Genomic DNA, 55,414 nt, shown 5'->3' with positions numbered 1-55,414 from the left:
GCCCGGTTACATTTCGAACCCGGAAGCTAAGCCTTACAGCGCCGATGGTACTGCAGGGGGGACCCTGTGGGAGAGTAGGACGCCGCCGAACAATCTTTGGAAAGGACCCCTGGTCCCCAGCGTTCAGCTGGGGACCAGGGGTCCTTTCGTTTTTCCAGGGCGCACCGGGTACCCGGCTGCGCGAGAATGACTTGCAGTACCGAAGACAGGAGTCACCGATGGCCACCAACTCTCCCGACGACCGACCGGAGCGCGACCAGCGCCGACGGGACAGTGGTGACCGCGGTGACCGCAGGGATCAGCGCGGGGACCGCGGAGGGTTCCGCCGAGACGACCGCCGGGGCGACGACCGTGGCGGACACGGACAGCGCGGTGGCTTCGGCCGGGACGACCGAGACCGTGGGCCGCGTCGGGACGATCGCGATCGCGGTGGCGACCGGGGTTTCCGTCGGGATGACCGGAGTGGTGACCGTCCGTCCTTCCGCCGCGACGACCGCGGTGAGCGCACGGACCGGGGCGACCGTCCCCCGTACCGTCGTGACGACCGCGGAGAGCGCGGCGACCGTCCCGCCTTCCGGCGCGACGACCGTCGGGACGACCGGCGCGATGACCGTGGTGGGCAGCGCGGTGGCTTCCGTCGGGACGACCGCCGCGACGACCGCCGTGACGACCGCCGTGACGACCGCCGTGACGACCGCCGCGACGGTCGTCGCGAGGACAACCGCGGTGGCGGGTACGGGCGTCGGGACGACCGGGACCGTGGTGGCGACCGGGGTTTCCGTCGGGATGACCGGAGTGGTGACCGTCCGTCCTTCCGCCGCGACGACCGCGGTGAGCGCGGGGACCGGGGCGACCGTCCCCCGTACCGTCGTGACGACCGCGGGGACCGGGGCGACCGTCCCGCCTTCCGGCGCGATGACCGCGGCGATCGTCCCTCGTACCGCAGGGACGACCGCAGGGACGACCGCAGGGATGACCGTCGGGACGATCGCCGTGACGACCGTCGTGATGATCGTCCTCCCTTCCGGCGCGATGACCGGCGCGACGACCGGCGTGATGCCCGTCGGGACGACCGTCCTGCCTTCCGGCGCGACGACCGTCGGGACGACCGTGGCGAGCGTGGCGGCTTCCGTCGGGACGACAACCGTGGTGAGCGCGGCGGATTCGGCCGGCGTGACGACCGGCGTGACGACGGCCGGGGTGGCGACCGTGGTGGGTTCCGCGGGCGCGACGACCGTGGCAGCCGTGGGCCTCGTCGTGACGACCGCGGAGGGCGGCCCGGCGGCTACCGGGGCCGGGACGACCGGCAGGGTGGCGGTGGCCGCTTCCGTGAGGAGCGCGACCGGGACCGGGAGCCGATCAAGCGGCTGCCGATCCCCGAGGAGGTCACGGGTGACGAGATCGACAAGGACGTACGGCAGGAACTGCAGAGCCTGCCCAAGACGCTCGCGGAGGACGTCGCCAGGAACCTGGTGATGGTCGCGCGGCTGCTCGACGAGGACCCGGAGGCTGCGTACGGATACTCCAGGGTCGCCCTGCGCCTGGCCTCGCGCGTCGCCGCCGTACGGGAGGCGGCCGGGTTCGCCGCGTACGCCAACCAGAAGTACGCCGAGGCACTGGCGGAGTTCCGGGCCGCTCGGCGGATGACCGGTTCCGTCGAGCTGTGGCCGGTCATGGCCGACTGCGAGCGCGGGCTCGGCCGGCCGGAGAAGGCGCTGGACATGGCCGGTGCCTCCGAGGTGCACAAGCTGGACAAGGCCGGTCAGGTCGAGATGCGCCTCGTCGCGGCCGGTGCCCGGCGTGACATGGGGCAGCTGGACGCGGCCATCGTCACGCTGCAGAGCCCCGAGCTCGCCTCCAACTCCGTGCAGCCGTGGACCGCGCGGCTGCGGTACGCCTACGCCGACGCGCTGCTGGCCGCAGGCCGGGAGCAGGAGGCGCGGGAGTGGTTCGCGAAGGCCGTGGAGTCGGACCGGGACGGCAGCACGGACGCCTCCGACCGGCTCGCCGAGCTGGACGGCGTGGAGTTCATGGACGCTCTGGACGAGGGTGAGTCCGAGAGCGACGGGGAGAGCCCTTCCGCCGAGGACGGCGACAAGGACTGATGGCCTGACGGCTTGATGCCTGACGGCGAGTCGAGGGGGCGGGACCGGTTCACGGGCCCGCCCCCTCGGCGTTCGTCGGGCCCCGTCAGGCGTCGAGTGGGCGCAGTACCAGGCCCGAGGCCGGCTTCGGGCCGAAGGACGTCGACTTGCGGGGCATCGTGACGCCTTGTCGGGCCAGTTCGCGGACGACCTCCTCGCGGACCGGGTGCATCAGCACCGCCGTACCGCCGTCGCGCTCGGCCTTCTCGACGGTGGCCGCCGTGTCGTGGATGTAGGAGATGTGGGACGCCGAGTCGTCCGGAACGTGCCAGACGTGGGCGAGGAGTGCGGCGTGCAGGACGGTGGCGTCCAGCGTGCGCCAGGCCTCGGGCCGGTCGGTGGGGACCGTGCGGGCCAGCAGTCCGGGGTCGGGCAGGTCGACGAGGTGGAAGGCGCCGTCGCCGGCGAGGAGGAAGGCGTTGCCCGCGTCGGCCGCCTTCGCCAAGGTTTCCAGTGACTCGTCCAGGGGCGTGCCGAGGCGGCGGACGCGGAAGTGTCCGGCGAGGGCGGCCACGGCCTCGTGCACCGGGACGCCGTGCAGCAGCCGGTGGATGGCGCGGACGCGGAGCGGGTAGCGGGCCGTGTCGACCAGGAGGACCAGGCCGTGGTCCCACGGGCTGGGCGAAGGGTGCTCGGCGCGGAGGGTGCGGTAGGTGGCCCAGCGGTGGTGGCCGTCGGCGATGAGGGCCTGGTGCCGGGACAGCTCGGCCCGGACGCGGGCCACGGTGTCCGGGTCGGTGACCGACCACAGGCGGTGGCAGAAGCCGTCCTCCGTGGTCGTGGAGAGGAGCGGCGGCTGCTCGGCGGTGCGCTCCAGGAGGGCGGTGGTGGCCGGCGTCCCGTCGTCGCCACGGTAGGTCAGCAGGAGGGGCTCGAGGTTCGCCCGGGTGGCCCGCATGAGTGCCGCGCGGTCGGCGACGACGTGGGGCATGACGTCCTCGTGCGGCAGGACCACCTGCTCGGAGGGGTCCGACACGCGCAGGGCGCCGATGATGCCGCGCTGCAGCATGCCCTCGCGGTCGCGTTGTTCGTAGACGTACAGGCCCGGTTCGGGGTCGGTGGTCAGGACGCCCTCCGCCGTCCAGCGCCGCAGGGTGCGGGCGGCCTGCTCGTTGCGCGCCTCGGGGGTGGCGGCCTGGGGCAGGATCAGCCGGACGATGTTGTACGGGTCGGCGGACTCGAGGTGGAGCAGGCCGTCGGGGCGGACCACGACGTCGTAGGGAGGGGAGGTCACGGCGGCCAGGCTGCCGACCCGGTCGGGGTCGTAGCGGAGGCCTCGGAACGGGGTGAGTTCCAGGCCCCGGCGCGCCGTTGCTTCCGGGTGACCTGCAGAGTTCATCCCGGCATCGTACGTGTGTCAGTGGCATGGGGGATGATCGGGGGAAAGGCGACGAACGAGGAGCGATGTGCAATGAGCCGGAGCGTCAGGACGAGGCCCGCGGGCAGCGGGCCGGACCTGAGTGAGGCGTACGACACGGCGCTGCTCGACCTGGACGGCGTGGTGTACGCCGGGGGGAACGCGATCGCTCACGCCGTCGACTCCCTCGCCGCGGCCCGCGACGGCGGCATGCGCCTGGCCTACGTCACCAACAACGCGCTCCGGACCCCCGACGTGGTGGCCGCGCACCTGACCGAGCTGGGCATACCGACGGGCGCCGAGGACGTCATCACGTCGGCGCAGGCGGTGGCCCGGCTGATGGCCGAGCAGCTGCCCCCGGGGGCGCGGGTGCTGGTGATCGGCGGCGAAGGGCTGCGCGTGGCGCTGCGTGAGCGCGGTCTCGAGCCCGTGGAGTCGGCCGAGGACGATCCGGCGGCCGTGGTGCAGGGCTTCGGCGGGCCGGAGCTGCCGTGGGGCCGGTTCGCCGAGGCCTGCTACGCGATCGCGCGGGGCGTGCCCTGGTACGCCTCCAACACCGACCTGACCATCCCGGGCGCCCGCGGGATCGCCCCGGGCAACGGCGCGGCGGTGGAGGTCGTGCGGATCGCGACCGGCGCCGAGCCGCAGGTCGCGGGCAAGCCCTTGCCCCCCATGCACCGGGAGACGATCCTGCGGACCGGCGCCCGGCGTCCGTTGGTGGTGGGCGACCGGCTGGACACGGACATCGAGGGGGCGTTCAACGGGGAGGTCGACTCGCTGCTCGTCCTGACCGGTGTGACCGACGGGGCGCAGCTGCTGGCGGCGCCGCCGCGGCACCGGCCGACGTACGTCGACGCCGATCTGCGCGGGCTGCTCACCGGACAGCCGGAGGTCACCGGCGACGCGGAGGGAGGCTTTCGCTGCGGGGGTTGGACGGCGACGGCCGGCGGGGAGCGGCTGGAGCTGGACGGCGACGGCGCGGCGCTGGACGGGCTGCGTGTCCTGTGCGCGGCGGCCTGGACGGCCGGCGGAGAGCAGGGATGCGGGCTGGACTCGGGGAAGGCGCTGGCGCGGTTGGGGTTGTGACGCGGAGTACGGGGAAGGCGTCCGGTCGCGGACCGGTGTGCGTACAGGGTGCGTGTGTGCCGGGCCGGGCGGCCCCGGGAAGGCTCGGGGATCGTGATCGATTGGCAGGGTAGGCTAACCTAACTGCGTGTTGGTCGACAGTCCCCCCGAACAGCGCGCGGAGACCGCTCCCGCGCCGCCCGCCAAGCGCCGTGTCCTGCGTGCCGCGGGGCTGCCCGTCGCCGTGGCGGTCCTGGTGTTGATCGTGTTGGCGAGCATCGCGATCGGCGCGAAGGACCTGTCCCTGGCGGAGGTCTGGCACGGCCTCTTCCACGACTCGGGCACCTACGGCGACGTCGTGGTCGGCGAGCGGCTGTCGCGCACCGTCCTCGGTCTGCTGGCCGGGGCCGCCCTCGGCCTCGCGGGAGCCGTGCTGCAGGCACTGACCCGTAATCCGCTGGCCGACCCGGGACTGCTCGGCATCAACGCGGGCGCCTCCGCGGCCGTGGTCACGGGCATCACCTTCTTCGGCGTCACCTCGCTGACCGGATACGTGTGGTTCGCCTTCGCCGGTGCGGCGGGAGTCGGCGCGCTGGTCTGGTTCCTGGGCGGCAGCCGGGGGGCCACGCCGGTGCGGCTCGTGCTGGCCGGCACCGCGATCAGCGCCGCGCTCTTCGGCTACCTCCAGGCCGTGATGATCATGGACGACGCGGCGCTGGGCAGGATGCGCTTCTGGACGGTCGGTTCGCTCGCCTCGGCGACGACCGGCACCATCCGGGAGGTGCTGCCGTTCTTCGTGGTGGGCACGGTGCTCGCCCTCGCACTCGCCCGGCCGCTCAACGCCATGGAGATGGGCGACGACACCGCCAAGGCCCTCGGTGCCAACCTGAACCGCACCCGGGCGCTGTCCATGCTCGCCGCGACCGTGCTGTGCGGCGCCGCGACCGCGGCCTGCGGGCCGATCGTCTTCGTCGGGCTGATGATCCCGCACATCGTCCGCTCCTTCACCGGACCCGACATGCGTTGGATCCTGCCCTACGCGGCGATCCTGTCCCCGGTGCTGCTGCTGGGCGCGGACGTCCTCGGCCGGATCGTCGCCCGGCCCTCGGAACTCCAGGTCGGCATCGTCACCGCCGTCCTCGGCGGGCCGGTCTTCATCTTTCTCGTACGACGGCGGAGGACGGCCCAGCTGTGAAGACCGAGAAGACCGAGAAGACCGAGAAGACCGAGAAGACCGGGAAAACCGGAAAGACCGGAAAGACCGGGAAGAGCAACCGTGCCGTGCGCAACCCGGGCGGGCTGTCCTTCCGCCTGGACGTGCGGGCCGTGGTCGTCGTCGCGCTGCTGTTGCTCCTCGCGCTCGCCGCGAGCGTGCTGCTGATCGGCACCGGCGACTTCGACATACCGGCCGCCGACGTGCTGAAGACCCTGGTCGGCCAGGGCAACGCCGGACAGGAGTTCATCGTCAACGAGCTGCGGCTGCCGCGGGTCCTGGTCGGACTGCTCGTCGGCGGCGCACTCGGCGTCGGCGGTGCCCTCTTCCAGGCCATCTCCCGCAACCCGCTCGGCAGTCCGGACGTGCTCGGCCTCGGGCAGGGTGCGACGGCCGGCGCGCTCATCATGATCGTCCTGTTCTCCGGCAGCTCGGCCCAGGTCACCGTGGGCGCGCTCGTCGGCGGCCTGGTGACCGGTCTCGCCATCTATCTGCTCGCCTGGAAGCGGGGCGTGCACGGATACCGGCTGGTCCTGGTCGGCATCGGCGTGTCCGCGATGGTCACGGCGGTCAACGGCTACCTGCTCACCCGGGCCGACATCGTCGACGCCTCCCGCGCCGTCGTCTGGATGACCGGCTCCCTCAACGGCCGCGACTGGGACCAGGTCTGGCCCCTGCTCACGCTGTGCGCCGTGCTCGTGCCGCTCGTGCTCACCAACGGACGGGCGCTGCGGATGATGGAGATGGGCGACGACATCTCCTACGCCCTCGGTGTGCGGGTCGAGCGGGTGCGGGCGCTGCTGATGGTGGCCGCGGTGCTGCTCACCGCCTCGGCCACCGCCGCCGCCGGACCGGTCGGCTTCGTGGCGCTCACCGCGCCGCAGCTCGCCCGGCGCCTGACCCGCTCGCCCGGCCCCAACCTGCTGCCGTCCCTGTGCATGGGCGCAGCCCTGCTGGTCAGCGCGGACTTCGTCTCCCAGCGTGTCTTCGGTGCCGACCAGCTGCCCGTGGGCGTCGTCACCGGCGTACTGGGCGGCGTCTACCTGCTGTGGCTGCTGGTCACCGAGCGCAAGGCGGGCCGGGTATGAGCGCCGGCGCCGACACCCGCAGCGGGCCCGAGAACCAAAGGAGCAACGTGAACCGCCTGACCGCCGAGAACGTCACCCTCGCCTACGACCAGCGGGTCATCGCGGAGAAGCTGTCGGTGGAGATACCCGACAACTCCTTCACCGTGATCGTCGGCCCGAACGCGTGCGGCAAGTCCACCCTGCTGCGCGCCCTGTCACGGATGCTCAAGCCGAGCCAGGGCCGGGTGCTGCTCGACGGGTCGGTCATCCAGTCGATGCCCGCCAAGCAGGTCGCCCGGACCCTCGGCCTGCTCCCGCAGTCCTCCATCGCGCCCGACGGCATCACCGTCGGCGACCTCGTCGGCCGCGGCCGCTACCCGCACCAGGGCATCCTGCGCCAGTGGTCGACCGAGGACGAGCGGGTCGTCCAGGAGTCGATGGCCCAGACCGGCATCTCCGAGCTGGCCGACCGCTACGTCGACGAACTCTCCGGCGGACAGCGCCAGCGCGTGTGGATCGCCATGGCGCTCGCCCAGCAGACCCCGCTGCTGCTGCTCGACGAGCCGACGACGTACCTGGACATCCAGCACCAGATCGACGTCCTCGACCTGTGCGCGGAACTCCACGAGGAGCAGGGCCGCACCCTCGTGGCCGTGCTGCACGACCTCAACCACGCCGCCCGCTACGCCACCCACCTCATCGCCCTGCGCGACGGGCAGGTCATCGCCGAGGGCGCGCCGAAGGAGATCGTCACCGCCGACTTGGTCGAGCGGGTCTTCGGGCTGCGCTGCCAGGTCATCGACGACCCGGAGACGGGTACGCCGCTGGTGGTGCCGGCCGCCCGCAAGGGGCGCACCAAGCAGGTGAACAAGCAGGTGAGGGCGGTCGCTACAGGAGCTTCCTGAGCCGGAACAGATCGCGCAGGCCCGCCTCCAGCCTCACCCGGCCCGAGCCCCACGCCTTGGCGAAGTTCAGTTCGCCCGCCACCAGGGCCACCAGGTCGTCGCCGGTCATCGCCAGCCTGATCTCCGCCTTCTCGCGCGGCGGCCCCTCCAGGGTCTCGCGCACGTCGATGCGGCCGTCGGCCATGCGTCCGGCGAAGGTGACGTCCAGGTCGGTGATGTGGCAGCTCACCGAGCGGTCCAGCTCCGTGGCCGACCGCACGTCCCCTTCGGCGCCCCGCATGTTGTCCGAGAGCTTGTCGAGTGCGGCACGGCACTCCTCAGTCGTCGCCATCGGGACCGACCGTACCCCAGCCACGCGGTAGCGTCGGGGCATGAGCGACGCAGTACCGGAGCCCCAGCCCCAGCCCCAGGAGACGGAGCCCGGTGCCCACCCGGGCCCCGGGTACGAGCCGGCCGCCCCCGCACCGCTGGACGTCCCCCGCACCCCCACCGGGAACGCCGAGGTCGACGCCCGGCTGGCGCGGCTGGCCGACGCCGACCACCTCGCCACCGACGGACACGTGGAGGTGTACGAGGATGTACACCGGGGGCTGCGCGACGCGCTCACCGCGCTCGACGCCCGCCCGGGACCGCCGGAACCTCCGGGGCGCCCGGGACCACCGGCGCCCCCGTCGCCATCACCGTACGACCGCAGGAGCTGAACCGAACGTGGCAGGAGTCGCACGCCGCCGTCTCGACGCGGAGCTGGTGCGCCGCAAGCTGGCGCGCTCGCGCGAGCACGCGAGCCAGCTGATCGCCGCCGGGCGGGTCACCGTCGGCAAGACCGTCGCGACCAAACCCGCCACGCAGGTCGAGACCGCCGCCGCGATCGTCGTGACCGCCGACGACGACGACCCCGACTACGTCTCGCGCGGCGGCCACAAGCTCGCCGGCGCCCTCGCCGCCTTCGTACCGCAGGGCCTCGTCGTCGAGGGGCGGCGGGCCCTGGACGCCGGCGCCTCCACCGGCGGCTTCACCGACGTACTGCTGCGGTCGGGCGCCGCGCACGTCGTCGCCGTGGACGTCGGATACGGACAACTCGCGTGGAGTCTCCGGCAGGATGAACGCGTGACCGTCAAGGACCGTACGAACGTACGGGAGTTGACACCGGAAGCGATCGATGGGGAGCCCGTGGACCTGGTCGTGGGGGATCTGTCCTTCATCCCGCTCGGACTGGTACTGCCGGCCCTGGTGCGGTGCACCCGGCCGGACGCCGACCTGGTGATGATGGTGAAGCCGCAGTTCGAGGTGGGGAAGGAGCGGCTGGGCAGCGGGGGAGTGGTACGCAGCGCGCAGCTGCGGGCCGAGGCCGTGCGGGGAGTCGCGCGGAAGGCCTGGGAGCTGGGGCTCGGGGTGAAGGGGGTCACCGCCAGTCCGCTGCCGGGTCCCTCCGGGAACGTCGAGTACTTTCTGTGGCTGCGGGCCGGGGCCGGTGAACTGGACCCGGCCGACGTTGACCGTGCAGTGGCGGAGGGGCCGCGTTGACACAGAACCGAGCGCGTACTGTTTTCCTGCTCGCCCACACCGGGCGCCCCGCTGCCATCCGCAGCGCGGAGCTGGTGGTCAAGGGGCTGCTGCGGGCCGGGATCGGCGTACGGGTCCTGGAGGCCGAGGCGCGCGACCTGCCGCTGCCGGGTGAGGTGGGGCTGGTCGGCGAGGCCACTCCGCAGTGCCTGGACGGGTGCGAGCTGCTGATCGTGCTGGGCGGCGACGGCACGCTGCTGCGCGGCGCCGAGTTCGCCCGCGCCTCCGGGGTGCCGATGCTCGGCGTCAACCTCGGCCGGGTGGGCTTCCTCGCGGAGGCCGAGCGCGACGACCTCGACAAGGTCGTCGACCGGGTGGTGAACCGGGCCTACGAGGTCGAGGAGCGGATGACCGTCGACGTCGTCGTGCACCGCAACGGCGACATCGTGCACACCGACTGGGCGCTCAACGAGGCGGCCGTGCAGAAAGCCGGCGCCGAGAAGCTGCTGGAAGTCGTGCTGGAGATCGACGGTCGGCCGGTGACCGGGTTCGGCTGCGACGGCATCGTGCTGTCCACGCCGACCGGGTCGACGGCGTACGCCTTCTCGGCCGGCGGTCCTGTGGTGTGGCCCGAGGTGGAGGCGCTGCTGATGGTGCCGATCAGCGCCCACGCGCTGTTCGCGAAGCCGCTGGTGACCTCGCCGGACTCGGTGCTCGCGGTGGAGGTGCTGCCGCACGTCCCGCCGGGGGTGTTGTGGTGTGACGGGCGGCGGACGGTGGAGTTGCCGCCCGGGGCGCGGGTGGAGGTGCGGCGGGGGGCGGTGCCGGTGCGGTTGGCCCGGTTGCACCATGCGTCGTTTACCGACCGGCTGGTGGCGAAGTTCGCGTTGCCGGTGTCGGGGTGGCGCGGGGCGCCGCACTAGCGGTCTCGAAGGGGTGGTTTCGGTGCGTCGCGGGGTGCGGGTGCGTTGTGGCTGGTCGCGCCCGCGGCGCAGCCGCTGTCAGCACGTCCCGCGCCCCTGGGCGGCATGCGCTCGCCCGGCGTGACGAGGGCGGCCTGTGTGCGCTTTCCACCCTCGACCTCGTAAGGTCGTGTCCGTGCTTGAGGAGATGCGGATACGGTCGCTCGGGGTCATCGACGACGCCGTGGTCGAGCTGTCGCCCGGGTTCACCGCTGTCACCGGTGAGACGGGTGCCGGCAAGACCATGGTGGTCACCAGTCTGGGGCTGCTCCTGGGCGGACGCGCCGACGCGGCGCTGGTGCGGATCGGGGCGAAGAACGCGGTCGTCGAGGGGCGTATCGCCGTGCCCGGCGACGCCGCGGCCGCCGTGCGGGCCGAGGAGGCCGGGGCCGAGCTGGACGACGGGGCGCTGCTGATCAGCCGTACCGTTTCCGCCGAGGGGAGATCGCGCGCGCACCTGGGCGGGCGGTCGGTGCCGGTGGGGATGCTCGCCGAGCTGGCCGACGAGCTGGTGGCCGTGCACGGGCAGACCGACCAGCAGGGACTGCTGAAACTGACCCGGCAGCGTCAGGCCCTGGACCGGTACGCGGGCGACGCGGTCGCCGGGCCGCTCGCCAAGTACGCGGAGGCCTACCGTCGGCTGCGGGCCGTCGCCCGTGAGCTGGAGGAGATCACCACACGCGCGCGTGAGCGCGCCCAGGAGGCCGATCTGCTGCGCTACGGCCTCGACGAGATCGCGGCGGTCGAGCCGCGTGCCGGTGAGGACGTGGAGCTGGCGGAGGAGGCGGAGCGGCTGGGACACGCCGAGGCGCTCGCGTCGGCCGCCACGGTCGCGCACGCCGCCCTGGCGGGCGACCCGGAGGATCCCGAGGGCGTGGACGGCGCCACGCTCGTCGCGGGCGCGCAGCGGGCCCTGGACGCCGTACGGTCCCACGACCCGGCGCTGGCCGGGCTCGCCGAGCGGATCGGTGAGGTCGGCATCCTGCTGCGCGACGTGGCCGGGGAGCTCGCCGGTTACGCCGACGACCTGGACGCCGACCCGCTGCGGCTGGCGGCGGTCGAGGAGCGCCGGGCCGCGCTCACCGCGCTGACCCGGAAGTACGGCGAGGACGTCGCGGCCGTGCTGAGCTGGGCCGAGCAGAGTGCCGCGCGGCTGACCGAGCTGGACGGCGACGACGAGCGGATCGGCGAGCTGACCGCCGAGCGGGACGCGCTGCGGGCGGAACTGGGCGGGCTCGCCCAGGCACTGACCGACGCGCGGACCGAGGCCGCCGAGCGGTTCGCCGCGGCGGTGACCGCCGAGCTGGCGTCGCTCGCCATGCCCCACGCGCGCGTGTCGTTCGACATCCGGCAGACCGAGGATCCGGAGGGCGTCGAGGTCGGCGGGCGGACGGTCGCCTGCGGGCCGTCGGGCGCCGACGAGGTCGAGCTGCTGCTGGCCCCGCACCCCGGAGCGCCGCCGCGGCCGATCGCCAAGGGCGCCTCCGGTGGTGAGCTGTCGCGTGTGATGCTGGCGGTGGAGGTCGTCTTCGCGGGCACCGATCCCGTGCCGACCTACCTGTTCGACGAGGTCGACGCCGGGGTCGGCGGCAAGGCGGCGGTGGAGATCGGGCGGCGGCTGGCGCGGCTGGCGAAGAGCGCGCAGGTCGTGGTCGTCACACATCTGCCGCAGGTGGCCGCGTTCGCCGACCGGCAGCTGCTGGTGGAGAAGACGAACGACGGCTCGGTGACCCGCTCCGGCGTGAAGGTCCTGGAGGGCGAGGAACGCGTCCGGGAACTCTCCCGCATGCTCGCCGGCCAGGAGGACTCGGAGACGGCCCGCGCCCACGCGGAGGAACTGCTGGAAACGGCCCGGGCCGACCGGTAGGGACTCCGGGCTGCCCAGGACGACCGGTAGGGACTCCGGGGCCGGGCGGGCGTACGTCGTCGGTCTCCTGGACGTACGCCCCGGGTGGCCGGTGCGACGGCGTGACGTTCACTCGTAAGAGTGGGGTGGTTCCGTGTCGTTGTCCCGCCGGTCGTCCGGTCGTGGCGGTCGTCGTTCCCGGAACACCCGTGCGGCCTGGCATCCTTGACGGAGCGGCGCACGGGAATCCGCCCGGCGCACCCCGTCCGCACCATCCTTCTGTACGTTCTTCGTGACCGTCCCCGCGTTCCCACGTCCTTCGTGACCGTCTCCCGCCGAACCAGGAGCCCCGGCCAGGTGACCCCCGTGAGCAGCCAGTCACCGCACGGCCAGTCGCCGCTGCGCACCGTGCAGGTGCTGGGCGGTGGCAACGCCGGCAGCAGCGCGCACGTGCGCTCACTGGCCGCCGGGCTCGTCGCGCGGGGCGTGAAGGTGACGGTGTGCGCCCCCTCCGATGCGGAGTGCACCTACGACTTCACCGGCGCCGGGGCCGACCACGTGCACGTGCCGCGCAGCAGCGATCCCGTCTCGGTGGCCGCGCTGCGGACGGTGTGCGCGGAAGCCGACCTGGTGCACGCGCACGGACTGCACGCCTCCTTCCGGGCCGCCCTGGCCCTCGGCGGACGGCGCGTACGCACTCCGCTCGTCGTCACCTGGCACGACCGGGCGCACGCCGAGGGGGCCCGCGGCCAGCTGCTGCGCGTGCTGGAGCGGCGGGTGATGAAGGCCGCCACCGTCGTGCTCGGCGCCACCTCGGAACTGGTCGACGGGGCACGGCGGACGGGCGCCCGGGACGCCCGCCTCGGGCCCGTCGCACTCCCCGGCCGGCCGGGCCCCCCGGCCGGACCCGACGACCCCGACCGGCTGCGCCCCAAGGTCCGGGCCGAACTCGGCGCCATCGACCGGCCGTTGCTGGTGGCGGTCGGATCGCTCGAACGGCACCGCGGGTACGACGTGCTGCTCGACGCCGCCCGGGTGTGGCGCCGCCTCGACCCGGCGCCGCTGGTGGTGGTCGCCGGGGAGGGGCCGCTGCGCGGCGAGTTGCAGGGCCGGATCGAGGGCGAGGGGCTGCCGGTGGTGCTCGTCGGCAGCCGCGACGACGTGCCCGACCTGCTGGCGGCGGCCGACCTCGCGCTGCTGCCGAGCCGCCGGGAGCCGGGGCGTTCCGTCCTCGCCCAGGAGGCGCTCCACGCGCGCGTACCACTCGTGGCCTGTGCCGTCGGCGGCATCCCCGAGCTGGTCGGCGACGCCGCCGAACTCGTCCCGCCGGGGGACGCGGAGGCCCTCGCCGACGCCGTGGTCCGTCTGCTCGCCGACCCCGGGCGGCAGGACGAACTCCGCGAGCGGGGCGCGCGGCAGGCGGCCACGTGGCCGACCGAGGACGAGACCGTCGCGCAGGTGCTGAGCATCTACGACGAGTTGACGCAGCCCACGCCGTTGCTCTAGGCACCCGCCCGGGCCCCGCCGCCTACGGCACGTGCCGACGGGCGCGCAGGGCCAGGCTCAACGCCAGTACGGTCTGCGGGTCGTCGAGGTCCGTGCCCAGCAACTCCCCGATCCTGGCGAGCCGGTTGTAGAGGGTCTGCCGGTTGAGGTGGAGTTCGCGCGCCGTCTCCGCCTTGCGGCCGGCGTGGGCCAAGTACGTCTGGAGGGTGGGCAGCAGGGGCGGCTTGGAGCGGTCGTCGTGGTCCCGCAGCGGGCCGATCGCCCGGTCCACGAACGCGGCGAGGTCCGGGTGGTCGCGCAGCCGCCACAGCAGCAGGTCGATGTCCAGGCGCCGCGCGTCGTACCAGGGCCGGTCGGTCAGGCCCTGCGCCGCGCTCGCCGTCTCCGCCGCGTGCCTGAGGCCCGCCGAGGCCGCCGCCCAGCCGCCGGACACCCCGACGACCACGACGGGGGGCTGCGCCCCGGGACGCCGCATCCCGGCCCGCTCCACGCCCGCCCGCAGCGCAGCCGCGACCCGGTCGGCGACCGCCGCCCGCTCGGACTCCGACCGCAGCCCCAGCAGCAGCGGGACCCGCCCCTCCACCGGCCGCACGCCCAGCAGGACCGGCACTCCCACCGACGCCAGCTCCTCGGCGACCGCGCGGGCCAGCACGGCCCAGCCGCCGCCCGCCGGGGACAGGGCGTCGCCGAGCCGCATCACCACCGGGAGCAGCGGGCCGGCGCCCGGCTTGAAGCCCAGGACGCGGGCCTGTGCGGGGGCGTCCTCGGCGGTGATCCGGCCCTCGGCGAGGTCGGTGAGGAAGTCGCCCCGCCCGCGTGCCGCCAGCTCCTCCTCCTGCCGCGCCTGCATCAGCACCACGGCGAGGATGCCCGCCGCCCGCTCCGCCGCCATCCGGTGCACCGGCGCGGGCGAGGACCGTACCGGCAGCAGGACGAGGCGGGCGCGCACCGACCCGGCGCCGGGGCCGCCGCCGGGCACGTCCACGAGGACCGAGCCCGCCGGAGGCGGCGCGTCCTTGTGCGGGTCCCGCAGCCCCTCCCAGACCTGGAGGGGGTCGGCCCCCTCGGGCCCGGCACCGGCGGCGTACAGCAGGCGGCCGTCGGTGGTCTCCAGGAAGACCGGGTTGCCGGCGAAGTCGGCCAGAATGGCGAGGACCTGGGGCACTCCGCCGCCGCCCAGCAGCGCCTCGGTGCAGCGGCGGTGCACCTCCTCGGCCCGCTGGAGCAGCGCGTAGTGGCCGTTGACGATCTCGGTGTGGATCTCCTCGGTGACCGCCACGAACGGCACCTCGCGGTGCAGCTGCACCAGCGGCAGCCCGGCCGCACGGGCCGTGTCGACCAGCGCCGCGGGCAGCCGGGTGAAGCGCGGGCCCAGCTCCACGACGAGGGCCGCGATGCCGCGGTCGGCCAGCGTGCGCACGAACGCCCGCTGCTCGGCGGGACGGGTGCCGAGGCCGTACCCCGTGGTCAGCAGCAGTTCGCCGCCCTTGAGCAGCGAGGCGATGTTGGGCACCTCACCGGCGTGCACCCAGCGCACCGTGCGCTGCATGCGGTCGGCGCCCGCGAGGATCTCCGGCAGACCGCTGCGCAGTCCGGGCAGCTCCAGGGCCCGGCGCACGGTGATCCCGACGCCCTGCGTGTCGAATCCGCTGTTCGTGCCGCTGTCCATGAGCCGGACGCTACCCGGCGCGACCCGCCCGGGACATCCGCCCGGGACGTCCGCCCGGGACGTCCGCCCGGCCTCCCGCGGATCGGGGGGCGCCCGGTGGGTAGGGCACCCGACATGGACATCACCGTCGTGGCCGCCGCACGTGAGGACGCCAGCCCCCTCGACGAGCCCTTGCGGGTGGCTGGGCAGGCAGACCGGCTGGGATACCCGGAGGTGTGGCTGGGGGAGGGGCCGACCTGGGACGCGTTCGTGCTGGCCGCGGCCGTCGGAACGGGTACGCGGCGGATCGCGCTCACCGCCGGGCCGGTCGCCGTGTCGGTACGCGACCCGCACGGCATCGCGCGGGGCGCGGCCTCGGTGGCCGCGGTCACCGGCCGCCCGGTCGGCGTGGCGCTGGGCACGTCCAGCAAGCGGGTGGTCGAGGGCGTGCACGGCCGGGCCCGGGAACGTCCGGCGGCGGTACTGGAGGCGACCGCCGCGGCCCTGCGGGAGCTGCTCCACGGCGCGCCGGGCGGGCCGGTCGTGCCCGGCAGCGTCTTTCCGCGCCGCCACCGGCCGCCCGGCGGTCCGCTCACCGTGGCGGCCTTCGGCGACCGCGCGATCTCCGTCGCCGCCCGGTACGCCGACCGCATGCTCCTCGACGTGGTCTCGCCCGAGCAGGTCCGCACCCTGCGCGCCAAGCTGGTCGCCGCGGCCGACGAGGCCGGGCGGACCCCGCCGAAGCTGGCCGCCTGGGTCCCCGCCGCCGTCGACCCCGACCCCGCCTCCCTCACCCAGGTCATGCGCGGCGTCGTGGGCTACCTCACGGTGCCCGGCTACCGCGAGATGTTCGAGGAGGCCGGCTTCGGCGAGGCGGTCGCGCAGGCCCGTACGGGAGCCGACGCGGACACCCTCCTGCGGGCGCTGCCGGAGGAGGCGGCGGCCACCGTCGGCCTCATCGGCGACGTCGCCACCGCACGGGCCCGGATGGCCGCCTACGCCGAGGCGGGCCTGGACGAGATGGCCCTGGTACCGGCGACGGCGGGCGACCCGGGCGGCGAACGGACCCTGACGGCACTGGCCCCCTGAACGGACCGCAGCCACAGCCCACGGACAGCACCGGGCCCCGGCAGCACCGGGCCCCGGCAGCGCGGGGCCCGGTGTCCGGTCAGCCGCCGTAGGCGCCGCTCGCCGTCAGCCTGAGGGCCGTGTCGATCAGGGGCACGTGGCTGAAGGCCTGGGGGAAGTTGCCGACCTGGCGCTGCAGGCGGGGGTCCCACTCCTCGGCGAGCAGGCCGAGGTCGTTGCGCAGGGAGAGGAGCTTCTCGAAGAGTTTGCGCGCCTCGTCGACCCGGCCGATCATCGCCAGGTCGTCCGCCATCCAGAACGAGCAGGCGAGGAAGGCACCCTCGTCGCCCGGCAGACCGTCGACGCCCTCGTCCTTGCCGTCCGTCGGGTAGCGCAGGATGAAGCCGTCCGAGGTGGACAGCTCGCGCTGGATGGCCTCGATGGTGCCGATGACCCGCTTGTCGTCCGGCGGCAGGAAGCCCATCTGCGGGATCAGCAGCAGGGAGGCGTCCAGCTCCTGGGAGCCGTAGGACTGCGTGAAGGTGTTGCGTTCCTTGTCGTAGCCCTTCTCGCACACGTCCCGGTGGATGTCGTCGCGCAGCTGCTTCCAGCGCTCCAGCGGGCCGTCCGCGTCGCCGGACTCGATCAGCTTGATGGTGCGGTCGACGGCGACCCAGGCCATCACCTTGGAGTGCACGAAGTGGCGGCGCGGGCCGCGCACCTCCCAGATGCCCTCGTCCGGCTCGTTCCAGTGGTCCTCCAGGTAGCGGATCAGCTTGAGCTGGAGCACCGAGGCGTAGTCGTTGCGGGCCAGGCCCGTCATGTGGCCCAGGTGCAGGGCCTCGGTCACCTCGCCGTAGACGTCCAGCTGGAGCTGGTGGGCCGCGCCGTTGCCGACCCGGACCGGCGTCGAGTTCGCGTAGCCCGGCAGCCAGTCCAGCTCCGCCTCGCCCAGCTCCCGCTCGCCCGCGATGCCGTACATGATCTGCAGGTTCTCGGGGTCGCCGGCGACCGCGCGCAGCAGCCACTCGCGCCAGGCGCGGGCCTCCTCGCGGTAACCGGTGCGCAGCAGCGAGGACAGCGTGATCGCCGCGTCGCGCAGCCAGGTGTAGCGGTAGTCCCAGTTGCGGACGCCGCCGATGTCCTCCGGCAGGGAGGTGGTGGGCGCGGCGACGATGCCGCCGGTGGGGGCGTACGTCAGGGCCTTCAGCGTGATCAGGGAGCGGACCACCGCCTCGCGGTAGGGGCCGTGGTACGTGCAGTGCTCGACCCAGTCGCGCCAGAAGTCCTCGGTGGCCACCAGCGACTGCTCGGGCTCCGGCAGCGCCGGCGGCTCCTTGTGCGAGGGCTCCCACGAGATGGTGAACGCGATCCGGTCACCCGGCGCGACCGTGAAGTCCGCGTACGTGGTGAGCGCCTTGCCGTACGTCTCCGCCTCCGTGTCGAACCACACGGAGTCCGGGCCCGCGACGGCCACCGTGCGGCCCTCGTGCTTGTGGACCCAGGGGACCACCCGGCCGTAACTGAACCGCATCCGCAGCTCCGAGCGCATCGGCACCCGGCCGGAGACGCCCTCCACGATCCGGATCAGCTGCGGCGCGCCGTCGCGCGGCGGCATGAAATCGATCACTCTGACGGTGCCGCGCGGGGTGTCCCACTCGGATTCCAGGATCAGCGAGTCGCCGCGGTAGGTCCGCCGGGCCGAGGTGGGCGGTTCGGCGCCGGGGGCGTACGCGGGGCCGAGCCGCCAGAAGCCGTGCTCCCCGGTGCCCAGCAGGCCGGCGAAGATGGCATGCGAGTCGAAGCGGGGCAGGCACAGCCAGTCGACTGTGCCGTCCCGGCAGACCAGCGCAGCGGTCTGCATGTCTCCGATGAGTGCGTAGTCTTCGATGCGCCCGGCCACGTGCAACTCCAGTCGAACGGCCACGTCACCCCGCATGGGGGCGGTCGCTAGTGCGGTCAGCGGTCAAGGGTGGGGTCAGGGGTGTGTGTCAGGAATGTGTGTCGGGGACGGGTGTCCTGCGTGCCATGCCTCGTTGAGTCATGAAGCAAAGCAGCCGTCCGGCCGTGCAGCCAAACGTGGTGCCCCGAACGACAATTGTTGCTCAACGAACTGACGAGCTCTCGTTGTTCCGGTGCTGACGGGCGAGGGGTGGTGCCGTGTCGCCGGGCGGGCTCGGCAGCGAACGTCCGAGCAGGATACGACGCACGTAGATGATCTGTGTGCCGCTCCGGGCAACCCGGGTCCGCCGAACGGGTGACCAGCCGGTGAGGAAACGGTGACCTTCCCACCTGCGTGTCCGGGCGTGCGCGGAGGGTGGCCGGACGCCATCGCCCCGAGGCGCTGATACGCTGGTAGCCCGTGGACCGGTGGGAGAAAAACCCCGGAACCGCAGCGACGGCGCCGCCGACGACACCCGGGACGACCGGGGCGGAGGACGAACGCACCGCACCCCAGACCGCGACCACGGGAGCCCCCTCTTGGCCATGCCGCCCAAATCTTCGACGACCAAGCACATCTTCGTCACCGGGGGTGTCGCCTCCTCGCTCGGCAAGGGGCTCACCGCCTCGAGCCTCGGCATGCTGCTCAAGGCCCGGGGCCTGCGCGTCGTGATGCAGAAGCTCGACCCGTACCTGAACGTCGACCCCGGCACGATGAACCCCTTCCAGCACGGTGAGGTGTTCGTCACCAACGACGGCGCCGAGACCGACCTGGACATCGGCCACTACGAGCGCTTCCTCGACCGCGACCTCGACGGCTCGGCCAACGTCACCACCGGCCAGGTGTACTCCACGGTGATCGCCAAGGAGCGGCGCGGCGAGTACCTGGGCGACACCGTCCAGGTCATCCCGCACATCACCAACGAGATCAAGCACCGCATCCGCCGCATGGCGACGGACGAGGTCGACGTCGTGATCACCGAGGTCGGCGGCACCGTCGGCGACATCGAGTCGCTGCCGTTCCTGGAGACCGTCCGCCAGGTCCGGCACGAGGTGGGCCGCGACAACGTGTTCGTCGTGCACATCTCGCTCCTGCCCTACATCGGCCCGTCGGGCGAGCTGAAGACCAAGCCCACCCAGCACAGCGTCGCCGCCCTGCGCAACATCGGCATCCAGCCGGACGCGATCGTCCTGCGCTGCGACCGCGAGGTCCCGACCGCGATCAAGCGCAAGATCTCCCTGATGTGCGATGTCGACGAGGCGGCCGTGGTGGCCTGCCCCGACGCCCGCTCCATCTACGACATCCCGAAGGTCATCCACACCGAGGGCCTGGACGCCTACGTCGTCCGCAGGATGGACCTGCCGTTCCGGGACGTGGACTGGACCACCTGGGACGACCTGCTCGACCGCGTCCACAACCCCGCGCACGAGATCGTCATGGCCCTGGTCGGCAAGTACATCGACCTGCCCGACGCCTACCTCTCGGTCACCGAGGCGCTGCGCGCGGGCGGCTTCGCCAACAAGGCGCGGGTGAAGATCAAGTGGGTCACGTCCGACGACTGCAAGACCCCGGCCGGCGCCAAGGCGCAGCTCGGCGACGTCGACGCGATCTGCATCCCGGGCGGTTTCGGCGAGCGCGGTGTGACCGGCAAGGTGGGCGCGATCCAGTACGCCCGTGAGAACGGGATCCCGCTGCTCGGCCTCTGCCTCGGCCTGCAGTGCATCGTCGTCGAGGCCGCGCGCAACCTGGCCGGCGTCGCGGACGCCAACTCCACCGAGTTCGACCCCGCCACCGCCCACCCGGTCGTCTCCACCATGGCCGAGCAGCTGGACATCGTGGCCGGCGAGGGCGACATGGGCGGCACCATGCGGCTCGGCATGTACCCGGCGAAGCTGGCCGAGGGCTCCATCGTGCGCGAGGTCTACGACGGCAAGGAGTACGTCGAGGAGCGGCACCGCCACCGCTACGAGGTGAACAACGCCTACCGCGCGGAGCTGGAGAAGAAGGCCGGCATCGTCTTCTCGGGCACGTCCCCGGACGGCAAGCTCGTCGAGTACGTCGAGTACCCGCGCGACGTCCACCCCTACCTGGTCGCCACGCAGGCGCACCCGGAGCTGCGCTCGCGCCCGACCCGCCCGCACCCGCTCTTCGCCGGGCTGGTCAAGGCCGCGGTCGAGCGGAAGACGTCGAAGTAGCACACCAGTTGTACGGTGGCCGGGGCGCGCGCACTCAACTGCGCGGGCCCCGGCTTTCGCGTACGTCTGGAAGGGCAGGTCAGGCAATGACGGGCAGCACGATCAAGGACACTCCGGAGGAGTGGGAGATCCGGGGCAGCCAGACCCCCTTCCGGGGCAAGAAGACCTCGGTCCGCACGGACGACGTGGTGATGCCCGACGGCTCCGTGGTGAGCCGCGACTACCAGGTCCACCCCGGCTCGGTGGCCGTCCTCGCCCTGGACGGGGAGGGCCGGGCGCTGGTCATCCGGCAGTACCGGCACCCGGTGCGCGAGAAGCTGTGGGAGATCCCGGCCGGCCTGCTCGACGTCCCCGGCGAGAACCCGCTGCACGCCGCCCAGCGCGAGCTGTACGAGGAGGCGCACGTCAAGGCCGAGGACTGGCGGGTGCTGACCGACGTCTACACCACACCCGGCGGCTGCGACGAGGCCGTACGGATCTTCCTCGCCCGGGACCTGTCCGAGGCCGCCGGTGAGCGCTTCGAGGTCGAGGACGAAGAGGCCGACATGGAGCTGGCGCGGGTGCCCGTCGCCGACCTGGTCCAGGGGGTGCTCGCGGGAGAACTGCACAACAACTGCCTGGTCGTGGGCGTGCTCGCGCTGGTCGCGGCGGAGCGGGGCGACGGGCTCGACGCGCTCCGTCCGGCCCTGGCGCCGTGGCCGGCCCGCCCCTTCGAGGCCTGAGGACGGCCCCGCAACCCCACCGGTGTGACCATCGGCTGATCCGATCGGGGGATGTGCCCGCCGCGCTCCACCGGGAACGTCGCAGAGCGTGAACTAGGCTCTCAAACGCCCGAACCGGGCTTCCGGCGGGCACCGGCGTGCGGTGGGATCGGGAGTGTGGCCCGTGACGGATCAGGCGGTGGACACGGACGGCGTACGACTGTCCCAGGACCCTGCTGAGGAGAGCGGGTTCCTGGGCCGCACCCGGGAGCTGAAGGAGCTGCGCGCCGACATCGAGCGCGCCGGACTCGACACCCTCTCCGGCCGCAAGGCCCCTCGCGCGCGCGTGCTGCTCATCGCGGGCCGCCCCGGCTCGGGCCGCACCGCGCTCGCCGAGGAGCTGGCCGCGCGGGTCGCGCCCGACTACCCCGACGGCGTGCTGCGGGCCCGGCTGAGCGAGCCGGACGGCACCCGCGTCCCCGTCGGACGCCTCGCCCGGGACCTGCTCACCGCACTGGACCGCAGCGCGCCGCCCGGGGCCGACGAGGACGACCTCACCGAGGCCCTGCGCGCCGCGCTCGCCGACCGCAGGGTCCTGCTCCTGCTCGACGCCGTCGCCGACGCCGAGCAGGTCGACGCGCTGCTGCCGGACAGCCCGGACTGCCTGGCCGTCGCCGTGGCCGAGGGCCCGCTGACCGGCATCGCGGACGTCCGCCCGTGCACGCTGGGCGGCCTGGACACCAAGTCGGCCGTGGAACTGCTCTCCCGCCACACCGGCTCGGTCCGCATCACGGTCGATCCCCGGGCCGCCGAGCAACTGGTCGAGCTGTGCCAGGCCCAGCCCGCCGCGCTGACCCTGGCCGGCGGCTGGCTCGCGGCCCGGCCCCAGGCGGCCGTCGCGGACCTCGCCAAGCACGTGCACGCGGAGAGCGACGAGCCGGGCGCGCTCGGCCGTGTCTTCGGCCTCGTCTACGCGTCGCTGCCCAGCACCGCCGCCCGGATGCTGAGGCTGCTCTCCCTGGCCCCGGCGGGCCTGGTCGACCCGCACACCGCCTCCGCGCTCGCCGGCTGCTCGGTGAGCGGCGCCCGCACCACCCTGGACGACTTCGTCGCCCACGGCCTGCTGCGCGCCGTCGACTCGCCGCTGCCCGAGTACGAGGTCCCCGGGTGCCTGCACGGCCGGCTCGCCGCCCTGGCCCGCAAGCACGACCGGCCCGCCGAGCTGCAACTGGCCCGCGCCCGCATGCTGGAGCGGACGGTGCGGCTGCTCCAGTCCTGCCGGGCGGTCACCGAGACCGACAGCCCGCAGGCCCGCGAGAAGCTCCTCGCCACGCCGCGCGACCTGCGCTTCCCGCACCCGAGGGCCGCCGCCGACTGGCTGGGCGCCCGGCGCCCCGCCCTGCTGGCGGCGGCCCGCCTCGCGGTCGCCGACGGCGAGCTGGACACCCTCGCCCGCAGACTCATGTCCCAGCTGGTGCGGGCCATGGTGGCCCACTTCGGAACCCGGGCCGCGGCCCCCGACCTGTACGGGATCCACCGGCTCGTCCTCGACGTGGCCGAGCGCCGCGAACTGCCCCGGGAGAAGGCGGCGGCCCTGCTGAACCTGGCCGACCTGGACGCCCGCACCGGCCGCACCGCCGAGGCGCTGGTGCGCTACCGGGCCGCGCTGGACGCCGGACGGGAGGCGAACGACCCGTACGCGACCGGCCGCGCGATGGAATCCGTGGGCGGCGCCCATCTGGAGCTGGGGGACTACGACCGGGCCGCCGACTGGTTCGGCCGGGCCCTCGCCGAGCGCCTCGCCCGGGACGAGCGCGCCGACGCCGCCCGGGTCTACGGCCGTCTCGCCACCGCCCACACCTACGCCGGACGCTACGGCGAGGCGGTGCGCTCCTGGCGGGCCGCGGTGGCCGGGCACCGCAAGGCGGGGGACGTGGCCGCGCACGCGCGGGCGCTGTCCGAGCTGGCCCGGGTCCAGGAGTACGCCGGTCGGCCCGAGGAGTCGCTGCGCACCTGCCAGGAGGCCGTCGACTGGGCCCGCCGGGCCGAGGACGTACGGCTCCAGGCCGCGCTGCACCTGCGGCTGGCCGACACGCTGGACCGGCTCGGCGACCCCACCGCGGCGGGCCTGGAGCGGAGCACGGCCGAACGGATGCTGAGGGAAGATCCCGCAGATGCCTGCGAAATCCGCAGCACATCGTCTGAAGATTAATGCTTTGAAAGGCTAGACAGAGAGAACACCTTCATTAAACTGGCTCTGCCGCACGTTCTCCTGCGGTCTGACCCGGTGTGCCCGCGCTTGAGCGGGTATGCCTTGTAATAGCCCATCCTCTGAGCCAAGGACCGTGATCCACGTGAAGGTCGGCATCCCCCGCGAGGTCAAGAACAACGAGTTCCGGGTGGCCATCACCCCCGCCGGCGTGCACGAACTGGTGCGCCACGGTCACCAGGTCGTCGTCGAGCGCAACGCCGGAGTCGGCTCCTCGATCCCCGACGAGGAGTACGTCACGGCCGGTGCGCGGATCCTCGACACCGCCGACGAGGTCTGGGCCACCGCGGACCTGCTCCTGAAGGTCAAGGAGCCGATCGCGGAGGAGTACCACCGCCTGCGCAAGGACCAGACGCTCTTCACCTACCTGCACCTGGCCGCCTCCAAGGAGTGCACGGACGCGCTCATCGAGTCCGGCACCACCGCCATCGCCTACGAGACGGTCGAGCTGCCCAGCCGCGCCCTGCCGCTGCTGGCCCCGATGTCCGAGGTCGCGGGCCGCCTCGCCCCGCAGGTCGGCGCCTACCACCTGATGGCCGCCAACGGCGGCCGCGGTGTGCTGCCGGGCGGTGTCCCCGGTGTGCTCGCGGGCCGCGCCGTCGTCATCGGCGGCGGCGTCTCCGGCTGGAACGCGGCGCAGATCGCCATCGGTCTGGGCTTCCACGTCACCCTGCTCGACAAGGACATCACCAAGCTCAAGGAAGCCGACAAGATCTTCGGCACGAAGATCCAGACCGTCGTCTCCAACGCCTTCGAGCTGGAGAAGGCCTGCCTGGAGGCCGACCTCGTGATCGGCGCCGTGCTGATCCCGGGTGCCAAGGCCCCGAAGCTGGTCACCAACGAGCTGGTGTCCCGGATGAAGCCCGGAAGTGTCCTTGTCGACATCGCGATCGACCAGGGCGGCTGCTTCGAGGACTCCCACCCGACCACCCACGCCGAGCCGACCTTCCCGGTCCACAACTCGGTCTTCTACTGCGTCGCCAACATGCCCGGCGCGGTGCCCAACACCTCCACCTACGCGCTGACCAACGCCACGCTGCCGTACATCGTGGAGCTGGCCAACCGCGGCTGGGCCGAGGCGCTGCGCCGCGACCCCGCGCTGGCCAAGGGTCTCAACACCCATGACGGCAAGGTCGTTTACCGGGAGGTCGCCGAGGCGCACGGCCTGGAGCACGTGGAGCTGGCCTCGCTGCTCGCCTAAGTCGTCAAGCGGTAAAGGCGATACGTCAACAGGCGCCGTCAACGCCACACACCCGGCCGGACCTTGCCCGACAAGGTCCGGCCGGGTGTGTGTATGGTCACTTTGCGATTCTCGGTCAACTCGCCTCGAACGTAACGCTTCAACCGATTCGCGCACCGGTGAAACCTGCTGTGCGACGGCCGTACGCCCTTGACAGAGGGATGTTTCATTGCCGACACATCGGGCCGGGTCCGGCGGATTGTGTTGCTGCGGACGGCCGACACGCCATAGAGTCGCCGAACGTCGGCATGGTGCCACGCTGACCTGTCTAGAAGTTCCCTGGTCACCAAGGAGGTAAGACGACTTGTGAATGAGTCGACATTTACTCCCGGGGGTGGTCAACCAGGAATGCCGACGCGGACCCACGGTCCCGGGCGTCTCGAGGCTGTCGGCTCCGTAGCTGTACGCACCTCCGCAGCCGACCACCACAGTCCGCAGGCAACTCGGACAGCACACATGAGTATGGATGGCCAACACGTGAACGCCATGGCCGGCGACGGAAGTGGCGCGCCCCGCAACCACTTCGCCGACTACGACGAACTGCCCGAGGGGCACTTCTACGACCCGGACGCGGAGTACGAGCCGGATCCCGAGTACGCCGCCACGCTCGCGCCCGACGCGGCCCGACAGCGCCGTGAGCGCATCGGCCCGACCGGACGCCCGCTGCCGTACTTCCCGATCCCGGGCCCGCTGACCGACCACGGCCCCGCCAAGATCATCGCGATGTGCAACCAGAAGGGCGGCGTGGGCAAGACCACGTCGACCATCAACCTGGGTGCCGCGCTCGCCGAGTACGGGCGCCGGGTGCTGCTCGTCGACTTCGACCCGCAGGGCGCGCTGTCGGTCGGACTCGGCGTCAACCCGATGGAGCTCGACCTCACCGTCTACAACCTGCTCATGGAGCGGGGCATGGCGGCCGACGAGGTGCTGCTGAAGACCGCGGTCCCCAACATGGACCTGCTGCCCAGCAACATCGACCTGTCGGCGGCCGAGGTGCAGCTGGTGAGCGAGGTCGCGCGCGAGTCCACCCTCCAGCGGGCCCTGAAGCCGCTGATGGACGACTACGACTACATCGTGATCGACTGCCAGCCCTCGCTCGGCCTGCTCACGGTCAACGCGCTGACCGCCGCGCACAAGGTGATCGTGCCGCTGGAGTGCGAGTTCTTCGCGCTGCGCGGTGTGGCACTGCTGACCGAGACGATCGAGAAGGTCCAGGAGCGGCTCAACCCCGACCTGGAGCTCGACGGCATCCTCGCCACGATGTACGACTCGCGCACCGTGCACAGCCGTGAGGTGCTCGCGCGGGTCGTCGAGGCGTTCGACGACCACGTCTACCACACGGTCATCGGGCGCACGGTCCGCTTCCCGGAGACCACGGTCGCCGGAGAGCCGATCACCACGTACGCGTCCAACTCCGTCGGTGCCGCCGCCTACCGCCAGCTCGCCAGGGAGGTGCTCGCCCGGTGTCACGCCGAGTGAGTCTGCCGGGGGCCGACGAACTCTTCCGTACGACAGGGGGAACGGCGCTCCAGGCGTCCACCCCGCGGCGACCGGCGGGCGGCGAGGCCCGGGTGCCGGCCCCGGCGGGGGAGAGCGACCAGGCCGCCGCCGAGGACGCACCGCAGTCGGTGCCCGCGCAGGGCGGTGACGGCGAGGGCGCGGAGCATTCCGCGACGGACGCGGAACCGGGCTCGGCGGGCGAGTCGCGCACCCGGGGCACGGAGCGCTCCGCACGTGCTTCCGGGCCCGGTACGGGCGCGCAGGAAGGTTCTGCCGCCGACCGGCCCCGCAAGCGGGGACGGTCGCCCTCGCGCCGTCCCAGCGGGCGTGAGCGCCACGACGAGAAGATCACCGTGTACGTCTCCGCCGAGGAGCTGATGGACCTGGAGCACGCCCGCCTGGTGCTCCGGGGCGAGCACGGCCTGGCCGTCGACCGCGGCCGCATCGTCCGCGAGGCGGTCGCCGTGGTCCTGGCCGACCTGGAGACCCGCGGGGACGCCAGCATCCTCGTACGACGGCTGCGCGGGCGGTAGCGGTAGCCTGCGGGGGCCATGACCTCGAACGACGCCCCCCGCCCCGACCGCGGCCCCCGCCCCGGCCCCGGCCGCCGGCGTGCGCTGGGCAGGGGCCCGGAGGCGGCGGCCGCGCCGCTGCCCGAGGAGACGCCTTCCGGCGACGGCGCGTCCGGGACCGCCGGAGCGGCACTCACCGAACAGGACCTCCGGGCCGGACCGGCGCCCGCCCCCGCCGGACCGGCCGCCGCATCGGCCGGGGCGTCGGCCGCTGCCCCCGGAGACGCGGCGCGGATCCGCGAGACGGCGGCGCCGGACGCGGAGGAGTACCAGCTCGGGACTCCGGGCACGGCCGTGCCCGAAGCGGAACCGGGCCTCACGGGCCCCGCCGTGCGCACGGAGGCGGAGCCGACCGACGAGGGAACGGAGACGGAGGCGCCGGCGGCGGTCGGGCGCGTCCCGGCCGCACCCGGCCGACAGGCCGCCGCGTCCGCCGCCCGGCGGGCACGGGCGGACGGCCCGCCCGGCGCCGTTCCCGCCGCGGATCCGTCCCCCGTGCCGGAACTGGCTCCCCGGACCGCGGACCGTGAGCGTCCCGGGCCGGTCGAGCGGCCCGGGCCGGTCGAGCGGCCGGTCCAGGCGGCCGGGGTGCCGACGGGCGCGGGCGCGCCCGGGGAGCAGGCCGAGGACGTCTCCGGCCGGCACGGCGCCGCCTCGTCCCACGAGTCCCATGAGTCCTATGAGTCCTATGAGTCCCCGGAGTCCCCGGAGTCCCCGGAGTCCCCGGAGTCCCCGGAGTCCCCGGAGTCCCCGGAGTCCCCGGAGTCCCCGGAGTCCCCGGAGTCCCCGGAGGAGAGCTCCGACGACGCCGGTGACGGTGTCTTCAAGGTGCGGCTCGCCAACTTCGAGGGGCCGTTCGACCTGCTGCTCCAGCTGATCTCCAAGCACAAGATGGACGTCACCGAGGTCGCGCTGTCGAAGGTGACCGACGAGTTCATGGCGCACATCCGGGCGATGGGGCCGGACTGGGACCTCGACCAGACCACCGAGTTCCTGGTGGTCGCGGCCACGCTGCTCGACCTCAAGGCGGCCCGGCTGCTGCCCGCCGCCGAGGTCGAGGACGAGGCCGACCTGGCCCTGCTGGAGGCCCGCGACCTGCTCTTCGCCCGCCTGCTCCAGTACCGCGCGTACAAGCAGATCGCGGAGATCTTCAACGACCGGCTGGAGGCCGAGGCCCGCCGCTATCCCCGTACCGTCGGCCTGGAGCCCCACCAATCCGAGCTGCTGCCCGAGGTCGTCATCAGCATCGGCCCCGAGGGCTTCGCCAAGCTCGCCGTGAAGGCGATGCAGCCGAAACCCAAGCCGCAGGTGTACGTCGAGCACATCCACGCGCCCCTGGTCAGCGTGCAGGAGCAGGCCGGGATCGTGGTCGCCCGCCTGAAGGAGCTGGGCGAGGCCAGCTTCCGGGTGCTGGTCCAGGACACCCAGGACACGCTGACCGTCGTCGCCCGCTTCCTGGCCCTGCTGGAGCTGTACCGGGAGAAGGCCGTCGAGCTGGACCAGGAGACCGCCCTCGGCGACCTCCTGGTCCGCTGGACGGGCGGCGACGGGGAGACGCAGCCGTCGGTGACCGACGAGTTCGACCGGCCGCCCGAGGCGCCGAAGGAGGAGCAGAAGGCGTGAGTGAGCAGACCACGGGGGCCGCGGAGGCCGAGGAGACCGAGAGCGGGCTGGACGGGGTCGCGGGCCTCGACCTCAAGCCCGCCCTGGAGGCCGTCCTCATGGTCGTCGACGAGCCCGCGACCGAGGAGCGGCTGGCGAAGATACTGCAGCGGCCCCGGCGGCGGATCGCGGACGCCCTGCGCGAGCTGGCCGACGAGTACGCCGTCCAGGGCCGGGGCTTCGAGCTGCGCCTGGTCGCGGGCGGCTGGCGCTTCTACAGCCGCCCCGAGTACGCCGCGGCCGTCGAGGGCTTCGTCCTGGACGGCCAGCACGCCCGCCTCACCCAGGCCGCCCTGGAGACCCTCGCCGTCGTCGCCTACCGCCAGCCGGTCAGCCGCAGCCGCGTCTCCGCGGTGCGCGGCGTGAACTGCGACGGCGTGATGCGCACCCTCCTCCAGCGGGGTCTGGTCGAGGAGGCGGGCACGGAACCCGAAACAGGTGCGATCCTGTACGTGACGACGAACTACTTCCTGGAGCGGATGGGCCTGCGCGGCCTGGACGAGCTCCCGGAGCTCGCGCCCTTCCTCCCGGAGGCGGAGGCGATCGAGGCCGAGACGCTGGAAGCGGTCCCGTCGTTCGATCCGGACGCCCCGGATTCCGAGGGCGCACACGACAAGACGGAATTTTGATGCGAAGCAGCAGCGGCAGGAACAGCAGCGGAAACAACGGCGGGAGCCGTGGTGGCAACAGCGGCGGCCGCGGCGGGAGTGGCGGTGGCCGCGGCAACTACCGCGGCGCCGGCAACAACCGCGACGACAAGCAGGGCGGCCGTCCCAAGAAGCCGCGCCCGGAGGAGCGGCGCTACGACGTGGGCCCCGGCGCCACCCAGGACGGCCCGAAGTCGGGCCGCGGGCCCTCGGCCCGCGGCGGCGCCAAGGGCGGTCCGAAGCGGCCCCAGCAGCGCGGCCGCAGCGCGCCCGCCACGTCCCGCGAGTACGAGACGCGGGCCGAGGAGCGCAACCGCGAGCGGTACGCGGGGAAGAAGGACGTCAAGCCGCCCAAGACCTTCCCGGGCGCCGAGCAGGAGGGCGAGCGGCTGCAGAAGGTCCTCGCGCGCGCGGGCTACGGCTCCCGGCGCGCCTGCGAGGAGCTGATCGAGCAGGCCAGGGTCGAGATCAACGGCGAGATCGTGCTGGAGCAGGGCCGCCGCGTCGACCCGGAGAAGGACGAGGTCAAGGTCGACGGTCTGACCGTCGCCACGCAGTCGTACCAGTTCTTCTCGCTCAACAAGCCCGCCGGTGTCGTCTCCACCATGGAGGACCCGGAGGGCCGCCAGTGCCTCGGCGACTACGTCACCAACCGTGAGACCCGTCTCTTCCACGTGGGCCGGCTCGACACCGAGACCGAGGGCGTCATCCTGCTCACCAACCACGGCGAGCTGGCCCACCGCCTGACCCACCCCCGGTACGGCGTGAAGAAGACGTACCTCGCGCACATCGTGGGCCCGATCCCGCGCGACCTCGGCAAGCAGCTCAAGGACGGCATCCAGCTGGAGGACGGGTACGCGCGCGCGGACCACTTCCGGGTCGTCGAGCAGACCGGCAAGAACTACCTGGTCGAGGTCACGCTCCACGAGGGCCGCAAGCACATCGTCCGGCGGATGCTGGCGGAGGCGGGCTTCCCCGTCGACAAGCTGGTGCGCACCGCCTTCGGCCCGATCACCCTGGGCGACCAGAAGTCGGGCTGGCTGCGCCGCCTGTCCAACACGGAGGTCGGGATGCTGATGCAGGAGGTCGACCTCTAGACCGACCTCTGGGCAGCCCCTGCCCCCACGAGGCTTGTGCCGACCGGCCACCCCCTTTTATAGTCGTAGTGACTATTAAGGGGGTGGCCGGTCGTGCGCGGCTACGACAAGCACGCTTTCGAACCCTTCGCCGTCACCGTCGACCTCGCCGTCCTCACGCTCCGCGCCGGCGCGCTGCACGTGCTGCTCGTCGAGCGGGGACAGGAGCCGTACGCGGGCCGCTGGGCACTGCCCGGGGGCTTCCTGCTCCCCGAGGAGTCGGCGGAGACGGCCGCCCGCCGGGAGCTGACCGAGGAGACCGGCCTGGCGGACGTGACCGGGCTGCACCTGGAGCAGCTGCGGACCTACAGCGAACCCGGCCGCGACCCCCGCATGCGGGTCGTGTCCGTGGCCTTCGCCGCGCTGCTGCCGGACCCTCCCGAACCGCACGGCGGCGGTGACGCTGCCGCGGCCCGCTGGGTGCCGTACGACGAGGCCCGGGGCCTCGCCTTCGACCACGACCGGATCGTGGCCGACGCCCGGGACCGGGTCGGCGCCAAGCTGGAGTACACCTGCCTGGCCACCGCCTTCTGCCCGGCCGAGTTCACCCTCGGCGAGCTCCAACAGGTCTACGAGACGGTGTGGGGCACGGCCCTGGACCGGCCCAACTTCCGCCGCAAGGTCCTCGCCACACCGGGTTTCGTCGAGGCGGTCCCCGGCGCCGCCCGCCTGACCGGAGGCCGCGGCAAACCCGCCGCCGTGTACCGCGCGGGACCGGCCACCACCCTGCACCCGCCCCTGCTCCGCACCCCTCGGGAAGGACGTCCCGCATGACCACGACCCCAGGCACCAAGCGCGCCGCCACCGGAGCGCTCACCGGCCTCGCCCTCGGCGACGCGCTGGGCTTCCCCACCGAGTTCAACGACGTCCCGTCCATCCTCGCCAAGTGCGGGCCCTGGCGGGAGATGGCGCTGCCCAGGCCCGCGATCGTCACCGACGACACCCAGATGACGCTGGCGCTCGGCAAGGGGCTGCGGACGGCCATGGACCGGGGGCTGCTCGGCCCGAAGCGGATGGAACGGCCGGTGCGGGAGGAGTTCGTCGACTGGTACCAGTCGCCGGAGAACAACCGGGCGCCGGGCAACACCTGTCTCAAGGCCTGCCACCTCCTCAAGACCCCGGACCGCCCCTGGCAGGACGCCAGCCAGATCCACTCCAAGGGCTGCGGCGCCAACATGCGCGTCGCACCGGTCGGCCTCGTGCCCGGCCTCAGCGACGAACAGCGCGCGGGCGCCGCCCAGTTGCAGTCCGCGCTCACCCACGGCCACCCCACCGCGCTCGCCGCCTCCGACCTCACCGCGCACGCCGTACGGCTGCTCGCCGAGGGCGCCGAGCCGACCGGCCTGGTCGGGCTGCTGCGCTCGTACGCCTACGACAACCGCACCCGCTACCACGAGCGCTGGCTCGGCGACCTGTGGAGCCGCGCCCAGGACCCGACGCCCGAGCACTTCATCGCGCGCGGCTGGGACGAGTGCCTGGCCACCCTCGACCGGCTCCAGGAGGCGGTGCGCACCGCCTCGCCCGAGACCGACCCCTGCCTGGCCGTCGGCGAGGGCTGGATCGCCGAGGAGGCCATGGCGGCCGGGCTGCTCTGCTTCCTGCTCTTCGTCGACGAACCGCTCACCGCCCTGCGCCGCGGCGCCTGCACCTCCGGCGACTCCGACTCCATCGCCTGCCTCGCGGGCGCCTTCGCGGGCGCGCACCTAGGGGCCGACGCCTGGCCCGCCGACTGGGCGGACCGCATCGAGTACCGGGGCGACCTGCTGGCCCTCGGAGCGCTCTGGGACGCTTGAGCCCGTGATCGACGCCCTGGACATCGACCTGGCCCCGGTGGTGGCCGAACAGCCCTTCCCGGTGCTGTTCGCCACCGTCTCCGGCGCCCACCTCTACGGCTTCCCCTCCCGCGACTCCGACGTGGACCTGCGCGGCGCGCACCTGCTGCCCGCCGCCGACCTGGTCGGGCTGCGCGAGCCGGAGGAGACCAGGTCGCGGATGTGGGACCGGGACGGCGTCGAGATGGACCTGGTCACGCACGACCTGCGCAAGTTCGTCCGGCTGATGCTCCGCCGCAACGGCTACGTGCTGGAGCAGCTGTTGTCGCCGCTGATCGTGCACACCACCGAGGCGCACCGGGAACTGGCCGGATTCGCACCGGCTGTCCTCACCAGCCACCACGCCCACCACTACCGGGGGTTCGCACAGACCCAGTGGCGGCTGTTCGAGAAGACCGGCGAGCTGAAGCCGCTCCTGTACACCTTCCGGGTGCTCCTCACGGGCATCCACCTGATGCGCACCGGCGAGGTGCAGCCCCACCTGCCGACCCTCGCCGAGGAGGTCGACGCCGCCCCGGTGTACCTGCCCGAGCTGGTCGCCGCCAAGGCCGAGCGGGAGCACGGGGACGCCGGCGTCGACCACGCGCGCGTGCGCGCCGACGTCGAGCGGCTGCACAGCGTGCTGGACGGCGCGCAGGCCGCGTCAGTGCTCCCCGACGCCCCGACCGCGTACGACGCCCTGCACGACTTCGTCGTACGGACCCGGCTGGCCCGCTGAGGCCCGGCGGGTGCGGATCAGGAAGTCCTCCACGCGGCGCCGGTCCGGCTCGTCGGGCAGGGGGCTGTGCCGGGCTGCCTCCTCGCCCTCCCGCGCCAAACGGTTCATCCGCGCCTCCACCTCCCGCCAGGGCACCTCGCCGCGCTTCACGGCGAGGAGCGGCTCCCGCGCCTCGCCGACGTCGATCGTCAGGACGCCCGTGCGCAGCAGGTCGCGGGCGCTGGCCAGCAGCCGCAGCAGGTGCATCGCGTGCTTCCAGCGCGGGGCGCCGTGGGTGCGTACGTCGGCGTCCAGTTTGCGGCGCTGGCCGTGCGCGTAACGGGTGAACGTCTCGTAGGCCCGGCGGGAGAGGAACGCCTCGCGGAGGGAGAGGAGTTCGAGGCCGGTGTCGTCCACGGACTCCACCAGCGGGGAGTGCAGGCACTCCAGGATGTTCGGGTTCGCACGCAGGGCCAGCTCGCAGAAGCGCTCCAGCTCCCAGCTGAACTGCTCCTCCCCCGGACCCTCCACGTGCGTCGGCGGCTTCTCGAAGCGCCAGAACAGGGCGGTCGGCGCGAGGAAGACGCCCCGGCGGTCCGTGTCGCTGTCCTCCGTCGCCAGACCGAAGGCGCGCGAACCCATGACACAGGCGTAGACCGTGTGGTCGCGGACCAGGGCCTCGTGGCTCTCGGGGGCTTCGGGACGCATGGCGGGAGCGTACGCGGGACCCTCACGCCAGGCGGACCGAATTTCCCTCCACCGTGATCCGCTTCCCGGGCAGCGGCTTCGTGGCCGGACCCCGCACCACCGAGCCGTCGGCGACGGCGAACCTGCTGCCGTGGCAGGCGCAGTCGATGGTGCCGTCCCGCACGTCCGACACGATGCAGCCCTGATGGGTGCAGACCGCCGAGAACGCCTTGAACTCGCCCTGCTCCGGCTGGGTCACCACGATCTTCTCCTCGGTGAGAACCTTGCCGCCGGCGACCGGGATGTCGCCCGTCCGCGCCAGTTCCTGCCCGGGCGAGGTGTCCGACGAGTCGCCGTCGCCGCCTCCTCCACAGCCCACGCAGGCCGCCGCCGCGCCCGCGCCCGTGCAGAGGAGGACCGTGCGGCGGGTCGGGGTCTGGGTCATGTCGCAACTCCGGGGGAGGGGGGTTCGGGCCGCCGTCAGCGTCTCAGGAGACGGGCGCCGCGGGCCGGTACGCGGCGGGCTGACTAGGCTGGACGGACCAAGAACCGATACACGCGTCAGCAACAACAGCAACGTCAGCAAGGAGCATCGCCGTGGCGGTACGAGCGGTCCGGGGCGCCGTCCAACTGGAGCGGGACGAGGCGGGACACATGGACGAGCAGGTCGCGGCCCTGCTGACCGCCCTCATGGAGCGCAACGGCCTGACGGTCGACGACCTGATCAGCCTGTGGTTCACCGCCACCCCCGATCTGCACAGCGACTTCCCGGCCGCCGCGGCCCGCGGGCTCGGCATCACCGACGTGCCGCTGATCTGCGCCCAGGAGCTGGACATCGAGGGCGCCATGCCCCGCGTCGTCCGGGTCCTCGCCCACATCGAGTCCGACCGGCCCCGCGCCGAGATCGCCCACGTCTACCTCGGCGCCGCCGCGGCCCTGCGCAAGGACATCGCCCAGTGAGAACCGCACTCGTCATCGGCACCGGCCTCATCGGCACCTCCGCCGCCCTCGCCCTCACCGAACGCGGTGTCACCGTCCACCTCGCGGACCACGACCCCGAGCAGGCCCGCACCGCCGCGGCGCTCGGCGCCGGCACCGACGAGGCCCCGGACGGGCGGGTCGACCTCGCGATCGTCGCCGCACCGCCCGCCCTGGTGGCCGACGTGCTCGCCGACGCCATGGCCCGCGGCGCCGCCCGCGGCTACATCGACGTGGCCAGCGTGAAGGGCGGCCCCCGGCGGGAGCTGGAGGCACGCGGTCTCGACCTGTCGGCGTACATCGGCACCCACCCCATGTCCGGCCGGGAGAAGTCCGGCCCGCTGGCCGCCACCGCCGACCTCTTCGAGGGCCGCCCCTGGGTGCTGACCCCGACCCGGGACACCGACACCGAGGTGCTGAACCTCGCCCTGGAGCTGGTCTCGCACTGCCGCGCGGTGCCCGTGGTGATGGACGCGGACGCCCACGACCGCGCCGTGGCCCTCGTCTCCCACATGCCCCACCTGGTCTCCAGCATGGTCGCCGCGCGCCTGGAGCACGCCGAGGAGGCCGCCGTACGGCTGTGCGGGCAGGGCATCCGTGACGTGACCCGGATCGCCGCCTCCGACCCCCGGATGTGGATCGACATCCTCTCCGCCAACCCGGGGCCGGTCGCCGACCTGCTCACCGACGTCGCCGCCGACCTGGAGGAGACGGTACGGGCCCTGCGCGCCCTCCAGTCCGCCGACGAGGACAAGCGCCGCGAGGGCGGCACCGGCATCGCCGAGGTGCTGCGACGCGGCAACGCCGGACAGGTCCGCGTCCCCGGCAAGCACGGGTCGGCCCCCCGGTCCTACGAGACGGTGGCCGTCCTCATCGACGACCAGCCCGGCCAGCTGGCCCGCATCTTCGCCGACGCGGGACGGGCCGGGGTCAACGTCGAGGACGTACGGATCGAGCACGCGACCGGTCAGCAGGCGGGTCTGGTGCAGCTGATGGTCGAGCCGAAGGCCGCCGCCGACCTCACGGCGGCCCTGAAGGAGCGGGGCTGGGCGATCCGCCAGTGATCGTGGGGCGCCGGACGCCTGTCGGAGGGGTCGCCAAGGCCCGGTAACCTTGTGCGGGACGCGTTCGCGTCCCGCACACCACCCACCGCACCGCACCAGGAAGGTGTCCCCTCGTGGAAAACGGCGCCGCCCCGACCGCCCCGGCCGTGATTGTCGCCATCGACGGCCCCTCCGGCACGGGCAAGTCGAGCACGTCGAAGGCCGTGGCCGCGCAGCTCGGCCTGAGCTACCTGGACACCGGTGCGCAGTACCGGGCGATCACGTGGTGGATGGTCAGCAACGGCATCGACACCGACGACCCGCACGCCGTCGCCGCCGCGGCCGGCAAGCCCGAGATCGTCTCCGGCACCGACCCGGCCGGCCCGACCATCACGGTCGACGGCGTGGACGTGGCCGGACCGATCCGCACCCAGGAGGTCACCTCCAAGGTCAGCGCGGTCAGCGCCGTACCGGAGATCCGCGCCCGGATCACCGAGCTTCAGCGCACCATCGCCGCCGCCGCGCCGCTCGGCATCGTCGTCGAGGGCCGCGACATCGGCACCACCGTGCTGCCCGACGCCGACCTCAAGATCTTCCTCACCGCCTCGGCGGAGGCCCGCGCCGCCCGCCGCAGCGGCGAGCTGAAGGGCGCCGACGTCCACGCCACCCGCGAGGCCCTGATCAAGCGGGACGCGGCCGACTCCAGCCGCAAGACCTCCCCGCTGGCCAAGGCCGGCGACGCGGTCGAGGTGGACACCACCGCCCTCACCCTTCCGCAGGTCATCGAGTGCGTCGTCACCCTCGTCGAGGAGAAGCGGGCGGGCAAGTGACCGCATCCTCCGCCGCGCCCGCCCCCTCCGAGAAGGGCGCCGAGGTCGGCAGACGCATCGGCGTCGGCCTGATGTACGGGCTGTGGAGGCCGCGCGTGCTCGGCGCCTGGCGGGTGCCCGCCACCGGCCCGGTGATCTACGCCGTCAACCACGCGCACAACATCGACGGCCCGATGGTCATGGGCGTGGCGCCCCGGCCGACGCACTTCCTGATCAAGAAGGAGGCGTTCGTCGGCCCGCTCGGACGCTTCCTGACCGGCATCGGCCAGTTGAAGGTGGACCGCCACTCCGCCGACCGCGCGGCCATAGGGCAGGCGCTGGGCGTGCTGGCGGACGGCGGCGTGCTCGGCATCTTCCCGGAGGGCACCCGGGGCGAGGGCGACTTCGCCTCGCTGCGCGCCGGGCTGGCCTACTTCGCGGTGCGCAGCGGCGCGCCGATCGTCCCGGTCGCGGTGCTGGGAAGCACGGACCGTCCCGGACGGTTGATAAAGGCGCTGCCCCCGCTGCGCTCCCGCGTCGACGTCGTCTTCGGCGACCCCTTCGACGCGGGCGACGGCAGCGGGCGGCGCACCCGCAAGGCGCTGGACGAGGCCACCGAACGCATCCAGAAGCAGCTCACCGCGCACCTGGAAAACGCCAGGCGCCTCACCGGGCGCTGAGTGACACTTGAGTAGTGGATCACCCGGTACAGGGGTGTTCCACCGATCACCACGATGAACGAGGTACGGACTTCATGAACGACCACATCCACCCCGAGGGCTCGGGCGAGGAGCACGACCACGGGGCGCTCGGCGACGCCGAGTACGCGCAGTTCATGGAGCTGGCCGCCGAAGAGGGCTTCGACATCGAGGAGGTCGAGGGCGCGATCGAGGAGGCCGGGCACGGCCCGCTGCCCGTCCTCGCCGTCGTCGGCCGCCCCAATGTCGGCAAGTCGACCCTCGTGAACCGCATCATCGGCCGCCGCGAGGCCGTCGTCGAGGACAAGCCCGGCGTCACCCGCGACCGCGTCACCTACGAGGCCGAGTGGGCCGGGCGCCGCTTCAAGGTCGTCGACACCGGCGGCTGGGAGCAGGACGTCCTCGGCATCGACGCCTCCGTGGCCGCGCAGGCCGAGTACGCGATCGAGGCCGCCGACGCGGTCGTCTTCGTGGTGGACGCCAAGGTCGGCGCCACCGACACCGACGAGGCGGTCGTCCGGCTGCTGCGCAAGGCCGGCAAGCCCGTCGTGCTGTGCGCCAACAAGGTCGACGGCCCGAGCGGCGAGGCCGACGCCTCCTACCTGTGGTCGCTGGGCCTGGGCGAGCCGCACCCGGTCTCCGCACTGCACGGCCGAGGCACCGGCGACATGCTGGACAAGGTCCTGGAGGCCCTGCCCGAGGCCCCGGTCCAGACCTTCGGCACCGCCGTCGGCGGCCCGCGCCGCATCGCCCTGATCGGCCGCCCCAACGTCGGCAAGTCCTCACTGCTGAACAAGGTCGCGGGCGAGGAGCGCGTCGTCGTCAACGAACTGGCCGGCACCACCCGCGACCCGGTCGACGAGCTGATCGAGCTGGGCGGCGTCACCTGGAAGTTCGTCGACACGGCGGGCATCCGCAAGCGCGTCCACCTGCAGCAGGGCGCCGACTACTACGCCTCGCTGCGCACCGCCGCCGCCGTCGAGAAGGCGGAGGTCGCCGTCATCCTCATCGACGCCTCCGAGTCGATCTCGGTCCAGGACCAGCGGATCGTCACCATGGCCGTCGAGGCGGGCCGCGCGATCGTCGTCGCCTACAACAAGTGGGACACCCTCGACGAGGAGCGCCGCTACTACCTGGAGCGGGAGATCGAGACGGAGCTGGGCCAGGTGGCGTGGGCGCCGCGGGTCAACGTCTCGGCGCAGACCGGCCGGCACATGGAGAAGCTCGTCCCGGCGATCGAGACCGCCCTCGCGGGCTGGGAGACCCGGGTCCCGACGGGCCGGCTGAACGCCTTCCTCGGCGAGCTGGTCGCCGCCCACCCGCACCCGGTGCGGGGCGGCAAGCAGCCGCGGATCCTCTTCGGTACCCAGGCGGGCACCAAGCCGCCGCGGTTCGTGCTCTTCGCCTCCGGCTTCATCGAGGCGGGCTACCGGCGCTTCATCGAACGCCGGCTGCGCGAGGAGTTCGCCTTCGAGGGGACGCCGATCCACATCTCCGTGCGGGTGCGCGAGAAGCGCGGCGCGAAGAAGAAGTAGGAACACCCTGGGAACACCACCCAGCGACGCGTGAGGGGCGCCCCCGGCCGGGGGCGCCCCTCACGCGTCGGTCGTCCGGCGGTCAGGTACCGGACCGCGGGGCCGGTGGCAGCGCCGCCGGGACGTGGTGCGTGCCGCCGACGCGCTGCCACACCGACTGCTGGCCGACGCGGGCGCTCTGGGCCCCCGCGCTGTAGGCGCTGTAGCCGCCTCTGCCGCGCGGGATGCTCCTGAAGGCCGTGAATCCCAGCTCCTCCTCACCGCTGCGATCGCCCGGCAGCGATCGGAAGGACCTGACGTACTCGGCGTAGAGCGCGTCGTAGATCGGCGTGGCCGAGGGGCCGCCGTGGCGGTGGAAGGCGTCGTATGCGTACACGTATGTCCAAACGACCCCGCGCAGGAAGGGATGCGGCCCAGGTGACGGCCGTCCGGCAGCCGACCGGACGGGCTCAGGTTCCCGCCAGCGGCAGCGCCGCCGCGACCAGCTGTCCGTTCGCCGCCGCCTTGTCCAGCGCGTCCCGCAGCAGGTCCTCGCGCGGCTGCCGGCCGATCGACCCGACGGGCGCGGCGAACATCAGCACCTGCTGGTGCTTGTTGGCCGCCGTACGCCAGCCCTCGGTGACCTGGAGCGGCTGGTGCGCCTGCCACCAGGCCACCGGCCGGCCGCCGTTCGTCCCGGGCTGGAGCACCGCGTGCAGCTGGCCCATCGCGAGCAGGACCGACCAGCCGTGCAGCACGGCCGGCGTGGACGCCAGCTCGGTGACCGGCATGAAGCCCTGCTCGATCAGCAGCGGCAGGAAGTCGTCACCGGCGCCGGACGTGCCGGGCCGCGCGATGGGAGCGGTCGGCTCCACCACGAGGGCCGGGTGCAGCTCCCCGGCGATCAGGATCAGCCCGCTGGTGACACCGAGCACGGCCTGCTCGGGCGCGGCCTTCTCGGGGGCCGCGGGAGCGGGCTCGGAGCGGGCCTGGTCGGCGCTGATGGACCGCACCGCCCCCTGGAGCTGCTCCTCGGTGACCTTGACGACCTGCGAGGGCAGGCAGCCCGCGTGGGCGAACGCCAGCACGGCGGTCTCGTCCCCGATGAAGAGGACGGTGCTGGTGCGCTCCTGCTCACAGTCGCCCGGGGTGCGGCAGGACGTGCAGTCGTAGCTGCCCGGGGCGGACTCCCCGGCCAGCAGGCGGTCGGCTTCTTCGTCGCCGATCTCGGCGCGTACGTCGTCGCTGACGTCGAGCATGCGCGGCACGGGTGGCTCCCTCGGGATGCGGTGCGTGGCCGGACCGGGTGGCTCCCGGGCCGTGGTCCGGGCGGGTCCCCGGCTCATGCAAGGACAACGGGGGATCAGTGGCGGGAGTCACGCCCCACGGACGACGGAATCGAACCATGCGGCGCTCGCGACCGTCCGGGGGCCGCGAGCGCCGCCGCATGCCCAAGTGGGGTGCGGCAGAACGGGGTTGGGCTGCTGGAACGGGCCGGAACGTCCTGCCTGCGAGTCGACAAATCAGGAAATCAGCGAATGAACCGGGTGACCGAAAAGGAGTGCCGCCGGACGCTCGTCCGCGTCGTGACCACATCGCAATCGGACACGGACAACCAGAAGGCAGGGTTCCGGGTCTAACCGGACGACGAGAAGCCCATGGGAGGAACCGCACCGCATGACGCCGCCGCCCCCGCCGGCCGCCCCGCTGCGCGCCGACTGCATCGGCGACTCCGCGGGCGGTCTGACCTTCGACGTAGCCGCGCGCGGAAACGCCGGGGCGGCCCTGCTCATCCTCCGCCGCCGGGCCACCGACGCCCTCGACGGCACGGGAGAGACGGTCAGCCTGCCGCTGGCCCCGGCGGCGGAGGGCCGGCTGCGTGCCGCACTGCCCAGCAGTGTGTCCCTGCCCGAGGGCCGCTGGGACGCCTACGCCCTCCTCTCCGGCGGCGAGCCGCGACGCCTGGTGCCCGGCGTCACCGACCTGCGCTCCCTCGCCGAGCGCACCCCCAGCGGACTGCTGGGCCACGTCGCCGTCCGCATCCCGTACGCCACCCGGCAGGGCAACCTCACGGTCCGCAGCTGGCTGCGCGCCCCGCACGCGGAGGCGGTGGAGCTGCGCCTCGTGAGCGGCGGCCTGACCGTACGCGGGCGGGTGTACGGCACCCAGCTCGTGCCCGGGGCGGACGCCGAACTGCGCGCCCGGCCCGGCGGCGAAGAGGGTGGCGCGGGCGACGGCGTACGCCGGGTGCGCCTCATGGCCGAGCGGACGGAGTTCGTCTTCACCGTGCCCTACGACGGCCTGGCGCCCGGCGTCTGGGACCTGTGGCTGCGTCCCGCCGGTGACGCCGGTCCGGTGGTGCGTCTCGCGCGGCTGCTGGACGACGTCGCCGACAAGAACCCGGTCCTCACGTTTCCCCGCGCACGCGTGCGGACGCCCCACGGCCCCGTGGAGGCCGGGCCGTACTACACCCGGGACAACGACCTGTCGCTCGCCGTCAGCCCGCTGGACGCCTGACCGGGTGTCCGATGTTCGATTCGTGTAAGTGATCCGCGGGTCGTTCCGCAAGGGCGTACGGATGTGCTCGGGAGTGTTCGGGTACGGAATGCGGGGCCCCGGCGGGGGCGCCCCGAAGTCTTTTGCCCGGGCGTCCGCCGCGCTTTCTCCGACCGGCTGCCGAGAGACGCGGAAATAGGCTTCGGCCACTCGTGGAACGCATGAAAACCGTCCTTCCGTGTGAACGGGTTCCAGTAAAACGCGCCCCATGGTCTTGTGACAGAAATGTGACCGTAGGTGCATCCGTGGCCCGTGTTACCGGCCCGGGCTTCCCCGCTCCCCGGGCAGGGCATAGCGTGGCGGCATGGCACCGATTCCGACACCTCCAGCCGAGCCCCAGGACAGTCCGGACACCTACGTCGGCCTCGATTCCGACACGGCCGAACGGCTGGCGCGGGAGCGGGGCTGGTCGACGGTGCGGTCGCTGGCGCCGGGCACGGTCATCACCATGGAGTACCGGGTGGGCCGCCTCAACTTCGAGGTGAAGGACGGCCGGGTGTCCCGGGCCTGGAAGGGCTAAGACAGGCTCCGGGGCCGGTCAGCCGCCGGACAGGGGCCGGGCGGTGGGGGCCGTGTTGCGCGTGTGGCGGTCGGTGTGCGGCGGGCGGCGGCTGCCGGCCGGACTCACCGGCGTACGGTCCGAGCGGGCCGTGTGCGGGCCCGGCGCCAGGTGTGCCGGAGCCCGGGCGGTGCGGGGCGCGGCGACCGGCTCGCGGGCCGGTGTCTCGGGCCGGCTGCCGGAGCCGGGCGGGGTGACGGGCACGGGCGGGCCGAGCGGCCGCTTCGTCGTCCTCTCGCGGTCGCGGCGGGCGTACCAGCGGTCGCGCAGGCCGAGGATCCACGCCTCCGCACGGGTGATCAGCGGCTCGAACCAGGGAAGCGCCAGCAGGATCAGCAGGCCCGCCACCCAGCCGAGGAGCACGTCGCTGAGCCAGTGCGTGCCGAGGTAGACGGTGGACATGCCCACCCCGAGCGAGGTGACCGCGGAGATCGCGGACAGCCAGCGCCGGGTTCGGTGCGTCGAGGCCAGGTAGGCGAGGATGCCCCAGGTGACGACGGCGTTCGCGGTGTGACCGCTCGGAAATATATCGCCGCCGAGCCACATCTCGTTGGCGCCGATCGTGGTCGCGTAGTGCGGTCCCAGCCGCCCCATGCCGTACTTGGCGGCGCCGACCGTGACGTTCAGCAGGAGCAGTGAGACGCCCAGCGCCAGCAGCGGACGCAGGGTGTGCTGCCGCCAGGAGCGCCAGCCGAGCCAGGCCGCGACCATCACCGCGGTGGGGCCGCGCTGGCCGAGCACCACGTAGTAGTCGACGAACGCGTGGATCTCCGGCCACTGCTGGTAGGGCCGGAAGAACATGACCTGCCAGTCGAGCCGGACCAGCCACGAGGTGATCACTACGGCCCACACGATCGCGATGTAGAACGCGAGGGTCCCGGCGAACAGCGCGATCCTGTGCCGGGACATCTCCGGCACGTCCAGGAGCGCCGGTCGTTCCGGCTCCCGGTCCAGTCTCGCGAACACCCGGTCCAGACGGGTGGGCTTCCGTTCGGTACGCACCCAATCGACGTTACAGCGAGTGAGGAGTGATCCCGGCCGAATCAACGGCTTTGTGATGACGATGTGATGTGGGATTCCTCTCAGGCGGCGCGCCTTATTTCCGGCTAATCCGCAATCCCGTCCGGCCGTGGACTTCAATTCTTTTGATCTGTCCGGCCGACGGTTTTATCGTGCTTATGAATTCGTTCACCGAATGCTGGTGCGGAATTGTCCCGGCGGTCACCGGGCCCGCGGCGCCGGTCAGGGCGGGCCGGAGCCGTTCAGCCAGAACGCCCCGTACACCGCCGCCGCCACCGCGACACCGCACACGACCGGCGCCGACCTGGCGGTGCGCAGCCGGGCCAGGCCCACGGCCAGGGGGAACAGCAGCGGGAAGGCGGGCAGCAGCAGCCGGGGCTTCGAACCGAAGTAGCTCGACGCGCACAGGGCGAGCACGGTGACGAGCCCCGCGTACACCAGCAGCGGGAGCGGCTGGCGCTGCCGTACGCACACCACGTACAGCCAGACCAGGAGCGCGACCCCGACGATCAGCCCGACGCCCGCCAGGGCCGCCGGGAACGACGTGAACTTGGCGGCGACGAAACGGGCGAAGGCCGCGCCGCCGTCGAAGCCGTTGCGCCAGCCGGCCTGCACGTCGAGATAGCCGAGCGGGCCCTTGCCGGTGCGGTGGCCGACCCACAGGACGTACCCGGCCGCTCCCAGCGGTGCGAGCAGCATGCCGAGCACGCGCCGCGCGCGGTCCCGGCCGTCGCGGTCCTCCCGGTCTCGTGCGAACGCCGCGATCGCGGCCACCCACACCGCCGCCGTCACCGCGAGCCCCACCGGTCGGGTCAGCCCGGCCAGCGCGGCCAGTGTCCCGGCCGTCACCCAGCGCCCGGTCAGCACCGCGTACAGCGACCAGGCGGCCAGTGCCGTGAACAGGGACTCGCTGTAGGCCATCGACTGCACGACCCCGACCGGCAGCACGGCCCACAGCAGCACCGCGCACACGCCGGCGCGGCGGTCGTGGACGTGCTCCGCGACCGCGAAGATCCCCCAGGCCGCGGCGAGCGAGGCGAGCAGGGAGACGACGAACCCGGCGTCGGCGTACGACAGGGGCGTCACCGCCGCGCCGAGCCGCTCCAGCCAGGGCAGCAGCGGGAAGAACGCCAGGTTGGAGTGCACGTCGCCGTTCGGCAGCCGCACCTCGTAGCCGTACCCCAGTTCGGCGACCCTGGTGTACCAGAGGGAGTCCCAGCGGGCCGTCAGCAGCGTGTACGCGCTCTTGTCGCGCGCGGCACTCCACAGGGCCAGGGCGAGCAGGCCCAGCGCGCGCACGGCCGCGTAGCCGAGGAGCGCCGGGACGGCCCGGCGCAGGGCACCGGACGGACCCGGGGCGCCCAGGCGGGCCGCGCCGCGCGTTTCAAGATCGGTCACGGGCCCGATTATCCGTCGGCCGCGGGGGCGGGCGTCCCGCCGGGGCGGGTGACATGGTGGCCGCAGTGGTGCATGCCACACAGGTGACGCGGGATGTGTGAGACCCGACACGTGTGCGGTGCCCGGTCTCGCGTACTCTGGCGAGTCACTCGCGTTCCGTTGCACGGCCCGGAGCCCCCCGCTCCTCTCCGGCCGAGCCGCAGGGGAGTCCCCACCCCACGGCCCGCCGGACGCGAGGGAACATCTTGGAGGTACGTACATGTCCGGGACGACCACGGCTGCCGCCGCGCCGCGCCGTCGGGCGGCCGGGGCCGGTGCCAACCGCTGGGTGGTCCTGGTCGTCCTCTGCGTCAGCCTGCTGCTCGTCGCCGTCGACGCGACCGTGCTGCACGTGGCGGTCCCCGCCGTCACCGAGGATCTCAGGCCCGGTGCCATCGAACTGCTCTGGATCGTCGACGTCTACCCGCTCGTCTGCGCCTCGCTGCTGATCCTCTTCGGCACGCTGGGCGACCGGGTGGGCCGCAGACGGGTCCTGCTGCTCGGCTACGCCCTCTTCGGCGTCGCCTCCGCGCTCGCGGCCCTGGCCGACACCGCCCAGGTGCTGATCGCGGCCCGCGCGCTGCTCGGCGTCGGCGGCGCCATGATCATGCCGGCGACGCTGTCGATCCTGCGGCAGGTCTTCCCCGACCGGCGGGAGCGGGCCCTGGCCATCGGCATCTGGAGTGCCGTGGCCGCGGTCGGCGCGGCGGTCGGTCCGCTGCTCGGCGGCTTCCTCCTCGAGCACTTCTGGTGGGGCTCGGTCTTCCTCGTCAACATCCCGCTGATGCTGGTCAGCCTGCCGGTGGGGCGGCTGCTGCTGCCCGAGTCGAAGGGCGACGGCCGCGGGCCCTGGGACGTGGTCGGCGCGCTGATGGCGGCGGGCGGTCTGTTCGGCGTCGTCCTGGGTGTGAAGCGGCTGGGCGGCGGAGAGCCGGTGGCGAGCCTGTTCACCGTGCTGCCGCTGGTGCTGGGCGCGGCGCTGCTGGCGGGCTTCGTACGGCGGCAGCGGCGGCGTGCGTATCCGCTGGTCGATCTCGCGATGTTCCGGCGGCCGGCGTTCAGTACGTCGGTGGGGTGCATCGTGCTGGCCATGCTGGCGCTGGTGGGGCTTGAGCTGATCGCGGCGCAGTACCTGCAGCTGGTGCTCGGTCTTTCCCCGCTGGAGACCGGGCTGCGGCTGCTGCCGCTGACCTTCGCGGCGATGGCGGCGGGGCTCGCGGGTGCGCGGCTGCTGCGGCGTTTCGGGCCGCGGCGGATGGTGTGCGCGGGGTTCTGCCTGACGGCCTTCGCGGTGGTGCTGCTCACGGCGATGGGCCGGGCCGACAACTGCGCGCTGCTGCTGACCGGGTTCGTGCTGCTGGGCTTCGGTCTGGAGACGACGCTGTTCGGGGCGTACGAGTCGATGCTGAGCGAGGCGCCGCAGGAGCAGTCGGGGGGCGCGGCGGCGATCGGGGAGACCTCTTACCAGCTGGGCGCCGGGATCGGCATCGCGCTGCTGGGCAGCGTGATGAACGCGGCGTACGCGCCCGGGCTGACGGGGGGCGTGCCGGGGGTGCCGGCGCCGGCGTCGGTGGCGGCGGGGCATTCGCTGGGGGAGGCGTACGAGGTTGCTGCGCAGCTCGGGGGGCCTGCGGGGGTTGCGTTGCGGCGGGCCGCGGGGGATGCGTTCGTGCACGGGCTGCATGTGACGTTGGTGGTGAGTGCGGGGTTGTTGCTGCTGGGGGCGGTGATGGCGTTGCGGTTGCCGCGGGTGATGCAGTGCGAGGAGGAGGTCTCCGTGCCTGCGCCCCGGGGGGCGGTGGAGTCCCAGTCCCGTGTCTCGGTGTGAGCGGGTGGCGTTGTCCGTGGGTGGCTGAGGAGCGTCGGCGGCTGCGGGCCGTCGCCGTTTGTCTCCCACCCACGCACCACCCGTTCGCCGTCGGTAGCGGGGTGGGCGTTGCCTGTGGGTGGTTGAGGAGCGTCGGCGGCTGCGGGTCGTAGCGTTGGCGGGTATGGGGCGTCCGCGTGGGGCTCCTGCCCTGCCCACCGCAAGCCGCCGGCGGTGGATCACCCCCACGGGCGACGTCCACCTCGTTCCCCACGGTGAACGGGTGGTGCGTGGGTGGGAGACGGGCATGGTGGACGAGCGGAGCGCCGCATCGTAACGTCGGCAACGACAGCCGTGACTAGCGGCGCTAGTTTTAAGAGTCCCGAAGGGTGTCACCATGGCCGCGTCCTCGAAGTTGCCCGCGTTCGACCCCGCCGACCCCCTCGGCATCGACGACCTGCTCGAGCCGGAGGACCTCGCCGTCCGGGACACCGTGCGGAGCTGGGCCGCGGACCGCGTGCTGCCGCACATCGCGGACTGGTACGAGAGCGGCGAGCTGCCCGGCGTCCGGGAGCTCGCGCGGGAGCTCGGGGGCATCGGCGCGCTCGGCATGTCGCTCGAGGGGTACGGCTGCGCCGGTGCGTCCGCCGTCCAGTACGGGCTCGCCTGTCTGGAGCTGGAGGCGGCCGACTCCGGCATCCGCTCCCTGGTCTCCGTGCAGGGCTCCCTCGCGATGTACGCCATCCACCGCTTCGGGAGTGAGGAGCAGAGGCAGCAGTGGCTGCCGCGCATGGCCGCCGGTGAGGTCATCGGATGCTTCGGGCTGACCGAGCCCGACCACGGGTCCGACCCGGCCAACATGCGTACCCGCGCCAAGCGGGACGCCGGTGGCGACTGGGTGCTGGGCGGGCGCAAGATGTGGATCACCAACGGCTCGGTGGCCGGCGTCGCCGTGGTCTGGGCGCAGACCGAGGAGGGCGTACGCGGGTTCGTCGTGCCGACCGACAGCCCCGGCTTCTTTGCCCCCGAGATCAAGCACAAGTGGTCCCTGCGCGCCAGCGTCACCAGTGAGCTCGTCCTCGACGACGTACGGCTGCCCGCCGACGCCGTGCTGCCGGAGGTGACCGGGCTGCGCGGGCCGCTGAGCTGTCTGTCGCACGCCCGTTACGGGATCGTCTGGGGCTCCATGGGGGCGGCGCGCAGCTCCTTCGAGGCGGCCCTGGAGTACGCGAAGTCGCGGGAGCAGTTCGGGCGGGCCATCGGCGGCTTCCAGCTGACCCAGGCCAAGCTCGCCGACATGGCGGTCGAACTGCACAAGGGGATCCTGCTCGCCCACCACCTGGGGCGGCGCATGGACGCCGGCCGCCTGCGTCCCGAGCAGGTCAGCTTCGGCAAGCTCAACAACGTACGCGAGGCCATCGACATCTGCCGTACGGCCCGCACGATCCTCGGCGCCAACGGGATCTCCCTCGAATACCCCGTGATGCGGCACGCGACGAACCTGGAATCGGTGCTCACCTACGAGGGCACCGTCGAGATGCACCAGCTGGTGCTGGGCAAGGCGCTCACCGGACTCGACGCCTTCCGGTAAGAGGCCCGGGGGTGGGGCGGGGATGGGGCGGGGCCGTGGTTCTCGGCCCCGCCTCAGCTCTGGTTGAAGAAACCGTCGGAACGGTGCGCGCCGGACTCGCCGCTGATCACCTGGGTGTCGGCCGGGCTCAGCAGGAACACCCGGGTGGACACCCGCTCGATCGAACCGCGCAGGCCGAAGATGAGGCCCGCCGCGAAGTCGACCACGCGCTTGGCGTCGGTGCCCTCCATGGCCGTCAGGTTCACGATGACCGGGACCCCGTCCCGGAACAGCTCACCGATGGCCCGTGCGTCCCGGAAGCTGTCCGGGGTGACCGTCGCGATGCGGCGGCCCTTCTCCTCGGCCACGTCCGAAGCCACCTTGACCCGCGGGTCCGTGACCCAGGCGTCCCCGGGCTCGGTGCCCTCGGAGTAGTCGTCGTCGTAGTAACGCTCGTCATCGTTGTTGTCGTCGACGAGGCCGAGCCACGCACTCGCCTTGCGTACCGATCCCATGGACGCCTCCTCTCACAGCTGTCTTTCGTGCTTCCGCATCCCTATGGTCATCCATGATGCGGACGTCGCGCCAAGTGGATAGACGCCGCGCGGGGGGTTTGTGACGGTACTGGTGCACAGCGGATACGTCGAGAGTCCTTGTGTCCCAAGGGTCGTTTCCCAAACGGCTGCTGACTGTGAGTGAAATATGATTCTTCACGGCACACGGGTGAGGACGGGTGCGTACGGGTGATGGCGGCGGTCGGTACGATGCCGCAGCTCAGCGTCGTACCAACCACGGGGGAGCGTCGTGTTCGGAATCGTCAGGCCGTGCAGGCACCGGCTCGGAGAGAGCCTCACGAGCCAGTGGATGGCTCATTTGTGCGGGTTGTGCCTCGCACTGCGCAAGGACCACGGACAGTTCGCGCGGATCGTGACGAACTACGACGGGTTGCTCATATCGGTTTTGACGGAGGCTCAGGCCGAGCGGGGCGGTGCGGGCGCCGGGCGGCGCACCGCCGGGCCCTGCCCGCTGCGCGGGATGCGCACCGCGTCCGTCGCGCACGGCGAGGGGGCCCGGCTCGCGGCGGCCGTCTCGCTGGTGCTGGCCTCGGCCAAGGTGCGCGACCACGTCGCCGACGGGGACGGCCTGCTGGCCCGCCGTCCGGTGGCGCTCGCCGCCCGCCGGATCGCCACCGGCTGGGACGCGGCCGGGGCGCGCGGCGGCAGTGCCGTCGGCTTCGACACCGCCGTGCTGGTCGACGCCGTGGACCGGCAGGGCGGCATCGAGGCGCTCGCCGGGCCCGGAACGCCCCTGCTCACGGTCACCGAACCGACCGAGACCGCGACCGCCGCCGCCTTCGCGCACACCGCACACCTCGCCGGGCGGCCGCACAACGCCGCGCCGCTCGCCGAGGCCGGGCGGCTCTTCGGCCGGCTCGCCCATCTCCTGGACGCCGTGGAGGACCGGGAGGCCGACGCCGCGTCCGGCGCCTGGAACCCGCTCACCGCCACCGGGACGCCGCTCACCGAGGCCCGGCGGCTCGCCGACGACGCCGTGCACGGGGTGCGGCTGGCCCTGCGGGAGGCCGAGTTCACCGACGGCCGGCTGGTGCACCGGCTGCTCGTGCACGAGCTGGGCGCCTCCGTGGACCGCGCGTTCGGCACCGTCTCGTGCGCCCACGGCGGCCATCCGTACGCCCCTCCCGGCAGCACCCCGGGCGCCCCCGGCGCGCCCGGCGGCCCGGGTGGGCCGACGCCCCCGGAGCCGCCCCGCCGCGACCGGCGCGGGCTGCTCGCGGGCTGCGCCGTGTGGCTCGGGCTGGCCTGCACGTGCCAGATGTGCTGCGGCACCTTCAACGACCCCTGGAGCGGGCAGCGCAGGGAAGGGCTCTGCTCCCAGTGCGACTGCGGCAACTGCTGCGACTGCTGTGACTGCTGCAGCAACTGCTGCGGCGACGACGGCTGCGACTGCGGCTGTGACGGTTGCGACTGCGGCTGCAGCTGCTGAAGCCCCGTCAGCCTCCGTCAATCTCCGTCGGTCGAGATCCGGTGTGGAAGGCTTGAGCCATGACACAGGGCTCACCCGGCGAAGCGTCCGACGCGTCCGACGCGTCCGAAGCTGCCGACGCGTGGAAGCAGTGGCACGAGCAGCGCGTCGTGACGGTCTCGGCGCCCTACGGGCCGCTCGCGCTGACCGGCACGCACTGGCTGGAGGATCATCCGGACGGGCAACTTCCGGACATCCCCGGCCGGTGGACGACGGACGGCGACGCGGTGCTGCTGACGGCCGGCCGCGCGGACGGGCTCACCGTGGACGGGCGGCTCCTGGACGGCGAGGCACGGCTCACGGCCGACCGGGGACCGGTGGGTGCTGCCCGGGTGGCCTGCGGCGAGCGGCGGCTGGTGGTGCTGGTCCGCGAGGGGCTGTGGGGTGTCCGTGACTTCGACCCGGCCGCCCCCGCACGGCGGGCGTTCCGCGGCATCACGGCCACCCCGTACGACCCGCGCTGGGCGGTGCCGGGCCTTTTCACCCCGTACGACACGGGGCGGCGCAGTGTGCGGGTGCCGAACGCGGACGGCCGGGAGCGCGGGCTGGCGCTCGGCGGGGAACTGGCCTTCGAGCTGGACGGAAGGGCGCACACGCTCCAGGTGGGCGTCGAGGACGACGGCTCCCTGTGGGCCGTCTTCGCCGACGCCACCAGCGGGAGCACCAGTTACCGCTTCCGGTTCCTGCGCCCGGCCGCGCCGGACGACGAGGGGCGTACGACGGTCGACCTCAACCGTGCGCTGCTGCCGCCGTGCGCGTTCGCCGACCACTTCGTCTGCCCCTTCCCGCCACCGGGGAACACCCTGGGGGCCCGCGTCGAGGCGGGGGAGCGCGAACTGCGCTGAGACCGACGGGGGTTGGTAAAGGTCGTTCAAAGCTTGACGGCCGAAAGGCGCTCTTGCGCCGACCGGACGTTCGGCCGAATACTCCAACCTCAGCGCTTGTCAGGAGCACGACGCATCCGGAACCCGGAGGTCCGCCCCTGGCTGCGCCTCACGGGCCCCCACCCCCACGAGAGGGGCCCCCGACTTCCCCTGTGGAGGAACGAAAAGTGAGGATCAAGCGCACCACCCCCCGCAGCGGCATCACGAGACGGACTCGGCTGATCGCCGTATCCACCGGTCTCGTGGCCGCGGCCGCCGTCGCGATCCCCAGCGCGAACGCGGCATCCACCCCGGCCACCTTCAGTGCCGCCGAGCTGAGCAGCGCCGGCAGCGCGGTGCTCAAGGCCGACGTCCCGGGCACCGCCTGGGCCGTCGACAGCAAGTCCGGCCGGGTGCTGCTCACCGTCGACAGCACCGTCTCCCAGGCCGAGATAGCGAAGATCAAGGAGCAGGCCGGCGACAAGGCCGACGCGCTCACGATCAAGCGCACCCCCGGCAAGTTCAACAAGCTCATCCAGGGCGGCGACGCCATCTACGCGAGCAGCTGGCGCTGCTCCCTCGGCTTCAACGTCCGCACCAGTAGCGGCGCCGAGTACTTCCTGACCGCCGGTCACTGCACCGACGGCGCCGGTGCCTGGCGGTCCAGCTCCGGAGGCACCGTCATCGGCCAGACGGCGGGCTCCAGCTTCCCGGGCAACGACTACGGCATCGTGCAGTACACGGGGTCCGTCTCCCGGCCCGGCACCGCCAACGGCGTGGACATCACCCGTGCGGCCACCCCGAGCGTGGGCACCACCGTCATCCGCGACGGCTCCACCACCGGCACCCACAGCGGGCGGGTCACCGCCCTGAACGCCACCGTCAACTACGGCGGCGGCGATGTCGTCGGCGGGCTGATCCAGACCACGGTCTGCGCCGAGCCCGGCGACTCCGGCGGCTCGCTCTACGGCAGCAACGGCACCGCGTACGGTCTGACCTCCGGCGGCAGCGGCAACTGCTCCTCCGGCGGTACGACCTTCTTCCAGCCGGTGACGGAGGCCCTGAGCGCCTACGGCGTCAGCGTCTACTAGTCGGCCGTCGAGCGCAGCCGGCAGCGCGACGAGCCCCCGTACACCGCGGCCACGGTGTGCGGGGGCTCAGCCCGTGCTGCCGGGCAGGACGATGCCGTTCTCGTAGGCGAACACCACGGCCTGGGCGCGGTCCCGCAGGTGGAGCTTGGCGAACATGCTGCCGACGTGGCTCTTCACCGTCGCCTCGGTCACGACCAGGCGCGCGGCGATCTCCGGGTTCGACAGGCCCCTGGCCACCAGGAGGAGGATCTCCCGTTCCCGTGGGGTCAGACCGGCCAGCACCGCCTCCCGCGGCCGGACCGGTGCGGCGCGGGTGGCGTAGTCCTCGATCAGCCTGCGGGTGATCGACGGCGACAGCAGGGCCTCACCGGCGTGCACGACGCGGATCGCCTCCAGCAGGCGGGCGCGCGAGGCGTCCTTCAGCAGGAAACCGGAGGCGCCCGCCCGCAGTGCGCCGAAGACGTACTCGTCCAGGTCGTAGGTGGTGAGGATCAGCACCCGGGGCGGGGTGCCGGAGGCGGTCAGCCGGGAGGTGGCCTCGACACCGTCCATGCGGGGCATGCGGATGTCCATCAGGACCACGTCGGGGCGCAGGGCGGCAGCTTGTGCGAGTGCCTCGTGACCGTCGTCGGCCTCCCCGACGACCTCGAGGTCGTTCTGGGTCTGGAGGAACAGCCGGAAGCCGGTACGGATCAGCTCCTGGTCGTCGACGATCAGCAGGCGGACGGTCATGCCGCGTCCCCGGTGTCCCCGGCATCCCCGGCATCCCCGGCGTCCCCGGCGTCCTCGACGGGCAGCCGGGCGGTCACCACGAACCCGTCGGCGGTACGGCGGGCGTCCAGGCTGCCGCCCGTCACGGCCGCACGTTCCCGCATCCCGAGGATGCCGTGCCCGGCGACCGAGGGGGCCGGGTCGCGGCCGCCGCCGTCGTCCTCGACCGTGACGTCCAGCCGCGTACGGCCGTAGTGGAGCGTCACCGTGACCCGGGTGGGGTCGGTGTGTCTGAGCACGTTGGTCAGTGCCTCCTCGACTATTCGGTAGGCCGACAGCTCGAGGCCGCCGGCCAGCGGCCGGGCCTCGCCGGTGAACTCCAGGCGCACGGGCATCCCGGCTGTCCGGTATCCGGAAACCAGCTCGGGGAGCTGGCCGAGCGAGGGCTGCGGCCGCCACTGGGCGCCGTTGTCCGGCGTGCGCAGCAGGCCGAGGATCCGGCGGAGTTCGGCCAGGCTCTGCTCCGCGTTGACCTCGACCCGTTCCAGGGTCTCGGCCGCGACCCGGAGGTCGGTCGGCAGGACGTCCCGGGCGCCGCGCACACCGATCAGCATGACGGTGACCGAGTGGGCGACGATGTCGTGGAGTTCGCGGGCGATGGAGGTGCGTTCCCGCTGTGCCGCGAGCTGGTCGAGCTGCTCGCGCTCGCGTTCCAGGGTGGCCGCGCGGTCCTCCAGCGCCCGGGTGTAGCGCCGCCGGGTCTGGAGGTACGAGCCGAGGGCCCACGCGCCGATCGGGACGGGCGGCGAGGAGATGCTCGCCAGCAGCAGGAACAGCGCCGTCGGGACGAGCGCCGCCACCGACACCCTCCGGTCGCGCAGGTCGGCGAGCGAGGCGAGGGCGACCACGACAGGCGCCCCGCCCGGCGAGTAGCCCAGCGGCACGAGCATCGCGGCGCCCGCACAGGCCGTGACGAGCACGGTCAGGGGGGCGCGCCGGCGGAGGAGCAGGGCGGAGCCGGTCAGCACCGTCACCACGACCGGGATCACGCCGACCGGGATCATGTCGGCCGGGATGACGACGACCGGGGTGCCGCCGTCGAAGAGCAGCCCGATCTCCACGCCGGTCGTGATCATCGCCAACGCGAGGTCGAACAGCGCCGAGCGGCGCGCGACCAGCAGGTCGTACGCCGCCCGGGCCCGCCCGAAGAGGCCGTTCACGCCAGATCGCGCCGTCGCTCGACGACGACCGCGACCAGCGTGACCGCGACCGTCCACGCGGCCAGCACCCATCCGGCCGAGACGACCGACAGGGTCGTGTGGTGCGTCATCCGGCTCAGGATCCCGGCCGCGCCGAACGGCGTGAGGTTGACGCCCGCTTCCCAGACGCCGGACAGCAGCGGGACCACGGCGAAGTTCACCACCAGCAGGACGACCACTCCCAGGACCGGGCTACGGATCAGGGCGCCGAGGGCGGCACCCAGGATCGTGGACAGGACGAACGCCACCAGGTTGCCCGCCACGACGGCGCCGACGTCTCCCGAGGAGAGACCGGGACCCGGCTGGTCACTCAGCAGCGGCAGCGCGAGCCCGACCGACACCGCGGTCGTCAGCGCGCCGAGCAGGAGCCCGGTCAGCGCGTAGGCGGCAATTCTCGCCGACAGCACGACCCCGCGGCCACGGCGGCCCACCAGTGCCGCCGGCGCGGCCGTCCGGTGCCGGTACTCACCGGCCGCACCGACCAGTCCCCAGAGCAGGAGCAGGACCGGCATCGCCGACAGCGCCTCCTCCTTCTCGGGCACCTCGTCCAGCGTGCCCGACCACGCCGCGACCACCAGGACGTTGAGGACGGCGAACGCGACCGTGCCCACCGCGAAGCCCAGTACGGTCCGGGTGGTCGCGGTCTTGATCAGTTCGCCGCGCAGCAGATGACTCACCGGTCCGCCCCTCCCGTGAGACCGAAGAACGCGTCCTCCAGCGACGCGGTCCGCTCGGTGATCTCCTCCAGCAGCACGCCCTCGCGGTGGGCCAGCCGCGCCACCGCCGCGACGTCGAGCCCTTCGACCAGCAGTCCGCCTCCGTCGTCGGCCTTCGTGCGGCCACCGGCCGCGGTCACCAGCTCCGACAGGCGCTCGGCCTCGGCGGTGCGCACCGCGACCACGCTTTCCCCGGACCGTTCGAGGTCCCGGATCGCGCCTTCGTGGACCAGGCGACCCCGGTTGATCATGACCACGTCGTCGACGGTCTGGGCCGCCTCGCCCAGCATGTGGCTGGACAGCAGGACCGTGCCACCCTTCGCGGCCCGTTCCCGCAGCAGCGTACGCAACCAGCGGATGCCCTGCGGGTCCAGGCCGTTCACCGGCTCGTCCAGCACCAGGATCTCCGGATCGCCCAGGAGCGCCGCGGCGAGCCCGAGCCGCTGCCGCATGCCCATCGAGTACTTCCCGACCCTGCCCCGGGCCGCCTCCTCCAGGCCGACGAGTTCCAGCACCTCACCGACCCGGCGGCGGGGCAGTCCGGCCAGTGCGGCCAGCGAGCGCAGGTGCGCCCTGCCGGTGCGGCCGGGATGGGCCCCGCAGGGCTCGATGTGCACGCCGAGCAGACGGGCGTCGGGCCTGAGGGCGGCGACCGGCGTGCCCCGTACGAACGCCCGGCCCGCCGTCGGCCGCGCCAGTCCGACGACCGCTTTGAGGGCGGTGGTCTTCCCCGCCCCGTTCGGGCCGAAGAATCCCGTCACCCTCCCGGTTCCGACTGTGAAGGACAGGTCGTCGACCGCCGTTCTGCGGCCGTAACGCTTGGTCAGCCCTTCGACCCTGATGGCCGCCGGGCCCCCGGCACCTCGTGAAGAAGTCATGCCCGAAGCCTCCGGCGTGCCGGTCTCCCCGTCTTCCACCCACGGTCGAAACCCGGACTCCGACCAGAGGGGGAGGCCACCGCCCGCCTCCCGCTCTCGCGAGGAGGAGGTGAAGGCCTTGTGACCGCGCTGGAGTTGTCGTGCGCACGTCCTGGAGTCGACCTTGTGTACGGCCTGCGGGATCGGGAGAGTTAACGCTCGTCAACCAGCCTTCCGGTCCACGGGGTCCCCACAACCTCGCGGACCGACCCCCCACAGGAGGACGTGAGTTGAAGCACCGACGCATACCCAGGCGGCGGGCCGCCGTGGTAGGTGCGGGAATCACCGCACTGGTCGCGGCCGGAGTCACCTTCCAGAGTGCGAACGCCAGCGAGGCCCCGAAGACCGCCGCGCCCGAGACCCTGTCGGTCACGGCAGCCGGAAAGCTCGCCTCCACGCTGCTCGGCGACCTCGGCACCGACGCGGCGGGCACGTACTACGACGCGCAGGCCAAGAGCC

52 protein-coding genes and 1 rRNA gene (1 of these 53 cut by a window edge) are annotated in these 55,414 nt (G+C 73.0%); 38 read left to right on the top strand and 15 right to left on the bottom strand.

The genetic code is table 11. The features are described from left to right. The 3 genes from rrf to ACFYZ3_RS36005 form a co-directional block, all read left to right on the top strand. Positions 1-91: ribosomal RNA gene (rrf, locus tag ACFYZ3_RS36015) — 5S ribosomal RNA — on the top strand; the annotation flags it as partial. Positions 92-285: 194 nt separating this feature from the next. Next, positions 286-1,476, top strand: coding sequence for a hypothetical protein (locus ACFYZ3_RS36010; RefSeq protein WP_388526928.1), 1,191 nt, complete (start codon positions 286-288; stop codon positions 1,474-1,476). Then, a complete protein-coding gene (locus tag ACFYZ3_RS36005; protein WP_388526925.1) occupies positions 1,368-2,105 on the top strand; it encodes a hypothetical protein in 738 nt (245 codons plus the stop codon). The genes ACFYZ3_RS36010 and ACFYZ3_RS36005 overlap by 109 nt, the downstream gene beginning before the upstream one ends. Before the next feature lie 85 nt (positions 2,106-2,190). Here ACFYZ3_RS36005 and ACFYZ3_RS36000 read toward each other — a convergent pair whose 3' ends face one another. Next, positions 2,191-3,483: a DUF1015 domain-containing protein gene (locus ACFYZ3_RS36000; RefSeq protein ID WP_388526908.1), complete on the bottom strand. Its 1,293-nt coding sequence runs from the start codon at positions 3,481-3,483 to the stop codon at positions 2,191-2,193. Positions 3,484-3,555: 72 nt separating this feature from the next. Here ACFYZ3_RS36000 and ACFYZ3_RS35995 point away from each other — a divergent pair, with 72 nt between their 5' ends. The 4 genes from ACFYZ3_RS35995 to ACFYZ3_RS35980 all read left to right on the top strand — a co-directional run bounded on the left by ACFYZ3_RS35995 (position 3,556) and on the right by ACFYZ3_RS35980 (position 7,751). Then, positions 3,556-4,587, top strand: a complete 1,032-nt coding sequence (locus ACFYZ3_RS35995) for an HAD hydrolase-like protein (RefSeq protein ID WP_388526905.1) — start codon at positions 3,556-3,558, stop codon at positions 4,585-4,587. A 127-nt stretch (positions 4,588-4,714) separates the two neighbouring features. After that, positions 4,715-5,761 carry a FecCD family ABC transporter permease gene (locus ACFYZ3_RS35990; protein ID WP_388526902.1) on the top strand — a complete coding sequence of 349 codons (1,047 nt, stop codon included), beginning with the start codon at positions 4,715-4,717 and terminating at the stop codon, positions 5,759-5,761. A gap of 86 nt (positions 5,762-5,847) precedes the next feature. Next, positions 5,848-6,867 (top strand): FecCD family ABC transporter permease, encoded by a 1,020-nt coding sequence (locus tag ACFYZ3_RS35985; RefSeq protein ID WP_388526922.1) that lies wholly within the window; start codon positions 5,848-5,850, stop codon positions 6,865-6,867. After that, complete coding sequence (locus ACFYZ3_RS35980; RefSeq protein ID WP_388526899.1) at positions 6,864-7,751, top strand: ABC transporter ATP-binding protein; 888 nt, start codon at positions 6,864-6,866, stop codon at positions 7,749-7,751. The genes ACFYZ3_RS35985 and ACFYZ3_RS35980 overlap by 4 nt, the downstream gene beginning before the upstream one ends. On the opposite strand, the gene ACFYZ3_RS35975 is transcribed toward ACFYZ3_RS35980, so the two are convergent. Next, positions 7,735-8,082, bottom strand: a complete 348-nt coding sequence (locus ACFYZ3_RS35975) for a sterol-binding protein (protein ID WP_361016737.1) — start codon at positions 8,080-8,082, stop codon at positions 7,735-7,737. The genes ACFYZ3_RS35980 and ACFYZ3_RS35975 overlap by 17 nt on opposite strands. A gap of 40 nt (positions 8,083-8,122) precedes the next feature. Between ACFYZ3_RS35975 and ACFYZ3_RS35970 the strand changes: the two genes are divergently transcribed. From ACFYZ3_RS35970 to ACFYZ3_RS35950, 5 genes are all read left to right on the top strand, one after another. Further along, entirely contained in the window at positions 8,123-8,452 is a 330-nt protein-coding gene (locus tag ACFYZ3_RS35970) for a hypothetical protein (RefSeq protein WP_388526896.1), read from the top strand. A gap of 7 nt (positions 8,453-8,459) precedes the next feature. Further along, entirely contained in the window at positions 8,460-9,275 is an 816-nt protein-coding gene (locus ACFYZ3_RS35965; protein ID WP_388526893.1) for a hemolysin, read from the top strand. Beyond that, entirely contained in the window at positions 9,272-10,177 is a 906-nt protein-coding gene (locus ACFYZ3_RS35960) for an NAD kinase (RefSeq protein ID WP_356868411.1), read from the top strand. Before ACFYZ3_RS35965 ends, ACFYZ3_RS35960 begins: the two co-directional genes overlap by 4 nt. Positions 10,178-10,364: 187 nt before the next feature. Beyond that, on the top strand, positions 10,365-12,083 hold the full coding sequence (gene recN, locus ACFYZ3_RS35955; protein WP_388526919.1) for a DNA repair protein RecN: 1,719 nt from the start codon (positions 10,365-10,367) through the stop codon (positions 12,081-12,083). A 336-nt stretch (positions 12,084-12,419) separates the two neighbouring features. Further along, the gene (locus ACFYZ3_RS35950; protein WP_388526889.1) at positions 12,420-13,568 is read left to right on the top strand and encodes a glycosyltransferase family 4 protein; all 1,149 of its coding nucleotides are present in this window, start codon (positions 12,420-12,422) and stop codon (positions 13,566-13,568) included. A gap of 22 nt (positions 13,569-13,590) precedes the next feature. Here the strand turns inward: ACFYZ3_RS35950 and ACFYZ3_RS35945 are convergent, their stop codons facing one another. Beyond that, positions 13,591-15,237, bottom strand: coding sequence for a PucR family transcriptional regulator (locus ACFYZ3_RS35945; RefSeq protein ID WP_388526886.1), 1,647 nt, complete (start codon positions 15,235-15,237; stop codon positions 13,591-13,593). Between the two features lie 114 nt (positions 15,238-15,351). Between ACFYZ3_RS35945 and ACFYZ3_RS35940 the strand changes: the two genes are divergently transcribed. Continuing rightward, complete coding sequence (locus ACFYZ3_RS35940; protein ID WP_388526883.1) at positions 15,352-16,305, top strand: LLM class F420-dependent oxidoreductase; 954 nt, start codon at positions 15,352-15,354, stop codon at positions 16,303-16,305. A 79-nt stretch (positions 16,306-16,384) separates the two neighbouring features. On the opposite strand, the gene ACFYZ3_RS35935 is transcribed toward ACFYZ3_RS35940, so the two are convergent. Next, positions 16,385-18,187: a glycoside hydrolase family 15 protein gene (locus ACFYZ3_RS35935; RefSeq protein ID WP_388526916.1), complete on the bottom strand. Its 1,803-nt coding sequence runs from the start codon at positions 18,185-18,187 to the stop codon at positions 16,385-16,387. A 584-nt stretch (positions 18,188-18,771) separates the two neighbouring features. Here ACFYZ3_RS35935 and ACFYZ3_RS35930 point away from each other — a divergent pair. From ACFYZ3_RS35930 to ACFYZ3_RS35875, 12 genes are all read left to right on the top strand, one after another. Then, positions 18,772-20,421 (top strand): CTP synthase, encoded by a 1,650-nt coding sequence (locus ACFYZ3_RS35930; protein ID WP_388526880.1) that lies wholly within the window; start codon positions 18,772-18,774, stop codon positions 20,419-20,421. Between the two features lie 86 nt (positions 20,422-20,507). Then, positions 20,508-21,143: an NUDIX domain-containing protein gene (locus ACFYZ3_RS35925; RefSeq protein WP_388526877.1), complete on the top strand. Its 636-nt coding sequence runs from the start codon at positions 20,508-20,510 to the stop codon at positions 21,141-21,143. Between the two features lie 163 nt (positions 21,144-21,306). Further along, entirely contained in the window at positions 21,307-23,334 is a 2,028-nt protein-coding gene (locus tag ACFYZ3_RS35920) for a tetratricopeptide repeat protein (protein ID WP_388526874.1), read from the top strand. Positions 23,335-23,467: 133 nt separating this feature from the next. Beyond that, positions 23,468-24,592, top strand: a complete 1,125-nt coding sequence (gene ald / locus ACFYZ3_RS35915) for an alanine dehydrogenase (protein WP_331481935.1) — start codon at positions 23,468-23,470, stop codon at positions 24,590-24,592. Positions 24,593-24,979: 387 nt separating this feature from the next. Continuing rightward, positions 24,980-26,110, top strand: coding sequence for a ParA family protein (locus ACFYZ3_RS35910; RefSeq protein WP_161270009.1), 1,131 nt, complete (start codon positions 24,980-24,982; stop codon positions 26,108-26,110). Further along, entirely contained in the window at positions 26,095-26,664 is a 570-nt protein-coding gene (locus tag ACFYZ3_RS35905) for a hypothetical protein (RefSeq protein WP_388526867.1), read from the top strand. The genes ACFYZ3_RS35910 and ACFYZ3_RS35905 overlap by 16 nt, the downstream gene beginning before the upstream one ends. Before the next feature lie 627 nt (positions 26,665-27,291). Then, positions 27,292-28,326: a segregation and condensation protein A gene (locus tag ACFYZ3_RS35900; protein ID WP_388526913.1), complete on the top strand. Its 1,035-nt coding sequence runs from the start codon at positions 27,292-27,294 to the stop codon at positions 28,324-28,326. Continuing rightward, the gene (gene scpB / locus ACFYZ3_RS35895) at positions 28,323-28,994 is read left to right on the top strand and encodes an SMC-Scp complex subunit ScpB (RefSeq protein WP_388526864.1); all 672 of its coding nucleotides are present in this window, start codon (positions 28,323-28,325) and stop codon (positions 28,992-28,994) included. Before ACFYZ3_RS35900 ends, scpB begins: the two co-directional genes overlap by 4 nt. Then, complete coding sequence (locus ACFYZ3_RS35890; protein WP_361016707.1) at positions 28,994-30,109, top strand: pseudouridine synthase; 1,116 nt, start codon at positions 28,994-28,996, stop codon at positions 30,107-30,109. Before scpB ends, ACFYZ3_RS35890 begins: the two co-directional genes overlap by 1 nt. Before the next feature lie 93 nt (positions 30,110-30,202). Next, positions 30,203-30,922, top strand: coding sequence for an NUDIX domain-containing protein (locus tag ACFYZ3_RS35885; protein WP_388526860.1), 720 nt, complete (start codon positions 30,203-30,205; stop codon positions 30,920-30,922). Beyond that, complete coding sequence (locus ACFYZ3_RS35880) at positions 30,919-31,941, top strand: ADP-ribosylglycohydrolase family protein (protein WP_388526857.1); 1,023 nt, start codon at positions 30,919-30,921, stop codon at positions 31,939-31,941. Before ACFYZ3_RS35885 ends, ACFYZ3_RS35880 begins: the two co-directional genes overlap by 4 nt. A 4-nt stretch (positions 31,942-31,945) precedes the next feature. Then, entirely contained in the window at positions 31,946-32,698 is a 753-nt protein-coding gene (locus tag ACFYZ3_RS35875) for a DNA polymerase beta superfamily protein (protein ID WP_388526855.1), read from the top strand. Here the strand turns inward: ACFYZ3_RS35875 and ACFYZ3_RS35870 are convergent. Next, positions 32,624-33,385, bottom strand: coding sequence for a DNA polymerase beta superfamily protein (locus ACFYZ3_RS35870; protein WP_388526853.1), 762 nt, complete (start codon positions 33,383-33,385; stop codon positions 32,624-32,626). The two genes, ACFYZ3_RS35875 and ACFYZ3_RS35870, sit on opposite strands and share 75 nt — an antisense overlap. Before the next feature lie 22 nt (positions 33,386-33,407). Continuing rightward, positions 33,408-33,809, bottom strand: coding sequence for a Rieske (2Fe-2S) protein (locus ACFYZ3_RS35865; protein ID WP_388526851.1), 402 nt, complete (start codon positions 33,807-33,809; stop codon positions 33,408-33,410). Between the two features lie 152 nt (positions 33,810-33,961). Here ACFYZ3_RS35865 and aroH point away from each other — a divergent pair, with 152 nt between their 5' ends. The 5 genes from aroH (at position 33,962) to der (ending at position 38,427) form a co-directional block, all read left to right on the top strand. Further along, a complete protein-coding gene (aroH, locus tag ACFYZ3_RS35860) occupies positions 33,962-34,324 on the top strand; it encodes a chorismate mutase (protein WP_076973660.1) in 363 nt (120 codons plus the stop codon). Then, a complete protein-coding gene (locus ACFYZ3_RS35855; protein WP_388526848.1) occupies positions 34,321-35,406 on the top strand; it encodes a prephenate dehydrogenase in 1,086 nt (361 codons plus the stop codon). Before aroH ends, ACFYZ3_RS35855 begins: the two co-directional genes overlap by 4 nt. Positions 35,407-35,519: 113 nt before the next feature. Beyond that, complete coding sequence (gene cmk, locus ACFYZ3_RS35850; RefSeq protein ID WP_388526845.1) at positions 35,520-36,215, top strand: (d)CMP kinase; 696 nt, start codon at positions 35,520-35,522, stop codon at positions 36,213-36,215. Beyond that, on the top strand, positions 36,212-36,874 hold the full coding sequence (locus ACFYZ3_RS35845) for a lysophospholipid acyltransferase family protein (protein ID WP_388526843.1): 663 nt from the start codon (positions 36,212-36,214) through the stop codon (positions 36,872-36,874). The genes cmk and ACFYZ3_RS35845 overlap by 4 nt, the downstream gene beginning before the upstream one ends. A gap of 74 nt (positions 36,875-36,948) precedes the next feature. Next, on the top strand, positions 36,949-38,427 hold the full coding sequence (der, locus tag ACFYZ3_RS35840) for a ribosome biogenesis GTPase Der (RefSeq protein ID WP_388526840.1): 1,479 nt from the start codon (positions 36,949-36,951) through the stop codon (positions 38,425-38,427). A gap of 82 nt (positions 38,428-38,509) precedes the next feature. Here the strand turns inward: der and ACFYZ3_RS35835 are convergent, their stop codons facing one another. Next, positions 38,510-38,803: a hypothetical protein gene (locus ACFYZ3_RS35835; RefSeq protein ID WP_003977067.1), complete on the bottom strand. Its 294-nt coding sequence runs from the start codon at positions 38,801-38,803 to the stop codon at positions 38,510-38,512. A 73-nt stretch (positions 38,804-38,876) separates the two neighbouring features. Beyond that, the gene (locus ACFYZ3_RS35830) at positions 38,877-39,674 is read right to left on the bottom strand and encodes a hypothetical protein (protein WP_388526837.1); all 798 of its coding nucleotides are present in this window, start codon (positions 39,672-39,674) and stop codon (positions 38,877-38,879) included. 409 nt (positions 39,675-40,083) lie between these two features. Between ACFYZ3_RS35830 and ACFYZ3_RS35825 the strand changes: the two genes are divergently transcribed. Continuing rightward, on the top strand, positions 40,084-40,923 hold the full coding sequence (locus ACFYZ3_RS35825) for a hypothetical protein (protein ID WP_388526834.1): 840 nt from the start codon (positions 40,084-40,086) through the stop codon (positions 40,921-40,923). Between the two features lie 343 nt (positions 40,924-41,266). Further along, a complete protein-coding gene (locus tag ACFYZ3_RS35820; protein ID WP_356865525.1) occupies positions 41,267-41,482 on the top strand; it encodes an I78 family peptidase inhibitor in 216 nt (71 codons plus the stop codon). Positions 41,483-41,500: 18 nt separating this feature from the next. Here the strand turns inward: ACFYZ3_RS35820 and ACFYZ3_RS35815 are convergent, their stop codons facing one another. Both ACFYZ3_RS35815 and ACFYZ3_RS35810 read right to left on the bottom strand, forming a co-directional pair. Next, the gene (locus tag ACFYZ3_RS35815) at positions 41,501-42,523 is read right to left on the bottom strand and encodes a phosphatase PAP2 family protein (RefSeq protein WP_361016125.1); all 1,023 of its coding nucleotides are present in this window, start codon (positions 42,521-42,523) and stop codon (positions 41,501-41,503) included. A gap of 240 nt (positions 42,524-42,763) precedes the next feature. Next, positions 42,764-43,939, bottom strand: a complete 1,176-nt coding sequence (locus ACFYZ3_RS35810; RefSeq protein ID WP_388526829.1) for a mannosyltransferase family protein — start codon at positions 43,937-43,939, stop codon at positions 42,764-42,766. 259 nt (positions 43,940-44,198) lie between these two features. Here ACFYZ3_RS35810 and ACFYZ3_RS35805 point away from each other — a divergent pair, with 259 nt between their 5' ends. Further along, positions 44,199-45,806 carry an MFS transporter gene (locus tag ACFYZ3_RS35805; RefSeq protein WP_388526826.1) on the top strand — a complete coding sequence of 536 codons (1,608 nt, stop codon included), beginning with the start codon at positions 44,199-44,201 and terminating at the stop codon, positions 45,804-45,806. Between the two features lie 376 nt (positions 45,807-46,182). Next, positions 46,183-47,376 carry an acyl-CoA dehydrogenase family protein gene (locus ACFYZ3_RS35800; protein WP_388526824.1) on the top strand — a complete coding sequence of 398 codons (1,194 nt, stop codon included), beginning with the start codon at positions 46,183-46,185 and terminating at the stop codon, positions 47,374-47,376. A 53-nt stretch (positions 47,377-47,429) separates the two neighbouring features. Here the strand turns inward: ACFYZ3_RS35800 and ACFYZ3_RS35795 are convergent, their stop codons facing one another. Continuing rightward, positions 47,430-47,870, bottom strand: a complete 441-nt coding sequence (locus tag ACFYZ3_RS35795) for a cell division protein SepF (RefSeq protein ID WP_385354875.1) — start codon at positions 47,868-47,870, stop codon at positions 47,430-47,432. Between the two features lie 289 nt (positions 47,871-48,159). Here ACFYZ3_RS35795 and ACFYZ3_RS35790 point away from each other — a divergent pair, with 289 nt between their 5' ends. From ACFYZ3_RS35790 to ACFYZ3_RS35780, 3 genes are all read left to right on the top strand, one after another. Beyond that, entirely contained in the window at positions 48,160-49,359 is a 1,200-nt protein-coding gene (locus ACFYZ3_RS35790; RefSeq protein WP_388526821.1) for a DUF5685 family protein, read from the top strand. Between the two features lie 59 nt (positions 49,360-49,418). Continuing rightward, positions 49,419-50,243, top strand: coding sequence for a DUF1684 domain-containing protein (locus ACFYZ3_RS35785; RefSeq protein WP_388526818.1), 825 nt, complete (start codon positions 49,419-49,421; stop codon positions 50,241-50,243). Between the two features lie 206 nt (positions 50,244-50,449). Further along, positions 50,450-51,352, top strand: coding sequence for a S1 family peptidase (locus ACFYZ3_RS35780; RefSeq protein ID WP_388526815.1), 903 nt, complete (start codon positions 50,450-50,452; stop codon positions 51,350-51,352). A 66-nt stretch (positions 51,353-51,418) separates the two neighbouring features. On the opposite strand, the gene ACFYZ3_RS35775 is transcribed toward ACFYZ3_RS35780, so the two are convergent. Genes ACFYZ3_RS35775 through ACFYZ3_RS35760 form a run of 4 tightly spaced genes read right to left on the bottom strand, consistent with a single transcriptional unit; the run spans position 51,419 to position 54,916 of the window. Beyond that, on the bottom strand, positions 51,419-52,084 hold the full coding sequence (locus ACFYZ3_RS35775) for a response regulator (protein WP_388526813.1): 666 nt from the start codon (positions 52,082-52,084) through the stop codon (positions 51,419-51,421). Further along, positions 52,081-53,283, bottom strand: a complete 1,203-nt coding sequence (locus tag ACFYZ3_RS35770; RefSeq protein ID WP_388526810.1) for a sensor histidine kinase — start codon at positions 53,281-53,283, stop codon at positions 52,081-52,083. The genes ACFYZ3_RS35775 and ACFYZ3_RS35770 overlap by 4 nt, the downstream gene beginning before the upstream one ends. Continuing rightward, positions 53,280-53,999 carry an ABC transporter permease gene (locus ACFYZ3_RS35765; RefSeq protein WP_388526807.1) on the bottom strand — a complete coding sequence of 240 codons (720 nt, stop codon included), beginning with the start codon at positions 53,997-53,999 and terminating at the stop codon, positions 53,280-53,282. The genes ACFYZ3_RS35770 and ACFYZ3_RS35765 overlap by 4 nt, the downstream gene beginning before the upstream one ends. Further along, entirely contained in the window at positions 53,996-54,916 is a 921-nt protein-coding gene (locus tag ACFYZ3_RS35760) for an ABC transporter ATP-binding protein (RefSeq protein WP_388526804.1), read from the bottom strand. The genes ACFYZ3_RS35765 and ACFYZ3_RS35760 overlap by 4 nt, the downstream gene beginning before the upstream one ends. A gap of 269 nt (positions 54,917-55,185) precedes the next feature. Between ACFYZ3_RS35760 and ACFYZ3_RS35755 the strand changes: the two genes are divergently transcribed. Then, positions 55,186-55,414: the 5' portion of a S1 family peptidase gene (locus tag ACFYZ3_RS35755; protein WP_388526801.1), read on the top strand. 854 nt of this gene lie beyond the right edge of the window; 229 of the gene's 1,083 nt are visible here — the first part of the coding sequence; it begins with the start codon at positions 55,186-55,188; its stop codon lies beyond the right edge, outside the window.

The organism is Streptomyces sp. NPDC001599 (genome assembly GCF_042893535.1).
GTDB lineage: Bacteria > Actinomycetota > Actinomycetes > Streptomycetales > Streptomycetaceae > Streptomyces.
Note: the sequence above shows the minus strand (reverse complement) of the source record. Positions and strands in the feature narration are given on the sequence as shown.

Bases quoted from the DNA above. Each gene is read 5' to 3' on its own strand.
- ACFYZ3_RS35825 (WP_388526834.1), top strand. From the start codon at position 40,084: ATGACGCCGCCGCCCCCGCCGGCCGCCCCGCTGCGCGCCGACTGCATC.
- ACFYZ3_RS36000 (WP_388526908.1), bottom strand. From the start codon at position 3,483: ATGAACTCTGCAGGTCACCCGGAAGCAACGGCGCGCCGGGGCCTGGAA.
- ACFYZ3_RS35795 (WP_385354875.1), bottom strand. From the start codon at position 47,870: ATGGGATCGGTACGCAAGGCGAGTGCGTGGCTCGGCCTCGTCGACGAC.
- ACFYZ3_RS35940 (WP_388526883.1), top strand. From the start codon at position 15,352: ATGGACATCACCGTCGTGGCCGCCGCACGTGAGGACGCCAGCCCCCTC.
- ACFYZ3_RS35980 (WP_388526899.1), top strand. From the start codon at position 6,864: ATGAGCGCCGGCGCCGACACCCGCAGCGGGCCCGAGAACCAAAGGAGC.
- ACFYZ3_RS35970 (WP_388526896.1), top strand. From the start codon at position 8,123: ATGAGCGACGCAGTACCGGAGCCCCAGCCCCAGCCCCAGGAGACGGAG.
- ACFYZ3_RS35890 (WP_361016707.1), top strand. From the start codon at position 28,994: ATGCGAAGCAGCAGCGGCAGGAACAGCAGCGGAAACAACGGCGGGAGC.
- ACFYZ3_RS35880 (WP_388526857.1), top strand. From the start codon at position 30,919: ATGACCACGACCCCAGGCACCAAGCGCGCCGCCACCGGAGCGCTCACC.
- ACFYZ3_RS35870 (WP_388526853.1), bottom strand. From the start codon at position 33,385: ATGCGTCCCGAAGCCCCCGAGAGCCACGAGGCCCTGGTCCGCGACCAC.
- ACFYZ3_RS35910 (WP_161270009.1), top strand. From the start codon at position 24,980: ATGCCGACGCGGACCCACGGTCCCGGGCGTCTCGAGGCTGTCGGCTCC.
- ACFYZ3_RS35805 (WP_388526826.1), top strand. From the start codon at position 44,199: ATGTCCGGGACGACCACGGCTGCCGCCGCGCCGCGCCGTCGGGCGGCC.
- ACFYZ3_RS35760 (WP_388526804.1), bottom strand. From the start codon at position 54,916: ATGACTTCTTCACGAGGTGCCGGGGGCCCGGCGGCCATCAGGGTCGAA.
- recN (WP_388526919.1), top strand. From the start codon at position 10,365: ATGCGGATACGGTCGCTCGGGGTCATCGACGACGCCGTGGTCGAGCTG.
- ACFYZ3_RS35975 (WP_361016737.1), bottom strand. From the start codon at position 8,082: ATGGCGACGACTGAGGAGTGCCGTGCCGCACTCGACAAGCTCTCGGAC.
- ACFYZ3_RS35775 (WP_388526813.1), bottom strand. From the start codon at position 52,084: ATGACCGTCCGCCTGCTGATCGTCGACGACCAGGAGCTGATCCGTACC.
- ACFYZ3_RS35785 (WP_388526818.1), top strand. From the start codon at position 49,419: ATGACACAGGGCTCACCCGGCGAAGCGTCCGACGCGTCCGACGCGTCC.
- ACFYZ3_RS35945 (WP_388526886.1), bottom strand. From the start codon at position 15,237: ATGGACAGCGGCACGAACAGCGGATTCGACACGCAGGGCGTCGGGATC.
- ACFYZ3_RS35925 (WP_388526877.1), top strand. From the start codon at position 20,508: ATGACGGGCAGCACGATCAAGGACACTCCGGAGGAGTGGGAGATCCGG.
- ACFYZ3_RS35800 (WP_388526824.1), top strand. From the start codon at position 46,183: ATGGCCGCGTCCTCGAAGTTGCCCGCGTTCGACCCCGCCGACCCCCTC.
- ACFYZ3_RS35865 (WP_388526851.1), bottom strand. From the start codon at position 33,809: ATGACCCAGACCCCGACCCGCCGCACGGTCCTCCTCTGCACGGGCGCG.
- ACFYZ3_RS35820 (WP_356865525.1), top strand. From the start codon at position 41,267: ATGGCACCGATTCCGACACCTCCAGCCGAGCCCCAGGACAGTCCGGAC.
- der (WP_388526840.1), top strand. From the start codon at position 36,949: ATGAACGACCACATCCACCCCGAGGGCTCGGGCGAGGAGCACGACCAC.
- ACFYZ3_RS35930 (WP_388526880.1), top strand. From the start codon at position 18,772: ATGCCGCCCAAATCTTCGACGACCAAGCACATCTTCGTCACCGGGGGT.
- ACFYZ3_RS35995 (WP_388526905.1), top strand. From the start codon at position 3,556: ATGAGCCGGAGCGTCAGGACGAGGCCCGCGGGCAGCGGGCCGGACCTG.